The sequence below is a fragment of the Naasia lichenicola genome, assembly GCF_004801885.1.
Taxonomy (GTDB): domain Bacteria; phylum Actinomycetota; class Actinomycetes; order Actinomycetales; family Microbacteriaceae; genus Naasia; species Naasia lichenicola.
Genome location: NZ_SSSM01000007.1, coordinates 1 through 56,506, shown reverse-complemented (window position 1 = coordinate 56,506; position 56,506 = coordinate 1). Strand labels below are relative to the sequence as shown.

General features: G+C 68.9%; 56 protein-coding genes and 1 tRNA gene (1 of these 57 cut by a window edge). 13 read left to right on the top strand and 44 right to left on the bottom strand.

Going from position 1 to position 56,506, the window contains the following annotated elements:
- Positions 1–143, top strand: the final stretch of a protein-coding gene (locus tag E6C64_RS18800; RefSeq protein WP_136429480.1) for an acyl-CoA thioesterase. It extends 292 nt beyond the left edge of the window; 143 of the gene's 435 nt are visible here — the last part of the coding sequence; its start codon lies off the left edge, out of view; the stop codon is at positions 141–143.
- Positions 144–169: 26 nt separating this feature from the next.
- Here the strand turns inward: E6C64_RS18800 and E6C64_RS18795 are convergent, their stop codons facing one another.
- The gene (locus E6C64_RS18795; protein WP_199241110.1) at positions 170–634 is read right to left on the bottom strand and encodes a DUF1801 domain-containing protein; all 465 of its coding nucleotides are present in this window, start codon (positions 632–634) and stop codon (positions 170–172) included.
- Between the two features lie 133 nt (positions 635–767).
- On the opposite strand from E6C64_RS18795, the gene E6C64_RS18790 reads away from it, so the two are divergent.
- Positions 768–1,040 (top strand): DUF1653 domain-containing protein, encoded by a 273-nt coding sequence (locus E6C64_RS18790; protein WP_233255741.1) that lies wholly within the window; start codon positions 768–770, stop codon positions 1,038–1,040.
- A 4-nt stretch (positions 1,041–1,044) separates the two neighbouring features.
- Here E6C64_RS18790 and E6C64_RS18785 read toward each other — a convergent pair whose 3' ends face one another.
- Entirely contained in the window at positions 1,045–1,710 is a 666-nt protein-coding gene (locus E6C64_RS18785) for a hypothetical protein (RefSeq protein WP_136429476.1), read from the bottom strand.
- Between the two features lie 171 nt (positions 1,711–1,881).
- On the opposite strand from E6C64_RS18785, the gene E6C64_RS18780 reads away from it, so the two are divergent.
- A complete protein-coding gene (locus tag E6C64_RS18780) occupies positions 1,882–2,121 on the top strand; it encodes a hypothetical protein (RefSeq protein WP_136429474.1) in 240 nt (79 codons plus the stop codon).
- A gap of 10 nt (positions 2,122–2,131) precedes the next feature.
- On the opposite strand, the gene E6C64_RS18775 is transcribed toward E6C64_RS18780, so the two are convergent.
- The 3 genes from E6C64_RS18775 to E6C64_RS18770 form a co-directional block, all read right to left on the bottom strand.
- Entirely contained in the window at positions 2,132–2,602 is a 471-nt protein-coding gene (locus E6C64_RS18775) for a hypothetical protein (protein ID WP_136429472.1), read from the bottom strand.
- A 7-nt stretch (positions 2,603–2,609) separates the two neighbouring features.
- Positions 2,610–2,786 (bottom strand): hypothetical protein, encoded by a 177-nt coding sequence (locus tag E6C64_RS19180; RefSeq protein ID WP_158437935.1) that lies wholly within the window; start codon positions 2,784–2,786, stop codon positions 2,610–2,612.
- Between the two features lie 102 nt (positions 2,787–2,888).
- A complete protein-coding gene (locus tag E6C64_RS18770; RefSeq protein WP_136429470.1) occupies positions 2,889–3,539 on the bottom strand; it encodes a LysE family translocator in 651 nt (216 codons plus the stop codon).
- A 36-nt stretch (positions 3,540–3,575) separates the two neighbouring features.
- Between E6C64_RS18770 and E6C64_RS18765 the strand changes: the two genes are divergently transcribed.
- Together E6C64_RS18765 and E6C64_RS18760 are read left to right on the top strand one after the other, a co-directional pair.
- A complete protein-coding gene (locus E6C64_RS18765) occupies positions 3,576–4,028 on the top strand; it encodes a cupin domain-containing protein (protein WP_199241109.1) in 453 nt (150 codons plus the stop codon).
- A gap of 157 nt (positions 4,029–4,185) precedes the next feature.
- Positions 4,186–5,370 (top strand): coiled-coil domain-containing protein, encoded by a 1,185-nt coding sequence (locus E6C64_RS18760; RefSeq protein ID WP_136429469.1) that lies wholly within the window; start codon positions 4,186–4,188, stop codon positions 5,368–5,370.
- A gap of 526 nt (positions 5,371–5,896) precedes the next feature.
- Here the strand turns inward: E6C64_RS18760 and E6C64_RS18755 are convergent.
- Together E6C64_RS18755 and E6C64_RS18750 are read right to left on the bottom strand one after the other, a co-directional pair.
- On the bottom strand, positions 5,897–7,129 hold the full coding sequence (locus E6C64_RS18755) for a glycosyltransferase (RefSeq protein WP_136429467.1): 1,233 nt from the start codon (positions 7,127–7,129) through the stop codon (positions 5,897–5,899).
- 211 nt (positions 7,130–7,340) lie between these two features.
- The gene (locus E6C64_RS18750; RefSeq protein ID WP_136429464.1) at positions 7,341–8,255 is read right to left on the bottom strand and encodes a DMT family transporter; all 915 of its coding nucleotides are present in this window, start codon (positions 8,253–8,255) and stop codon (positions 7,341–7,343) included.
- Positions 8,256–8,300: 45 nt separating this feature from the next.
- On the opposite strand from E6C64_RS18750, the gene def reads away from it, so the two are divergent.
- Positions 8,301–8,864, top strand: a complete 564-nt coding sequence (gene def, locus E6C64_RS18745) for a peptide deformylase (RefSeq protein WP_136429462.1) — start codon at positions 8,301–8,303, stop codon at positions 8,862–8,864.
- A 148-nt stretch (positions 8,865–9,012) separates the two neighbouring features.
- Here the strand turns inward: def and E6C64_RS18740 are convergent, their stop codons facing one another.
- From E6C64_RS18740 to E6C64_RS18730, 3 genes are all read right to left on the bottom strand, one after another.
- Entirely contained in the window at positions 9,013–9,324 is a 312-nt protein-coding gene (locus E6C64_RS18740) for an AzlD domain-containing protein (RefSeq protein WP_136429460.1), read from the bottom strand.
- Positions 9,321–10,007, bottom strand: coding sequence for an AzlC family ABC transporter permease (locus E6C64_RS18735; protein ID WP_233255743.1), 687 nt, complete (start codon positions 10,005–10,007; stop codon positions 9,321–9,323). Before E6C64_RS18735 ends, E6C64_RS18740 begins: the two co-directional genes overlap by 4 nt.
- A gap of 136 nt (positions 10,008–10,143) precedes the next feature.
- On the bottom strand, positions 10,144–11,040 hold the full coding sequence (locus E6C64_RS18730; RefSeq protein ID WP_136429456.1) for a sensor histidine kinase: 897 nt from the start codon (positions 11,038–11,040) through the stop codon (positions 10,144–10,146).
- Between the two features lie 39 nt (positions 11,041–11,079).
- Here E6C64_RS18730 and E6C64_RS19565 point away from each other — a divergent pair, with 39 nt between their 5' ends.
- Positions 11,080–11,544: a TraR/DksA family transcriptional regulator gene (locus E6C64_RS19565; protein ID WP_332908240.1), complete on the top strand. Its 465-nt coding sequence runs from the start codon at positions 11,080–11,082 to the stop codon at positions 11,542–11,544.
- 92 nt (positions 11,545–11,636) lie between these two features.
- Positions 11,637–12,002: a hypothetical protein gene (locus tag E6C64_RS18720; RefSeq protein ID WP_233255740.1), complete on the top strand. Its 366-nt coding sequence runs from the start codon at positions 11,637–11,639 to the stop codon at positions 12,000–12,002.
- Positions 12,003–12,030: 28 nt separating this feature from the next.
- Here the strand turns inward: E6C64_RS18720 and E6C64_RS18715 are convergent, their stop codons facing one another.
- From E6C64_RS18715 to E6C64_RS18650, 14 genes are all read right to left on the bottom strand, one after another.
- On the bottom strand, positions 12,031–12,951 hold the full coding sequence (locus E6C64_RS18715; protein WP_158437934.1) for a LysR family transcriptional regulator: 921 nt from the start codon (positions 12,949–12,951) through the stop codon (positions 12,031–12,033).
- Positions 12,952–12,986: 35 nt separating this feature from the next.
- Positions 12,987–13,059, bottom strand: a tRNA-Asn gene (locus tag E6C64_RS18710).
- A gap of 217 nt (positions 13,060–13,276) precedes the next feature.
- Complete coding sequence (locus tag E6C64_RS18705; RefSeq protein ID WP_136429452.1) at positions 13,277–14,281, bottom strand: D-isomer specific 2-hydroxyacid dehydrogenase family protein; 1,005 nt, start codon at positions 14,279–14,281, stop codon at positions 13,277–13,279.
- On the bottom strand, positions 14,278–15,399 hold the full coding sequence (locus tag E6C64_RS18700) for an ABC transporter ATP-binding protein (RefSeq protein ID WP_136429450.1): 1,122 nt from the start codon (positions 15,397–15,399) through the stop codon (positions 14,278–14,280). Before E6C64_RS18700 ends, E6C64_RS18705 begins: the two co-directional genes overlap by 4 nt.
- Before the next feature lie 257 nt (positions 15,400–15,656).
- Positions 15,657–17,342 carry a dipeptide ABC transporter ATP-binding protein gene (locus tag E6C64_RS18695; RefSeq protein ID WP_136429448.1) on the bottom strand — a complete coding sequence of 562 codons (1,686 nt, stop codon included), beginning with the start codon at positions 17,340–17,342 and terminating at the stop codon, positions 15,657–15,659.
- Positions 17,339–18,400, bottom strand: coding sequence for an ABC transporter permease (locus E6C64_RS18690; RefSeq protein ID WP_233255739.1), 1,062 nt, complete (start codon positions 18,398–18,400; stop codon positions 17,339–17,341). Before E6C64_RS18690 ends, E6C64_RS18695 begins: the two co-directional genes overlap by 4 nt.
- 2 nt (positions 18,401–18,402) lie before the next feature.
- Entirely contained in the window at positions 18,403–19,479 is a 1,077-nt protein-coding gene (locus E6C64_RS18685; protein WP_136429446.1) for an ABC transporter permease, read from the bottom strand.
- Positions 19,480–19,622: 143 nt separating this feature from the next.
- A complete protein-coding gene (locus E6C64_RS18680; protein ID WP_136429444.1) occupies positions 19,623–21,257 on the bottom strand; it encodes an ABC transporter substrate-binding protein in 1,635 nt (544 codons plus the stop codon).
- Positions 21,258–21,516: 259 nt separating this feature from the next.
- A complete protein-coding gene (dnaG, locus tag E6C64_RS18675; RefSeq protein ID WP_136429442.1) occupies positions 21,517–23,661 on the bottom strand; it encodes a DNA primase in 2,145 nt (714 codons plus the stop codon).
- Positions 23,662–24,310: 649 nt separating this feature from the next.
- Complete coding sequence (locus E6C64_RS18670; protein ID WP_136429440.1) at positions 24,311–24,691, bottom strand: GIY-YIG nuclease family protein; 381 nt, start codon at positions 24,689–24,691, stop codon at positions 24,311–24,313.
- A gap of 205 nt (positions 24,692–24,896) precedes the next feature.
- A complete protein-coding gene (locus E6C64_RS18665) occupies positions 24,897–25,715 on the bottom strand; it encodes an oxygenase MpaB family protein (protein WP_136429438.1) in 819 nt (272 codons plus the stop codon).
- Positions 25,691–26,950: a deoxyguanosinetriphosphate triphosphohydrolase gene (locus E6C64_RS18660; protein ID WP_136429436.1), complete on the bottom strand. Its 1,260-nt coding sequence runs from the start codon at positions 26,948–26,950 to the stop codon at positions 25,691–25,693. The genes E6C64_RS18665 and E6C64_RS18660 overlap by 25 nt, the downstream gene beginning before the upstream one ends.
- A 1-nt stretch (position 26,951) precedes the next feature.
- Positions 26,952–28,106 (bottom strand): tRNA dihydrouridine synthase DusB, encoded by a 1,155-nt coding sequence (gene dusB, locus E6C64_RS18655; protein ID WP_136429434.1) that lies wholly within the window; start codon positions 28,104–28,106, stop codon positions 26,952–26,954.
- A gap of 65 nt (positions 28,107–28,171) precedes the next feature.
- The gene (locus tag E6C64_RS18650; RefSeq protein WP_233255738.1) at positions 28,172–29,050 is read right to left on the bottom strand and encodes an EamA family transporter; all 879 of its coding nucleotides are present in this window, start codon (positions 29,048–29,050) and stop codon (positions 28,172–28,174) included.
- A gap of 67 nt (positions 29,051–29,117) precedes the next feature.
- On the opposite strand from E6C64_RS18650, the gene E6C64_RS18645 reads away from it, so the two are divergent.
- Complete coding sequence (locus E6C64_RS18645; protein WP_158437933.1) at positions 29,118–30,017, top strand: LysR family transcriptional regulator; 900 nt, start codon at positions 29,118–29,120, stop codon at positions 30,015–30,017.
- Positions 30,018–30,079: 62 nt separating this feature from the next.
- A complete protein-coding gene (locus tag E6C64_RS18640; RefSeq protein ID WP_136429430.1) occupies positions 30,080–30,538 on the top strand; it encodes an aminoacyl-tRNA deacylase in 459 nt (152 codons plus the stop codon).
- A gap of 100 nt (positions 30,539–30,638) precedes the next feature.
- On the opposite strand, the gene E6C64_RS18635 is transcribed toward E6C64_RS18640, so the two are convergent.
- The 8 genes from E6C64_RS18635 to E6C64_RS18600 all read right to left on the bottom strand — a co-directional run bounded on the left by E6C64_RS18635 (position 30,639) and on the right by E6C64_RS18600 (position 37,164).
- Entirely contained in the window at positions 30,639–30,830 is a 192-nt protein-coding gene (locus E6C64_RS18635; RefSeq protein ID WP_136429428.1) for a hypothetical protein, read from the bottom strand.
- Positions 30,827–31,486, bottom strand: coding sequence for a DsbA family oxidoreductase (locus E6C64_RS18630; RefSeq protein WP_136429426.1), 660 nt, complete (start codon positions 31,484–31,486; stop codon positions 30,827–30,829). The genes E6C64_RS18635 and E6C64_RS18630 overlap by 4 nt, the downstream gene beginning before the upstream one ends.
- Before the next feature lie 305 nt (positions 31,487–31,791).
- Entirely contained in the window at positions 31,792–33,174 is a 1,383-nt protein-coding gene (locus E6C64_RS18625; RefSeq protein ID WP_136429424.1) for a glycine--tRNA ligase, read from the bottom strand.
- Positions 33,175–33,279: 105 nt separating this feature from the next.
- Positions 33,280–33,816: a tetratricopeptide repeat protein gene (locus tag E6C64_RS18620; protein WP_199241107.1), complete on the bottom strand. Its 537-nt coding sequence runs from the start codon at positions 33,814–33,816 to the stop codon at positions 33,280–33,282.
- On the bottom strand, positions 33,813–34,856 hold the full coding sequence (locus E6C64_RS18615) for an aminotransferase class V-fold PLP-dependent enzyme (protein ID WP_136429422.1): 1,044 nt from the start codon (positions 34,854–34,856) through the stop codon (positions 33,813–33,815). Before E6C64_RS18615 ends, E6C64_RS18620 begins: the two co-directional genes overlap by 4 nt.
- A 119-nt stretch (positions 34,857–34,975) precedes the next feature.
- Positions 34,976–35,797: an isoprenyl transferase gene (locus E6C64_RS18610; protein WP_136429420.1), complete on the bottom strand. Its 822-nt coding sequence runs from the start codon at positions 35,795–35,797 to the stop codon at positions 34,976–34,978.
- Complete coding sequence (recO, locus tag E6C64_RS18605) at positions 35,794–36,567, bottom strand: DNA repair protein RecO (RefSeq protein ID WP_136429418.1); 774 nt, start codon at positions 36,565–36,567, stop codon at positions 35,794–35,796. The genes E6C64_RS18610 and recO overlap by 4 nt, the downstream gene beginning before the upstream one ends.
- Positions 36,568–36,783: 216 nt before the next feature.
- Positions 36,784–37,164 carry a nuclear transport factor 2 family protein gene (locus E6C64_RS18600; RefSeq protein ID WP_136429416.1) on the bottom strand — a complete coding sequence of 127 codons (381 nt, stop codon included), beginning with the start codon at positions 37,162–37,164 and terminating at the stop codon, positions 36,784–36,786.
- A gap of 173 nt (positions 37,165–37,337) precedes the next feature.
- Between E6C64_RS18600 and E6C64_RS18595 the strand changes: the two genes are divergently transcribed.
- Positions 37,338–37,991, top strand: a complete 654-nt coding sequence (locus E6C64_RS18595) for a trimeric intracellular cation channel family protein (protein WP_136429414.1) — start codon at positions 37,338–37,340, stop codon at positions 37,989–37,991.
- A 157-nt stretch (positions 37,992–38,148) separates the two neighbouring features.
- Here the strand turns inward: E6C64_RS18595 and leuA are convergent, their stop codons facing one another.
- Positions 38,149–39,912 (bottom strand): 2-isopropylmalate synthase, encoded by a 1,764-nt coding sequence (gene leuA, locus E6C64_RS18590; protein ID WP_136429412.1) that lies wholly within the window; start codon positions 39,910–39,912, stop codon positions 38,149–38,151.
- Positions 39,913–40,343: 431 nt separating this feature from the next.
- Here leuA and E6C64_RS18585 point away from each other — a divergent pair, with 431 nt between their 5' ends.
- Both E6C64_RS18585 and E6C64_RS18580 read left to right on the top strand, forming a co-directional pair.
- Positions 40,344–41,321: an ATP-binding cassette domain-containing protein gene (locus E6C64_RS18585; protein WP_136429410.1), complete on the top strand. Its 978-nt coding sequence runs from the start codon at positions 40,344–40,346 to the stop codon at positions 41,319–41,321.
- A 2-nt stretch (positions 41,322–41,323) separates the two neighbouring features.
- Positions 41,324–42,166, top strand: coding sequence for an ABC transporter permease (locus tag E6C64_RS18580; protein ID WP_136429408.1), 843 nt, complete (start codon positions 41,324–41,326; stop codon positions 42,164–42,166).
- On the opposite strand, the gene E6C64_RS18575 is transcribed toward E6C64_RS18580, so the two are convergent.
- From E6C64_RS18575 to E6C64_RS18530, 11 genes are all read right to left on the bottom strand, one after another.
- Positions 42,148–45,150 (bottom strand): ATP-binding protein, encoded by a 3,003-nt coding sequence (locus E6C64_RS18575; protein WP_136429406.1) that lies wholly within the window; start codon positions 45,148–45,150, stop codon positions 42,148–42,150. The two genes, E6C64_RS18580 and E6C64_RS18575, sit on opposite strands and share 19 nt — an antisense overlap.
- 434 nt (positions 45,151–45,584) lie before the next feature.
- The gene (locus tag E6C64_RS18570) at positions 45,585–48,203 is read right to left on the bottom strand and encodes a DUF2156 domain-containing protein (RefSeq protein WP_136429404.1); all 2,619 of its coding nucleotides are present in this window, start codon (positions 48,201–48,203) and stop codon (positions 45,585–45,587) included.
- Complete coding sequence (locus tag E6C64_RS18565) at positions 48,200–49,501, bottom strand: alpha/beta hydrolase (protein WP_136429402.1); 1,302 nt, start codon at positions 49,499–49,501, stop codon at positions 48,200–48,202. The genes E6C64_RS18570 and E6C64_RS18565 overlap by 4 nt, the downstream gene beginning before the upstream one ends.
- Before the next feature lie 192 nt (positions 49,502–49,693).
- Positions 49,694–50,359, bottom strand: a complete 666-nt coding sequence (locus tag E6C64_RS18560) for a response regulator (RefSeq protein WP_136429400.1) — start codon at positions 50,357–50,359, stop codon at positions 49,694–49,696.
- Positions 50,360–50,378: 19 nt separating this feature from the next.
- On the bottom strand, positions 50,379–50,552 hold the full coding sequence (locus E6C64_RS19175; RefSeq protein WP_158437932.1) for a hypothetical protein: 174 nt from the start codon (positions 50,550–50,552) through the stop codon (positions 50,379–50,381).
- Positions 50,549–51,889 carry a sensor histidine kinase gene (locus E6C64_RS18555; protein WP_158437931.1) on the bottom strand — a complete coding sequence of 447 codons (1,341 nt, stop codon included), beginning with the start codon at positions 51,887–51,889 and terminating at the stop codon, positions 50,549–50,551. The genes E6C64_RS19175 and E6C64_RS18555 overlap by 4 nt, the downstream gene beginning before the upstream one ends.
- A gap of 186 nt (positions 51,890–52,075) precedes the next feature.
- On the bottom strand, positions 52,076–53,050 hold the full coding sequence (gene era, locus E6C64_RS18550) for a GTPase Era (protein ID WP_136429396.1): 975 nt from the start codon (positions 53,048–53,050) through the stop codon (positions 52,076–52,078).
- A gap of 38 nt (positions 53,051–53,088) precedes the next feature.
- On the bottom strand, positions 53,089–54,420 hold the full coding sequence (locus E6C64_RS18545) for a hemolysin family protein (RefSeq protein ID WP_136429394.1): 1,332 nt from the start codon (positions 54,418–54,420) through the stop codon (positions 53,089–53,091).
- On the bottom strand, positions 54,417–54,896 hold the full coding sequence (ybeY, locus tag E6C64_RS18540) for an rRNA maturation RNase YbeY (protein ID WP_136429392.1): 480 nt from the start codon (positions 54,894–54,896) through the stop codon (positions 54,417–54,419). Before ybeY ends, E6C64_RS18545 begins: the two co-directional genes overlap by 4 nt.
- A gap of 4 nt (positions 54,897–54,900) precedes the next feature.
- Positions 54,901–55,980, bottom strand: coding sequence for a PhoH family protein (locus E6C64_RS18535; protein ID WP_233255742.1), 1,080 nt, complete (start codon positions 55,978–55,980; stop codon positions 54,901–54,903).
- Between the two features lie 94 nt (positions 55,981–56,074).
- Entirely contained in the window at positions 56,075–56,440 is a 366-nt protein-coding gene (locus E6C64_RS18530) for an HIT domain-containing protein (protein ID WP_136429390.1), read from the bottom strand.
- Positions 56,441–56,506 lie beyond the last annotated feature (66 nt).

Sequence of the window (56,506 nt, the reverse complement as noted above, 5' to 3'; positions counted from 1 at the left end):
CCACGAGGGACAGCGCTGGCATCGAGCGTTCGCATGCCGAGGCGACGACGACCATGGTCTTCGTGGACCTGGCCGGTTCGGTGATCCGGATCAGCTCCGCCCAGCGGGCCTACCTGCGCAGCTGGATGCCCGAATCCTCATAGCGTTCCGCGCACGAGGCCCAGACGGGTCAGCGTCGCTTGCCGAGCCCGGGTGAGGCGGCGATCTGCGTCATCCACGCGGAGAGCTGAGCCGCGTCGATGTCGTCGAGGGATTCGAGCTCGATCCCACGGGTGGCCTTTCCCATGCCCGTCGGAGTCACCGGCGGGACGGGGTCGAGAAGATCGGCTCCATTGATGAACATGACCTTGACGTGGCCGGCGAACGCGCCGCTGCTGAAGCACCAGCCGTCGCCGACGCCGTAGTACGCCATTCCCCATTTCACCGACCGCTCCAGGTCGGGCAGCGTCGCCGCCGCCAGGGCATCCACGGCCTCCGCGATCGCACGCTGAGGCTGGGGAAGGCTGGCGATGTAGGCGAAGACCGGCTTGTCGCCGACTGCGGCCTTCGCCGAGCTGGCCTTGCCCGTCATCGACAGGGGCAGCGCGGCGGCCTGCGCCTGATCCCCAGTCACGTCGTCACCGTTGGTCTGCATCAGGCGATCTTGCTCGCCTCTCGGCGGCCGGCACAAGGGTGTCCGGATGAGCAGGACCGGGTCATCACCGGCAGGGGGCATTCCGCTCGGCTGTCGTGTGGACTCACTTCGCACGGACCGATATCAATGACAGATGCCGAATGAAGAGCCCGACAGCATGAACGCGGCACCCGTTCCGGGCGTCTACCGTCACTTCAAGGGCAAGGACTACCGGGTGCTGGGGGTCGCGAAGCACACGGAGTCGGACGAGCCGCTGGTGCTCTATCTGGCTCTGTATCCGGTCCACGACGCCGGCGCGATCTACGGCGAGACGCCGACATTCGCGCGACCGCTCGCGAGCTTTCAGGATGTTGTCGAGGTCGACGGCGAGCGCATCAGCCGCTTCAGGCTGATCGAACGGGACTGACGCCCTAGCGTCCGTTGGCGACGATCGTCGGCAGCGGACGGGTCGCCAGCAGCGAGTTGATCTGGTCGGCAATGACAACCACCTCGGCCCGAGTGGCCTGCCCGACCGATCGCATCGTCACCGCGATCGGCAGACGCGCGATCCGCTCGCCCCACCGGATGTCGCAGACGAGGCTCTCGAACTTGACCCTCCGAAGCATGCCGGGCATCTTGACGTGCAGTGTGGCGGCTCCTGCTGAGGCCAGCTGCTCGATCGGCAACCGGAACACCAGTTCACCGGTCGTCTTCCACACGGTGAGTGCCGTCGGCGACACGACGACCCCCAGCGGCGGGCGACCGCCGACGAATGGCGGTTGGCCCATCTGAGCACGAATCACGTTGAGGGAGCCGATGAGCTCCGCGGATGCCCGTGCGGCGAAGACCACGCCTCCGGGGTTCGCATGGCGCAGCTGCTCGAGCATCGCGACCCGCAGACGGCCGGCCCGCGCATTCTCGAACAGGAAGTAGACGAAGGCGGGCAGAAGCGCAGCCAATGCGAGGCTGACCACGATCAGCCTGATGCTCGGGAAGCCGAACCCGTGCGCGATCGCGACCCACCGCGGAATGATCGCGAGTGCGCTGCCGACCGCCAGCGCGAAGACCCCGAATATAGCCAGTACTGCCTTGATCATGAATTCAACCCCCGATCAGCCAGTCTTCCCACCAGCGCTCGAGTTGCGGAGTCCCAGATCGAGGGGCGCGCAGGCTCGAGGCCCGCCTTTGTGACCACAGCCGGCTATCCCGTCGGGTCGAACAACGAGGGAGCACTCGTGACGTTCCCCGCAACCTGTTTCACTGAGCGAATGGACCGAGACCGCCGCCGCATCGCCGTACTCGGAGTCGCCCTGCTCGTCATCGGCGTCGTCGGCACAGCCGTGTTCCTTGCACAGCCGTGGCGGACGTGTCCCTACGACGACACTCCTGCCGCCTGCTCGGCGCTTCCCCAGGACGTCGCCGCCACGGTCGGCTTTCTCATCTCGGTCCTCATCGGCGCGGTATTGATCATCTTCGCTGTGCGCGGTCCAGCCTCACGGCGGGGATGAGGACTGGGCGTCAGCCTCCTGGCGAGACCGCGGGTGTGGACACCTCGTCCTGCAGCGTGACGACCCACCCCGCGAAGCTCGTGTCCCCTTCGGTGATGATGGCGTACCCCGTCCCGTAGGAATGGCCCGTCGGATCGGGCGGCGAGGGCGTCTCCCAGAGGATCGTGGGAAGCGGACTGACCGTGTCCGCAGTGGAGTGCAGTGGCTCGAGCCGAGCCGACCTCAGCCGTGGGCGCCAGCCTCCATCGGCATCCGCTGTCAGTTCGACGTACACGGCATCGATGGCGGTGACTTCGCCGGTGAGGGTAATGACCTCGCTGTCCGGTGGACCGCCGTAGCTGTCGAACCCCCAGAGCGCATCGATCTCCGTCCCGAAGTGCTCCATCGGGTGCCGGACAGCCATCCGCTTCACGACGTCGCCTACGCCGATGACGTCGCCGTTCTCCGCCAGCTCCGTCTCGAAGCACCTCACCCGGAGCATGCGATGCTCACGAGCCGAGTCCGCCCGTGATCCCCGGCGGGACGAACTTGTACGGCTCGAACGATCGGTCGGCCTCCTCGTGGGGCGGCTCGCCGAACGGATCGGGTGGGAGCTGGCGCCTCGTCCGCTTCTGCTTCTGCTCCTTCTTCGAGCTCGCCTCAGAGTGATCCGTCTCTCCGACCATCGTCCGTCGCATCCTTCCCGTCGCCCACGTCGCGGACCACGCTCCCATGGTCAGCAGCCCCGGGTCCACTGCGAGATCTGCGCACTGAGTCGCAGGCGAAGATCAGCGCGGCGACAGGGCGAGCTTGATGCCGAAGCCGACCAGCACGGTTCCGGTCACCCCGTCGACGATCCGGGTCGCGCGAGGACTGCGCAGGAATCTGCTCGCACGGGCGGTCGCCCCGATGATGAGCGTGAACCAGGTCATGCCGAGTGCCACGTGCACGAGGCCGAGCAGCGCTCCCATCACGAGCGGCGAGACGCCCGCCGGGATGAACTGCGGGATCGTCGCCAGGTAGAACGCGCCCACCTTGGGGTTGAGCAGGTTGGTCAGCAGGCCGACCGTCCATGCTCGCCAGGGCGACGCGGCGAGCGCAGGCTCGGTCGTGGACTCGGTTGTGGGCTGAGGACCGTGATGGGATCGACGGACGGCTCCGACGAGCATCCGCACTCCCAGATAGACCATGTATCCGGCGCCGAGGAGTGTCAGCACCCGATATGCGGTCTCCGAGGCGGCGAGCACTGCGGTCGCCCCGACTGCCGCAGCCACGGCCCAGATCAGCGAGCCGGTGCTGATGCCGAGGCCGCTCGCATAGGCCTGCCCGCGCCCGCGGTTGATGGCCGATCTCAGCACCAGCGCGGTGTCGAGCCCAGGGATGATCGTGAGCAGTGCGGCGACGAGGGCGAAGCCGAGGATCGCACTCGTGACGGTCATCCGCTCAGCGTATTGGGTCGGGGGTAGGGTCAGCGGGTGACCGCGTTCACGACCCGCCACCTGCCGGAGAAGCCGGATGTCACGGCGCCGGACGGCTCGGAAGTTCGGCTGCTGGCGAGCTCGGCCTCGGGCAGTCTGAGTCACTTCACCCTCCAGCCCGGACAGGTCTCGGCGGCGATCGTGCACCGGACGGTGACCGAGATGTGGTTCGTGCTGAGCGGAAGCGGACGGATCTGGCGCAGCCTCGACGGTGACGAGAGCGTCACAGAGCTCGAGGCGGACATGGCTCTCGACCTGCCGGTCGGCACTCGATTCCAGTTCCGCTGCGACGGCGGCGCGCCCCTCCGCATCGTCGGCGTCACCATGCCTCCCTGGCCAGGGGACGACGAGGCCGTCCCGACGCACGGCATGTGGGACTCCCCCATGACCGGCCCCGTCGACACCACGCCCGGCCATCACGCCCGGCCCCGGAGGGACAGACGAGGGTGATCGCCCGGCCCGGGTTGCACGGATCAGGAAGGCACATCCCCTGATCGGTTCAGCATCCACGGAGCTGTGGGCACGCGACCTTTCGGATCTGCTGTGGACTCGCTTCCCGTCGGAGGTTTGCGACAGTGGCGACCGCACCTGTTCATAGCCTGGCGGGATGACCGATCGCGGGCGAGCTGAGCGAGGGCGCCATCGCGCCCAGCGTCACGATCTCGTAGTCGCGCGGATGCTGGCTGTGCTCGCAGTGGTGCTCGGATCGATGGCCATCGCGATCCCGGCCCAGGCCGCGGACTACCCGACCTGGGACGAGGTGCAGGCCGCCAAGGGCAACGCGGCGGCCGTCGCCGCGCAAGCCTCCAAGATCACGGCAGCCCTCGACGAGCTGCAGGCCACCGCCGCCGACCTCGCCGATGAGGCGCTCGCCAAGGCCGGCGAGTACGAGGAGGCACGATCGTCCGCCGAGGCCGCCCAGGAGTCCGCGGACCAGCTCCAGACTCAGGTCGATGAGGCCACCGCCGAGGTTGCCACGTCCCGCAAACGGGCCGGTGTCACCGCGAGCCAGCTCTCCCGATCTGCCAATCCGACACTCGACCTCTGGCTGTCCGCATCCGACGCCGGGAGCACGCTGTACCAGCTCGGCACGCTGAGCCGCCTCGGCGATGTCTCGGCATCGGCGATGGCAGAGGCGGAGCGCGCGGAGAAGCAGCTGTCGTCGCTCACCGCTCAGGCGACGGTCGCCGAAGAAGAGCGCGCCAAGCTCGCGGCGGCCGCGCAGTCGTCGTTGGAGTCGGCGAACGCGGCGCAGAGCGCGGCGGACGCGAAGGTCGCCGAGGCGCAGACGCAGAGCGACACGCTCTACGCGCAGCTCGCCTCGCTGAACAACACCACAGCGCAGCTCGAGTCCCAGTACCGAGCGGGCCAGGAGGCCGCCGCCGCCTACGCCGCCGCACAGGAGGCGGCCCGCAAGGCTGCGGCCGCCAACACCAGCGCGACGACCACGCCCGTGACGACCGTCTCGGGCGGATCGGGGTCGCTCAGTCCGGCCGACGCCCGCGCCTACGCGGCCGACGTCGTCTCGTCGCGCGGCTGGGATACGAGCCAGTACAACTGCCTGGTGTCGCTCTGGAACCGTGAATCCGGTTGGCGCTGGAACGCGTACAACGCGTCGAGCGGCGCGTACGGGATCCCCCAGTCTCTGCCCGGCAGCAAGATGGCGAGCGCCGGATCGGATTGGCAGACCAGCTCGGCGACCCAGATCACCTGGGGGCTGAGCTACATCACGTCCCGTTACGGCAATCCGTGCGGCGCGTGGGCGCACTCCGAGTCGGTCGGCTGGTACTGAGCACTTCACGACGTGAGATCGGCTCGATCCGGCGCGGTGATCATCCGGCGCTCGGCGGCCACCCTTTCCCTCGGCGGCCACCCTTTCCCTCGGCGGCCACCTCTGTCCTCGACGGCCACCTTTGAAACCAGTGCCGTCACGGCGAAAGGTGGCCGTCAGCGATCCCGTTCACTCAACCGCGGCGTCTGAGAATGCTCGGCCACCTTTGCTACCGACGGCCAGGTTTACAAAGGTGGCCGACGGTAGGAAAGCGGGCCGTCGCGAATGAAAAGGTGGCCGAGGGTAGGAAAGGTGGCTGGCCCGAACGAAAGGGGGCCACGACTTCGGACTATCCGCCCACTATCGCCGCAAAGTAGTTGGGCCACCTTTAGGGACGTTCGGCCACCCTTCGAAAGGTGGCCGAAGGACCCGAAAGGTGGCCAGGCCCGCGCAAAAGGTGGCCGAGCTGCCCAGGCGATCCCGCGGCCGCGGACCCGGAAGCGGATCCAGACCCGGACCCCGACGCGGACCCGGACCCGGATGACGCTCAGTCGGTCAGGGCGTCTCGGGCGCGGCGGCGCAGGCCGCGGAACTGCTCGCGCAGCTTGCTGCTCAGCGGAGGGACCTCCGTCACCGGATCGTCCACGTCCTCGCCGCGGTACAGGCGCTCGAAGACGTCGAGGGTGGTCTCGATGTCGTGCGGCTCGATGAGTCGCAGCGACGCGTTCTTCATGATCGCCAGCTCATCCTCGGGCAGCCGCAGCACGCGCTCGAGGCGCTCGGCGAGAGCGGGGATGTCACCGGGCGGGAACAGGAATCCGTTCTCGCCGTCGTGCACGAGGTGCGGCAGGGCCATCGCGTCGGCGGCGACGATCGGGAGTCCGCTCGCCATGGCCTCCATGGTCGAGATGCTCTGGAGCTCGGCGATCGATGGCATCGCGAAGACCGTGGCCCCGGTCAGCAGCGAGCGGAGCTTCGCGTCGGACACCCGCCCGTGGAAGATCACGCGGTCGGCGATGCCGAGGCGGACGGCCTGCTCCTCGAGCGCCTTCCGCTGATCGCCGTCGCCGATGATGTCGACGATCGTGTTGAGGTCGGCCGGCATGATCGCGACGGCTTCGAGCAGCTTGTCGATCTGCTTCTCGCCAGTCACCCGGCCGGTGAAGGCCACGCGGTTCTCGGTGCGCGGCTCGAAGCTCGGCGTGTAGTCCGCCGCCCGGATGCCGCAGGAGACCGCGTGCACGCCGTGCAGGCCGGTCTTCGACTCGAGGTAGTCCGCGGCACGACGGGTCGGGGTCGTGATCGCCGAGGCGCGCTTGAGGATGCGGGTCGCATCCTTCCAGGTGATCGTGACGCCGAGCGGCCAGATGAACTTGGGCAGGCCGGTGTGCTCGATGAGGTTCTCGGGCATGAAGTGATTGGTGTTGACGATGCGCAGGCCGACCTTGATCGCCTCGGTCGATCCACCGCGCCCGGCCAGCAGGTGCGCCTGGCTGTGCAGCACGTCGGGATTCACCTCGCGGATGATCCGCCGCATGTTCGCGTTGATCCGGAGCGGGTTGACGAACCGGATCCAGTCGTGGCCCGGCCAGCGCGTGCTGCGCAGCCGGTGCACGGTGAAGGTCGCGCCCTCATGCTCCTCGGGACCGGCGGTCTGGCGCCAGGTGTGCGCCTGGGCGACGACGTGCACGTTGTGGCCGCGTCGGGCGAGACCCGCTGCGAGGCGCACGCTGAAGTTGGATGCACCGTTGACGTCGGGCGGGAACGTGTCCCCCACCATGAGCACGGTCAGTCGCGGAGCCTCGGCCCCGGCGGCATCAGGAGATTGCGCGTTGATGAGCCATTCCTCGTGTTCAGACAGACGGGCAGATCAGGTGGTGGGTGGCTTCACGCTACCGCACCGCTCTCTGCGGGCGGGGGTGCCGCGATGGCGAGCCGCAGACCACGATCCACGGCGCTGGATCGGCCGAATCGCGCCTGCAGCCGGCCGATCAGTGCCGAGCCTGAGGGTGATGCTTCGCCAGCTGGAACACCCCGTACACGGCGATCGCTCCGGCGATGATGAACAGCGGGATCGCATAGAGCGGCGCCTGCGAGGCCTCGCCCAGCACGATGACGCCGATGCCGACCGCGACGAGCGGGTCGACCACGGTGAGGCCGGCGATGACGAGATCGGGTGGGCCCGCCGAATAGGCGGTCTGGACGCAGTAGGCACCGCCCGCGCCGGCCGCGAGCAACCCGACGAGGCAGAGGATGGTGAGCCACTCGAAGTCGCCCTGCACGATCCGGTTGATGACCACCTTGGCGAGGGTGGCCACGAAGCCGTAGAGCACGCCGGCCGCGACGATGTAGGCGATAGCGCCCATCCGGTGCCGGATCAGGCCGAACAGCACGGCGAAGACCGCGAGCACCACCGCGAGGATGATCAGGATCGTGATGAGCTGCGCGGAGGTGATCCGCTTCTCCACCGCGGTGAACGCGGCGACGGTGACGAACAGCCCCACTCCCCCGACGCAGAAGATGATCGCCCGGACGGACTGCCGGTTGAGCTTGACGTGGCTGACGCGCGCGTTGAGCACCGAGGTGATCACCAGGGCGATCGCGCCGAGCGGCTGCACGACGATGAGCGGCGCGAAGCGCAGGCTCGTCAGCTGCAGGACGATGGCGAGGCCGATCAGGAGCGTGCCGGTGACCCACGACGGACGGGCGAGCAGCGCGAAGATCTGAGACATGCTGAGCCCGGGAACCGCGTCCCCACGTGACGCCTCGACCTTGGTCACCCCACGGTGCTGGAACTGCGCTCCCAGGCTGAGGAAGACCGCACCGATCAGGGCGATGGGGATGCCGATGGCTTGGGACGGTCCGAGGACGAGCTGATCGGTCAGATCGGTCAGGTCTGCGGGCACTAGGTGACCATATCTCAGGCCGTGGATCGGTAGTCTTAGGCCGATATGGCGATCCTCCCCATCCGCATCACGGGCGACCCCGTCCTGCACGAGCGGGCCAAGCCCGTCACGGATTTCGGTCCGGAGCTGCGCACCCTCGTGGCCGACATGTTCGAGACCATGAAGGCCGCGCCCGGCGTCGGCCTCGCCGGCCCCCAGGTCGGTGTTCCCCTGCGCCTGTTCGTCTACAGCTACACCGACGAGAGCGGCGTGCGCAGCGGGGTCGCGATCAATCCCGAGCTCCTGATCACTCCGACGCCCACCACGGAGGCGGACGAGGACGAGGATTCGGAAGGCTGCCTCTCGGTGCCCGGCGAGCGCTATCCGCTCGTCCGCGCGGAGAAGGCCATCCTGCGCGCGGTCGACCTCGACCAGAAGCCGTTCGAGATCGAGGCGGAGGGCTGGTTCGCGCGGATCTTCCAGCACGAGTTCGACCATCTCGAGGGTCGCCTCTACGTCGACCGGCTCGACTTCCTCAACGCGCGCCGCGCCGTGAAGGCGATCCATCGCTCGGGCTGGGGCAAGCCGGGCAAGTCATGGCTGCCGGGCACCGACGACCTCGAAGGCTGATCTTCTCGGGCACCGCTAGGGCAACCGGTCTCGAGACGGCCGCGGACGGCCTCCTCGACCAGCGAGGGATGGCGGGAGAGGGCTTTCAGCCCCGATCCGTTGGTCGAGGAGGGCGCCCCGCGCCCGTCCTGAGACCGGCCGCCCCGTGCTACCCGCCAAATAGGAGTCGTACGAGCGCCGCCGTAGCCGCGGCGGCGATCACCACCAGCACGAACGGGACCCGCAAGGCGAAGAGGACCGCGGCGACGCCGAGCGCCGGGACCCTCGCATCGAGGACGATCGTCGTCCCGCTGGCGAGCGTCTGGACCGAGACCAGCGCGGCGAGCAGCGCCACCGTGACGAGGCCGGCCGTACGGGCGATGATCGGCCGCTCGAGCACCTTCGCCGGGATGAGGTAGCCGAGCAGCTTCAGCGCCAGGCAGGCGATGGCCGCAAGCAGCACGATCTGCCAACCCGTCATGCCTCCGCCTCTCGAGGCTCGGATGCGACCGGATCGCGCGACGCACCGGGCCCCGGCCAGTTGGCCAGTCCGACGATCAGCGCCACCCCGGCCGCGCACAGCACGGGAAGCCCCGGCGGCAGCCACGGGGTGAGCGATGCGGCGACGACGACTGCGCCGACGGCCACCACGATCGGCTGGCGGGCGCGCAGGCGCGGCCAGAGGAGTCCGAGGAACGCGGCGGCTGCCGCGGCATCCAGACCGTACTGACGCACGTCGCCGAGCGCATCCCCGATGATCGCGCCGACCAGGGTCAGCAGGTTCCAGCCGATGTAGACCGCGGCCGCGGTGACCCAGAAGCCGATCCGCTTCGCCCGCAGCGTCGGCTGGGCGGTCGCCACGGCGGTCGTCTCGTCGATGGTGACGTGGGCGGCGAGCACCTTGCGCCAGAACCCGCCGCCGATGATCGGCTTCACCTGCACGGCGTACAGCGAGTTGCGCGCACCGAGCAGGGCGGCGCTGATGATCCCGCTCGGACCGGCCGCCAGTCCCCCGGCGGCGAGCGCCCCGACCAGCGCGAACTGCGATCCCCCGGTGAACATCAGCAGGCTGAGGACGCAGGTCTGCCAGATGTCCAGCCCTGCTGCCACCGCGAGCGCCCCGAACGAGATGCCGTAGGCCGCGGTGGCGAGGCCGACCGCGATGCCCGCCCGCGCCGCCGCGCGATCGACTGCGGCGGTCGATCCAGCAGTCGATCCATCGGTTGAACCGCCCGCCGATTCATCAGCGGCCGATCCGTTCGGGTTCGGACCGTGCGGGGACGCTCCCGACGACGCCCTGCTACCGCGCCGCGCCACGCGAGAGGTCCACGCCGTGCACGCCGTTGTGGTGACGGAGCGTCGGGAACACGGCAGAGATGGAGAAGCCCACGCCGGGGGTCTGCGTGACATTGAGCGTTCCGCCGTAGAGCTCGGCCCGCTCTCGCATGACCGCGATGCCGGGGCCGACGATCTCGTCGGTGAGAGCGTGGAGGTCGTCCTCGACCGTGTAGCTCATCGGGGCAGTGGGGTCCATGCCCTTGCGGATGGCTGCGTTGCGGAATCCGTCATCATCGACGCGGGCCTGGAAGCCGTCCTGGGTCCAGGTGAACGCAACGCGGGCGGTCGTGCCCTCCCCGCCGTACTTGAGCGAGTTGCTCAGCGCCTCCTGCATGATGCGGTAGATCATCAGCTCCGCGCCGGGCGTCACCTGGTACGGGTCACCGGAGCGCTCGAAGATCACCGTGAGCCCTGCGTCGCGCATGATCGCGAAGAGGTCGCGGGTGGACTTCAGCGTCGGCTGCAACCCGATCTCGGCCTCGCTCTCGCGCACCAGCAGGCTGACCCGGCGCATGTCTGCCAGCGCCGTCCGGCCGGTCTCCGAGATGGTGCCGGCGGCCCGGACAGCGGCGTTCGGGTCGGTCTGACCCGCGTACCTCGCCCCGTCCGCGTCGGAGATCATCGTCGTGACGCGGTGCAGGGAGAGGTCGTGCAGCTCACGGATCATCCGCAGCCGTCCGCTCTGGTCGGCGACGGACAGCTCGAGGTCGACCCGCGCGCGGGCGTTGACCGTCCGTTCGGCGCCGAGGCGGCGGGCTCGGCGCACGGCCAGCACGGTCACCACGACGAGGGCGACGACGACGAGGACCAACCCGGCGATGACCAGGGCATACGGCACGACATCATCGGGCAGCACCATGCGTGTCAGTCTAGGAGCACGCCGAGCGAGGAGGACGGATTGAACGGCACCGACGACGACACCGAAGATCCCTCTGTTGATGGCACCGACGATCGCACCGACGATGAGTCCGCCGTGGATTCTGGAGCCGATCTCGCTGTCGATCCCGCCGCCCGCTTCACCCCTCGCGAGCTTGCTGGCTTCCGAGCGGCTCTCGCCCGCGAGGCCGCCTCCGCACGGCGCATGCTGGCAAGCCTCGGTGCGGACATCGCCGACATCGTCGAAGCTCGACAGGGGTCGAACAACGACGACGAGCACGACCCTGAGGGGGCGACGCTCGCCTTCGAGCGTTCGCAGGCGGATGCGCTGCGTCGGTCCAACGAGCTGCGACTCGTCGAGATCGACCGTGCGCAAGAACGCATCAGGCAGGGCGGCTTCGGCATCTGCGCCGCCTGTTTCGCCCCCATAGCCGTTGCACGTCTTGAGGCGCGTCCGTGGGCGGACCGATGCGTTTCGTGCGCCTGAACCTTTCCTGAGTGGCCCGGCGACCCCCTGGCGCTCACGCGACGCGGCCGACAGACTGAGCCCACCAGCCCAGCGACGACGACGGGGGAATCGTGGCCGAACTACTCGATATCGAGCCAGGCTCGATCGTCCGAACCTGGGTGGGCTGGATCCGCAGTTCGGACCGCGAGGTCTACGCCGCGTATCTGGAGCGGACCGGGATGCGCGACTATCGCGCCACTCCCGGCAACCTCGGCGCCTTCGCCATGTTCACCGATGAGCCCGACGGCCGCACGCGGGTGACCACCGTCTCGTTCTGGACGAGCGTCGAGGCCATCGAGGCGTTTGCGGGCGAAGACGTGACGACGGCTGTCTTCTATCCCGACGACGACAGATACCTGGTGGCGCGGGAGACCACGGTCCGTCACCACGAGGTGACCGCGGCGGAGGGCGCCATCACACCCACGCTGCACCTCTGACCGTCTGGGCTCGGAGATGTACCGCGGCTCAGCCGGCGGTGACGAGACGGGATGCGGCGAGGAAGACGTCGCGCATCCACTGGTGACCGGGGTCCTCGCTGTGCATCGGGTGCCACCACAGCGCTCCGTCGATCGTCGGCGGATCGAAGGGAAGGGCGACGATGCGCAGGTCGCCCATCGCGAGCATCCGGTCGGCCATGCGTGACTGGACGAGTCCGAGCCGGTTCGTCCCCGCGATGAAGAACGGCAGCGTCAGGAACCCCTCGACGACGCAGTCGACGATCGGCTCGATGCCGAGCTCCTGGAGCTGACGGGCAGCCGCGAGCGACACGCTGCGGCTGTGATAGGTGTACACCCACGGCAGCTCGGCGAGATTCTGCGGGGTGAGCACATCCCCCACCTGCTCGTTCTCGGCCGCGACCAGACACACCCATTCGTCCTGGTAGATGTCCACGAAGGGGAAGCCGGTGATGAACCCGCGCGGCAGCAGCATCCCGTCGACGGTGCGCAGCGAGACCTGCGCGTCGTCGACGATGGCGGGAGTGTGATGCATGAAGCGGAACCGCACACCCGGGGCCTGATCGGCGGCGACCGCGGTGACGGCGCTGCCGACGTCGGCGATGCCGAAATCCGAGCCGTAGATGCTGAATTCGCGCGTGGATGTGCGCGGATCGAAGAGCGCCTCATTGGCGAAGACCTTGCGCGCAGCGTCGAGGGCCGACGAGGTCTGCTCGGCGAGGCGGACCGCGAGAGGGGTGAGGCGGTAGCTGTTTCCGTCGCGGGCGAGGATCTCGTCCGCGAAGTGCAAACGGAGACGGGCCAGGGAGGCGCTCAGCGCCGGCTGGCTGAGTCCGAGCTTTCCGGCGGCCCGGGTGACGCTGCGCTCGGTCAGCAGGGCATCGAGCGAGACCAGCAGGTTCAGGTCGAGCCTGGCCAGACCTGCGGGCACCCGATTCACCTCGCCGACGAGTAGTGGAGCAGTTGCTCCCCGACTTGGACTCGAACCAAGAACCTGCCGGTTAACAGCCGGCTGCTCTGCCAATTGAGCTATCGAGGAATGGCGTGTGAAGCTCGTCCACTTTAGCAAACCCGAGCGCGCCCGCCGAACGCGACGAGGCGTGGCGGCATCTGGCGTCGGCTGCCGACGGTCGCATCGGGAGTTCGGCGAGATGCGTCAGACTCCTCAGGAACCTGATGACCGAGCCTTACCGACAAACAAAACCCCTGATTCGGGCCGAATGTACGGGATCGATGGTGCACAAGGCGGTTGCGCGCTAGTAGCCGGACTTCGGATCGACGATTCCGATGAAGCGGCCGGTGGACACGAAGGCCTCGACGTTCGCACGGACGCGTTCAGCCAGCAGCGGCGCGATCATTTCCGGGGTATCTGCAGAATGCGGCGTGATGAGAGCGCGGGGCTCCGTCCAGAGCGGATGGCCCTCGGGAAGCGGCTCGGGGTCGGTGACGTCGAGGCCTGCCGCGAGCAGCCGCTCATCCTGGAGCGCGTCGAGCAGCGCGTCGGTGTCCACAAGGGGGCCGCGGGCGATGTTCACCAGGACCGCGCTCGGCTTCAGCAGTGACAGGCGACGCGCATCGATGAGGTGCCGGGTCTCCCCCGTGCTCGCCGCGGCGAGGATGAGCACGTCCGTTTCAGGAAGCACGTCGTCCAGCCGATCCGAGGTGACGGTGCGGAACGCCCCGCTCACCTCGCCCGCGCTGCGACGCACGATGGTGACCTCGGCGGAGAACGGCTGGAGCAGCCTAATCAGCTCGATCGCGATACCACCGGCGCCGACGATCGTCACCGAGGCGCCATAGAGCGACTCCCCGATCTTCTCGCCCCAGCTCGTGGCGCGTGCGCGCAGAGACAGCGAGCGGAGTCCGGCCAAGGCGAGAGCGAGGGCGTGCTCGGCGACCGGCTGGGCATAGGCCCCCTTCGCGCTGGTCCACAGCAGGTCGGCCCGATCGTGGCTGCTGAGTGCATCCGCGAACGCGTCCACTCCGGCCCACGGCAGCTGAACCCACTGGATCTGCGGGTGCTGCTCGAGCACCTCGACGAGAGCCTCGGGATGGTCGTTGGCGAGCCACACCACGGCGCGAGTGTCCGAACCGAGCTCGCCGATCTCGCCTCCTGCATCGCTGACCGCATCCACGAACCGGCTCTCCGCCTTCGCGGCGGGGAGGAGCGCGATCGGTCCGACAGCTGGGCGCTGCTCGTCGGGCAGGGTCTTCGCCTCGCCGGTGACTGCCTGGTGGGCGAACCGATCGCTGCGGGTCATCGTGGCGCCTCCTCCGATGTGGGACCTGCGGAAGCCTCGTCGTCCGAGTCCGCCTCGGCATCCCCGGTTCGCTCGACGGGCGGTGCGGGCTCGTCGCGGTCGGCCGAACCGTCGGCCGCGGCATCCGCGTCGGCTGGATCGGACACGTCGTCCTCGTCCTCGAAGTCGTCCTCGACCGCTCCCCCCGTCTCGGCCGTCGGCTCCGCAGGCTGCGCGCGCACCACAGGGATCGCTCCGGTCGCGAGCGGGAGGTCGGGCAGAGTGATCGGGCCGGTGGTGAGCTCGTACTCGATGGCGAGTCCGCGCACGTAGGGGTGGATCGGGCGGGTCAGCACGTCTTCGAGGCGGCCGAGACCCACGAGGCCACCGCCCTGCAGCACGGCGACGCGGTCGGTGAGCCGAGCGGTGACGGCGGCGTCGTGGCTGATGATCAGCGCCGAGAACTCATGGTCGCTCTGCACCTCGAGGATGGTGTCGAGCACCGGGCCGCGCACGGTCACGTCGACGCCTGCGGTCGGCTCGTCAGCCACCCAGAGCAGGGGCTCGAGGATGAGCGACTTCGCGATCGCGACCCGCTGCCGCTGTCCGCTCGACAGCTCGTGCGGGTAGCGGTCCATCACCCCGAGCGGCAGCTGGACGGCGTCGATGAGCTCCGCCACGCGCACACCGAGCTCGCGGCGATCGAAGTGCCGGTCGCGGGCCAGCAGCGGCTCCCCCACGTTCTCGGCGATCGTGTAGCCGGGCATCAGCATCCGACCGGCGCCCTGGGGCAGGTAGCCGACATCGAAGGTGATCCGGTATCGATCGCGCATCCGCATGGATCGCAGCTTCACCCCGAGCACCTCGAGCGAGCCGCCGACCACGTCGGCCATGTCGTCGAGCGGGATGCCCATCCGTGCGGCGCCCTTGGATCCGAGTCCGCGCGCGGTGTATCCGGCGATGGTCCGGGCGAGGGTGCTCTTGCCCGATCCCGTCTCGCCGACGAGGCCGAGCAGCTCGCCGCGGGCGATGTCGAAGGTCACGCCGTCGATCGCGCGATGTCGAGCACGCCCCCGGCCGCCCGCGTACTCGATGGTGACGTCGCTGGCGGAGACGACGAGGTCATCGCGAGCGGTCATTGATCCATTCTCTCTGCTGCGCACCTTGGCGTTTGCCAGATGACGGAATGAATGCCCTCATCACGCCCAGAATCATCCTTAAGGGTGACTCATCTTCACGGTTCAGGCTTTCGACCACGGTTCAGGTGATTTTCGCCTGATCCGTGATCGAAATCGCAGAATCGCCTGAACCGTGAAGATCGCCTGATCCGTGGAAGGGGCGGAACGGAGTGCGGCGGTCAGGTCACGCGGTCAGGTCACGCGGTCAGATCACGCGGTCAGCCGACCGGGTCGGCTGCGCGGAGGGCGCGCAGCAGCTCTCGGCGCTCGGCCTGCGCGACCGGGTCGGGAACGGGAAGCGAGGCGAGCAGGCGCTGGGTGTACGGGTGCTTCGGATCACCGAGCACCTCTGCTCCCGTTCCCTCCTCGACGAGCTTGCCCTTGTAGAGCACCGCGATCCGGTCGGCGAGGATGTCGACGACTGCGAGGTCGTGGCTGATGAACAGGCAGGCGAAGCCGAACTCCGACTGCAGCTCCGCGAACAGCTCGAGCACCCGTGCTTGCACGGAGACGTCGAGGGCGGACGTGGGCTCGTCGGCGATCAGCAGCTTGGGCTGCAGCGCCAGCGCTCGAGCGAGGCTCGCGCGCTGCCGCTGACCGCCGCTGAGCTCATGCGGATAGCGATCACCGTAGGAGCGCGGCAGCTGGACCGCCTCGAGCAGCTCGTCGACCCGCCCGCGAGCGGACGCCACGTCCCCCGCGCGCCTGTGCACGATGAGCGGCTCGGCCACGCACTGCGCGATCGTCAGCAGCGGGTTGAAGCTCGAGGCCGGATCCTGGAAGACGAAGCCGATGTCGACACGGTGCTTGCGGAACTCGCGCTCCTTGAAGCCGACCATCTCGGTGCCGAGGACGTCCAGCGATCCACCGGTGGCCTTGGTGAGCCCTGCGATCGAGCGCCCGATGGTGGTCTTGCCCGATCCGCTCTCGCCGACCAGTCCGAGAACCTCTCCTGCTCCGATGCTGAAGCTCACGCCGTCGACGGCCCGGAATCCACCGCGGCCGAGCCGGCCGGGGTACTCGATCACGAGGTCGGTCGCCTTCACCAGCGGGGCGGCCGCTCCGACAGCTCGGCCGCTGAGGCGGGCAGCTGCTCCTGCGCGTCCCTGCCCGACGTAGGGCACTGCCGCGAGCAGGTCGCGGGTGTACTGCGCCTGCGGGTTGGCGAACAGCTCGCGGGTGCGGGCCTGCTCGACCACCTTGCCCTGGTACATCACGGCGACCCGGTCGGAGAGGTCGGCGACGACGCCCATGTTGTGCGTGATCAGCACGATCGCCGTGCCGTAGTCGTCGCGTAGGCTGCGGAGCAGGTCGAGGATCTCGGCCTGCACGGTGACGTCGAGTGCGGTCGTCGGCTCGTCCGCGACGATGAGGCCGGGGCGCAGCACGAGCGCCATCGCGATGACGATGCGCTGCTTCTGTCCGCCCGAGAACTGGTGCGGGTAGTAGTTGACGCGGGTCTCCGGATCGGGGATGCCGACCTGGCGGAGGATGTCGATGGCCTTCGCCTTGGCGGCCGCGCCCGACACGCGCTCATGGGCGCGCAGGCCCTCCGCGATCTGCCAGCCCACCGTGAAGACGGGATTCAGCGCCGTGGACGGCTCCTGGAAGATCATCGCGACGTCGGTGCCGCGCACCTCGCGCAGCTGGGACCTGGACAGGGTGACCACGTCGACGTCGCCACCGGTCGATCGGGTCAGCACGACCGCGCCCGATGCGGTGGCGGTCTCGGGCAGGAGGCCGAGGATGGTCTTGGCGGTCACCGTCTTGCCGCTGCCGCTCTCGCCGACGATGGCGAGCACCTCGCCCTTCTCGACCGTGAGGCTCACGCCGTCGACGGCCTTCACCGCGCCGTGGTCGGACGCGAACGAGACCACGAGGTCCTTGATGTCAGCGACGCTCATCGTTCTGGCTCCTCGAGTCCTGTCAGCCCGCCGGGCGGGTCGATCACGCCGCCTGCGGTGACGGAGGTCTGGGCGGTGAGTCCGGCGCTGGCAGCGACCGAGCGGCGACCACGCAGCCGCGGGTCGGCGAGGTCATTCAGGCTCTCCCCCACGAGGGTGATGCCGAGCACGACGAAGACGATCGCGAGGCCGGGGAACAGCGCGGTCCACCAGATTCCGCTGGTGACGTCGGAGATCGCCTTGTTGAGGTCGTAGCCCCACTCCGCGGCGGAGCTCGGCTCGATGCCGAAGCCGAGGAAGCCGAGGCCGGCCAGCGTGAGGATGGCCTCGGACGAGTTCAGCGTGAAGATCAGCGGCAGGGTGCGCGTGGCGTTGCGGAGAACGTGCTTGAACATGATCCGCGGTGTGCTCGCCCCGATGACCCGGGCGGATTCCACGAAGGCCTCGTTCTTGATCCGCGTGGTCTCGGCGCGGATGACCCGAAAGTACTGCGGGATGTACACGACCGTGAGCGAGATGGCGGCGGCAAAGACGCCCGGGACCAGGCCGGACTGCCCGCCGGAGAGCACGATGGCCATCACGATCGCGAGCAGCAGCGACGGGAAGGCGTAGATCGCATCCGCGATCACCACCAGCACCCGGTCGAGCCAGCCTCCGAGGTAGCCGGAGATCAGGCCGAGGAGCACTCCGAGGAAGATGGACAGCACGACGGCCACGACGATCACGAACAGGCCGGTCTGCGCTCCCCAGATCACTCGGGACAGCACGTCGTAGCCGCCGACGGTCGTGCCCCAGAGGTGCTGGGCGCTCGGCTCCTCCTGGGCGCCGAACGCGCCACTGTCATCCCGCAGCTGTGCGTAGCCGTACGGCGCGATCAGCGGGGCGAAGATCGCCAGGATCACGAAGACGAGCGTCAGGATCAGGCCGGTGACGAGCATGAACCGCTGCACGCCGTAGCTCTGGCGCACCTGGTGCACGACAGGGATGCGATCGATCAGCCGGCGGCGGCTGACCGTGGTGGGTGCCGTGGTGGGTGCCGGGGCGGGTGTCGTTGTCACGGTCAGTACCTCACCCTCGGGTCGATGAAGGCGGCTATGACGTCGACGATGAAGTTGGTGACAGCGACGATGACCGCCAGCAGCGCGACGATCCCCTGCACGGCGACGAAGTCGCGCGCCTGCAGGTACTGGGCGAGCTGGAAGCCGAGGCCCTTCCACTCGAACGTCGTCTCGGTGAGCACGGCGCCGCCGAGCAGCACTGCGATCTGCAGTCCGATCACGGTGATGATCGGGATGAGCGCGGGCTTGTACGCGTGCCGCCCGACGAGCCGGAGCTCACGGACGCCGCGCGAGCGTGCTGCGTCGACGTACTCGGTGCCGAGGGTGCCGATGACGTTAGTCCGAACGAGACGCAGGAAGATGCCGCCGGTCAGCAGGCCGAGCGCGACGGCGGGGAGGACCGCGTGCTGCAGCACGTCGGCGATGACCTCGGAGTTGCCGGTCTGGAACGCGTCGATGAGGAAGATGCCCGTCGGCGAGGGCAGGAGCTTCATCTCGAGCTCAGAGGAGACGGACGCTCTGCCGAAGGCCGGCAGCAGGTCGAGCTGCACGGCGAAGACGAGCTTGAGCAGCAGTCCGGCGAAGAAGACGGGTGTGGCGTAGCAGAGGATGGCGAAGACTCGCAGGACCGCATCGCCCCAGCGGTCGCGGATGTAGGCGGCCAGCATGCCGAGCGGGATGCCGACGATGAAGGCCACGATCAGCGCGTAGAAGGTGAGCTCGAGGGTGGCCGCGCCGAAGGTGACGATGACCTCGGTGATCGGACGGTTGTCGCTGATGGTGGTGCCGAAGTCACCGCGGAGGATCTGACCGAGGTACTCGAAGTACTGCACGAGGATGGGGCGGTCGTAGCCCGCCTCGTGGATGCGCGCCGCGAGCTCGTCGGGGGGCAGGCGGCCTCCGACGGCAGCGGTGATCGGGTCTCCCGTCGACCGCATCAGCACGAAGACGAGGGTGACCAGGATGAACACGGTCGGGAAGATGAGCAGGAAGCGCACGAGCAGGTAGCGCCCGAAGCCTCCTCCCGCGGATCGTCCGCGCACGCGTGGCGTGGCGACGACGGCGTCCGGTACGGTCATGCACCCATCTTCCTCGGCGGGGCCGCTCGGCTCTGCGGCTGCCCCAGGTCGTTTCAGTGAAAATCTCGAGTGCCGGGGGGCGACTCGACGAAGACGAGAAGGAGGGGCGGCCCGCTCCCGCGGACCGCCCCTCCTGTTCGCTGCTAGCCCTTGGTCAGAGGGGCGTAGCGGAGCTTGAACGAGCCGTCGAGCGTGAGTCCGGAGACGTCCTTGCCCGTGACGGCGAGCTCAGCGCCCTGCCAGATCGGCACGGTCGACAGCTGGGCCGCGACCTTGTCCTGGATCTCCTCGATGAGGGCGGTGCGTGCGTCGGGGTCGGTCGTGCCGGCCTGCTGCGCGATGAGGTCGTTGACCTCGGCGTCCTCGTAGTGGTTGGCCAGGAAGTTGCCCTCACGGAAGAACGGCGACAGGTAGTTGTCGGCGTCCGAGTAGTCGGGGTACCAGCCGAGCTGGTACTCCGGGTACAGGTCGTTCGTGCGGTCCGGCGTGTACTGCGTCCAGTCGGTGCTGGCCAGGTTGACCGTGAACAGGCCCGACGACTCGAGCTGGTCCTTGATCAGGGCGTACTCGTCGGCGGACGAGGGGCCGTAGTGCTCGGGAGTGTACTGGAGGTTGAGCACGACGGGAGTCGCGACGCCCGCAGCCGAGAGGGTCGCGGTCGCCTTGTCCACGTCGGGTCCGCCGTTGCCGTCTCCGTAGAGGCTCTTCAGCGACTCGGTGGCGCCGGTCAGGCCCTCGGGGACGTAGGAGTACAGGGGCGTGACGGTGCCCTTGTAGACCTGGTCGGCGATCGCCTCGCGGTCGACGGTGTCGGCCAGCGCCTGGCGAACGGCGAGCGCCTTGGCGGGGTCCGCCTCCGCGGTCGTGGCGCCGAACGGCTGCGTGTTGAAGTTGAAGACGATGTAGCGGATGGATCCACCGGGACCGTCGACGACGTTGAGGTCGTCGTTGTCACGGAGGTCCGCGACGTCGGTCGGCGAGAAGGTCCGGTACGCCACGTCGACGTCGCCGCCTTCGATCGCGAGCTTGAGGTTCGACGAGTCCGCGAAGTACTGCAGGACGACGGTGTCGTTGACCGCGGGGTCGAGCACGCCCTCGTAGCCGTCGTACTTCTTGAACTGGATCAGCGAGTTCTTCTCGTAGGACGTGATCGTGTACTGGCCGGCGAACGCGTTGGCCTTGACGATGTCGTCGTCAGGGGTCAGCGCGGTCGGCGAGAACGAGTCCTCGTCGACGATGGGGCCGGCGGGGCTGGAGAGCACCTGCGCGAAGGTCACGTCGTTCGCGACCTTGAGGGTGAACACCACGGTGGTGTCATCCGGGGTCGCGATGCTCTCGAGGTTGCCGAGCAGCGACGACGGACCGTTGGGGTCGGCGATCGCGAGCTGGCGGTCGAAGGTGAACTTGACGTCGCTCGAGGTGAGGTCGTTGCCGTTGGCCCACTTGAGGTCGGGCTTGAGCGTGACGGTGAACTCGTTCGGCGAGGTGAACTCGCCGGACTCCGCGATATCGGGCTCGACGTCGGCGGTGCCGAGCGGAGAGTCGAACAGGAACGGGAAGACCTGGAGCTGGACCGACAGCGAGCCGTTGTCGTACGAGCCGGCCGGGTCGAGCGAGACGAGCGAGTCGGTCGTTCCGACGGTGATGGAACCGCCGGTGCCGCCCGTGCTGCCGCCGCCGCCGGAGCCGCCCGACGCGCAGCCGGCCAGGGCGAGTGCTGCTGCTGTGACGCCGGCGACGGCCAGAAGGGCCCGCCGGCGAGGGAATGCGGATGACATATCCGTCTACCTCTTTCGTGAAGGGAGGTGCTTGCCATTCGGGCGCACGCCAGGAGGCGCGGGCCAGAGCGGCGCGCGTAGTGCTGTGTGGAACAGGTCTAACACAGAGGGTCTCGAGAGGAAGAACCGAGGAACATCTGGTTACGCCATCGAAACATGACGATGCACGAATCCTGCGCAGGGACCGCATCGACGCGCGGGGTGCGCCGCTCGCGCGCGATTCCTGCAGGATCGTTCAGCTTCTCGTCGAGACGCGGGGCTACGACCACTGCTCGCGCAGCGCGCGGCGCTCCATCTCGAGGGCGACGAGTCCGCGCTGGATCTCGCGATAGCGATCGGGATCCTGGCCGGATCCGGCGCGCTGGAGCTGGCCGCGCAGCTCCCGCTCCCGGCGCTGGACGTCGCGCTCGACGACCTTCGATGCGACCTCGCGCACATAGCGCTGGACGGCCTCATCGCCCTGCCGGGTGGGGATGGACGCGACGGCGAGCTGCTGGACCAGATTCGCGAGCTGCGGCGGCACGGCGTCGGTCACGCTCTGCAGCCAGGCGGGAGAGCTCGCGGCGTCGAGGCTCGATGCGATGCCGTCGCGGACGGCCGCGAGGTCGCGGTTGGCGAAGGCGGAGGCGAGCGCGCGCTCGAGCAGCGGCCGGCCGATCTGGTTCGGGAACTGGAGAGCAGCCATGAGGGCATCCCGCTCGAGGCGTGTGGACGGGTCTCCCGGAAGCTGCGTGATGCCAGGACCGACGATCGGCGCCTCGGGCTCGGCCGCGGCTGGCGCCTCGTAGCGGTCGTACGGCGGATGCTCGGAGTCGGGCGGACCGTATGAGCTGTCGGCTCGCTGCGCGCGCGGGGTGCCGGACTGCGCGGGACGCTGCTGGCCGTCCTGCTGTCCGCGCTGCTGCGGTGCGGTCTGCGATGGGGAGCGGCGATCCGGTCCCCCCTGAGGTGGGCCGGAGGGAGCCGAGCGCGAGGGCGGCCCGGATCTGCCCTGGTCGCGGCTGTCTGCAGGACGCACCTGAGCGGAACGGGAATCGTCGCGCGGCGACGAACCCGAGCGCGGGCCGGAGCTCGATGCCGCATCGCGCGTGGCGGGCACGGCTCGGACAGCAGCGTTCACCTCACCGAGGTCGACGCCGAGCATCCGCGCCAGCTCGCGCGCGTAGCCCGGGCGGAGCGAGGGGTCGCGGATCTCCGCGACGACCGGAGCCGCCGACCGCAGCGCGGCCACCCGACCCTCGACGGTGTCGAGGTCGTGCTGGCTGAGCCGCTGGCGGAGGATGAACTCGAACATCGGCTTCTTGGCTTCGATCATGAGGCGCACGGCCTCGTCACCCCGGGAGAGCCGCAGATCGCACGGATCGAGGCCCTCGGGACCGGCGGCCACGTACGTCTGAGCGGCGAAGCGCTGCTCTTCGCCGAATGCGCGCACCGCCGCCTTCTGACCGGCTGCATCGGGGTCGAAGGTGAAGATGACCTCTCCGGCGGCGGAGTCGTCGCCGAGCACTCGACGGAGGATCTTGATGTGGTCGACGCCGAAGGACGTGCCACAGGTGGCGACGGCCGTGGTGATGCCCGCCAGATGGCAGGCCATGACGTCGGTGTAGCCCTCGACGACGACGACCTGCCGACCGCGGGAGATGTCGCGCTTGGCGAGGTCGAGCCCGTAGAGCACCTGAGCCTTGTGGTACACGGGCGTCTCGGGCGTGTTCAGGTACTTCGGACCCTTGTCGTCGTCGAAGAGCCGCCGTGCGCCGAAGCCGACCGTCTCGCCGGACAGGTCGCGGATGGGCCAGACGACCCGGCCGCGGAATCGGTCGTAGACGCCGCGGTCACCCGACGAGACGAGGCCCGCCGCGGTGAGCTCGGCATCGGTGAAGCCGCGGCCGCGGAGGTGCTTGGTGAGCTCGTCCCAGCTCTTCGGCGCGTAGCCGACTCCGAAGTGCGACGCGGCGGCGCGGTCGAAGGCGCGCTCCCCCAGGAAGCGACGACCGATGTCGGCGTCGGCCGATCCGAGCCTCTCGACGAAGAACTCCCCCGCCGCGCGGTTGGCCGCGAGCAGGCGGGCACGGTTTCCGCTCTCCTGCGCCGGTCCGCCGTCTTCGTAGTGCAGCGGATAGCCGAGCCGACCGGCCAGGCGCTCGACGGCCTCGGCGAAGGTGACGTGGTCGATCTTCTGGAGGAACGTGTAGACGTCGCCGCCCTCGCCGCAGCCGAAGCAGTGGAAGAGGCCGACCTGCGGGCGGACGTGGAAGCTCGGGCTGCGCTCGTCGTGGAAGGGGCAGAGGCCCTTCATCGAGCCGACGCCGGCGGTCTTGAGGCTGACGAAGTCGCCGACGATGTCGGCGAGGTTCGTGCGGGCGCGCACCTCATCGATGTCGCTCTTCCGAATCAGCCCCGCCACGCCTCGAGTCTAGGTAGCTCCACTGACCCCGCCGTCGCCACCGCCCCCTCCTCGATCTCGCTGGTCGAGTAGGGCGCCCCGCGCCCGTATCGAGGCCCGCCGCCCTCTCGTTGGTCGAGGAGGCCGCCCGCGGCCATCTCGAGACCGGCCGCGCCAGTAAGGACCTCCAAGCCCAGAGCGAGCTGCTCCTCACCAGCGCAGCCGGTCTCGAGACGCGCCGCAGACGGCACTCCTCGACCAACGAAGTGGCCCGCCTCGACCTCCTTCCCCGCTGGTCGAGGAGGCCGTTCACGGCCGTCTCGAGACCGGCCGGCCTTTCGTTGGTCGAGGAGGCCGTTCACGGCCGTCTCGAGACCAGCCGCGCCGGTAAGGACCTCCAACCCCAGAGCGAGCTGCTCCTCACCAGCGCAGCCGGTCTCGAGACGCGCCGCAGACGGCGCTCCTCGACCAACGAAGTGGGCCCCATCGCCCTCCCTCGTTGGTCGAGGAGGCCGTTCACGGCCATCTCAAGACCCGCCGCGCCGGAAAGGCCCTCCAACCCCAGAGCGAGCTGCGCCTCACCAGCGCAGCCGGTCTCGAGACGCGCCGAAGACGGCGCTCCTCGACCAACGAAAGAGGGCCACCTCGCCCTCCTCCGCCGGGCGAAGCTTCAGCCGTCAGACCCGGTTCTCCATCCCTCCGTCCGGCGCATCTCGTTCTTCTGCTGCCCCCGACCATCCGGGTTGGCAGACTCCGGGTTCATCATCGCCGGTCGGTAGCCGCGACGATTAAGTCGGGTGATGTCGTCGAAGCGCCCCTCGATCAGTGCCTGCTTCTTCGCGCGCGACCACTTCTGGATGCGCTTCTCGTAGGCGAAGGCCTCGCCGATGTCGTCGGACTCGAACGCAGCGACCAATCGGACGGGGAGACGTGTGCGGGTGTAGGCGGCTCCCCGCCCCTCGTTGTGCTCGAAGATCCTGCCGTCCAGGTCTCGCATGCTGCCCACGTAGTAGCTGCCGTCACTGCACTCGACGATGTACGTCCATGCCATGCGGAGGATTGTCGCGGATCGGATGCAGGTCCGATGATGCGGCGTCGGCATCTGTGGGCAATCGGGTCGGATTGGGGGTTGTGGACTACTGCAACCGGTCTCGAGACGGCCGTGAACGGCCTCCTCGACCAACGAGATACCCCGCGCAACCGGTCTCGAGACGGGCGCGGACGGCCTCCTCGACCAGCGAGTTGTGGACGGTAGGTCAGAGGGTGGCGCGGAAGCGGCGGAGGGTGAGGCGGGCCGGGAGGGTGCGGAACCGGTGCGGGAGGACTCGGTAGACGGCGCGGATGCGGCGGATCGCGCGCTCGTAGCGGAGTTGGTGGCGTGGCGTCCATCGGATCCCGTAACCGGCGCGGAGTTCAGGCGGCAGCATCCCCGCGGTCAGCAACCGAATGACGGGCATGATCAGATGTGCGACGCGAGGCACCGCGGTGGGTCGCATCAGCGCGCCGGCCACGCTGCGCGCCTCATCGCTCACCTCGAGTCCACCGAGCATCCGTTCCCACTCACCGGCGAACGCGTCGCGATCCGCGGGCCAAGCCGCGGCCGGCATGCCGAGCGCGGTGCCGATCCGCGCGCTCTCCGCGTAGGTCAGATCGGCCTCCGCCTCAGAGAGCGGCCTCACGAACAGCTCGTGCATCGCCACGGTCGACTCGTAGAGCGTGGCTGCGACCCACAGCTGGAGGTCGACATCGCGCGCGTCGTACGCGACGGGATCCGCGCCTTGGACCCCGCGATGCGCACCTCCGACGCTCCGGGCGACCCGGGCGATCTCCGCCTCGGTGCCGAAGGCGAGGACGTAGAGGTAGGTGAGGGTTCCCGTCAGCCGCTTCAGCGGGTCCGTGGCGAACGCGCTGTGCCGCGCGACGCCCGCGGCCACCCGTGGATCGGCGAGCTGCAGCAGCAGCGCGCGACCTCCGCCGAGAAGCAGAGCACCCTCCCCCGCGACGGCGGCGAACGGCGACCTGTCCGACGCGATCGGTGCGCTTCGCCGGTTCAGGAGGTGAGGCGCTCGTGCCATGCGATCGCCGACTGGTCGGTCAGGCTCGCGACCTGGTCGACGATGACCCGCTTGCGCTCCCGATCGTCGTCCGCATCGACGAAGTCCGCCGAGAAGGCGGGGTCGAGCGCCTCGGGCCGTGCGAGCAGGGCATCCGACAGCTGGGTGAGCACGTCGCGCTGATGCGTGTAGACCGGCGTGCGAGTGGTGTTCGTCATGACGAACGCCGCCGTGATGCCCTTGAGCACCGCGATCTCGGTGGCGATCTCGAGCGGCACGACGACTCCCGCCGAGAAGCGGGTCAGGCTGGCCTGCGGGTAGGCCTCCCGGGTGGCCCGCGTCGCCGAGCCCGCGAAGCGGCCGATCAGCTGGCTGGTGAGGTTCTTCAGCTTTCCCTGATCACGGCGCGATCCGTCCCAGGTCGACATCCAGAACGGCAGGCTGTCGAGCCGGTCGAACGCCTCGATCAGCGCGGCGTGATCGTGCGCACCGCCGATCCAGGCGTGCATCGCCCTGACGAGGTCGTCGTGGTCGGCGCGGGCGCCCAGTGCGCGGACGTCGACGAAGCCCGCGGTGACCGCGTCCTCGAAGTCGTGCACCGAGTAGGCGATGTCGTCGGAGAGGTCCATGACCTGCGCCTCGACGCAGCGCACGCCGTCGGGGTTGTCGCCGCGCATCCACCGGAAGACGGGCTCGTCGTCGGCGTAGAAGCCGAACTTGGCGCGGCCGCTCGGATCGGGGATCGAGTGGTCGGCGCCCCACGGGTACTTGCAGCTGGCATCGAGGCTGGCTCGGGTCAGGTTGAGTCCGTACGGCGCGCCGTCGGGTCCGAAGACCTTGGGCTCGAGACGCGTGAGCAGTCGGAGGGACTGCGCATTGCCCTCGAAGCCGCCGATGTCGTGCGCCCATTCCGACAGCGCGCGCTCGCCGTTGTGGCCGAACGGCGGATGGCCGATGTCGTGCGCGAGACAGGCCGTGTCGACGACATCGGGGCTGAGTCCGAGGCTCTCGCCGATCTCGCGGCCCACCTGGGCGACCTCGAGCGAATGCGTGAGGCGATTGCGTGCGAAGTCGAGACCGGCCGCGGGGCTCAGCACCTGGGTCTTGGCGGCCAGACGCCGCAGCGCGCTCGAGTGCACCAGCCGGGCTCGGTCGCGAGAGAAGTCGCTGCGGCGGCTCGAATGCTCCTCGGGCAGGAAGCGATCCTCATCGGACGGCGCATATCCCGGCAGCAGCGTTCCGGCCTGTGAGTCCACCTCAGCCGCCGCTGTTGTGCAGTTCGGCGGCGGAGACCTCGTCGCGTCCGGCGGTGCCGAGCTCGCGGCTGGCGAGCCAGTGCTCGGGCAGGACCGGCTGCTTGGGTGTTCCGGCCCGCCCCCGCTGACCCTCTGCTGCCTCACCCGGATAGGGCTCGGAGCGGTCGAGTTCGGCGAGCAGCTCGTCGATGCGGGCCAGGCTGTCGGAGGTGGCGAGTGCGGCGCGCAGCTCGCCGCCGACCGGATAGCCCTTGAAGTACCAGGCGACGTGCTTGCGGATGTCGCGGCAGCCGCGATCCTCGTCCTCGAAGAACTCGACGAGCAGTTCCGCGTGACGGCGGAAGGCGTCGGCGACCTCGCCCAGCGTCGGCATGGCGGTGCGCTCTTCGCCCGCGAACGCGGCGGCCAGATCGCCGAACAGCCAGGGTCGGCCGAGGCAGCCGCGGCCGACGACGACCCCGTCGCAGCCGGTCTCGTCCATCATCCGGATGGCATCGGCGGCCGACCAGATGTCGCCGTTGCCCAGCACGGGAACGCTGCCGATGGTCTGCTTGAGCTTGGTGATCGCGGTCCAGTCCGCGTGGCCGGAGTAGAACTCGGCGGCGGTGCGCGCGTGCAGGGCGATGCTCGCGACTCCTGCGCCTTCTGCGATCCGTCCGGCCTCGAGGTAGGTCAGGTGGTCGGAGTCGATGCCCTTGCGCATCTTGATGGTCAACGGCACGGCGCCCGCGGCATTCACCGCGCCCTCGACGATCTCGCGGAACAGATCGAGCTTCCAGGGCAGAGCCGCTCCCCCGCCCTTGCGGGTGACCTTGGGCACGGGGCAGCCGAAGTTGAGGTCGATGTGGTCGGCGCGGTCCTCGTCCACGAGCATGCTGACCGCCTGCGAGACGGTCTTGGGATCGACTCCGTAGAGCTGGATCGAGCGAGTCGTCTCGGACTCGTGGTGCTTGATGAGCCTCATCGACTCGGGAGTGCGCTCGACGAGCGCACGGCTGGTGATCATCTCGCTGACGTAGAGCCCCGCACCGAATTCGCGGCAGAGCCGACGGAACGCGGTGTTGGTGATGCCCGCCATCGGCGCGAGCACGACAGGGGTGTCGAGCTTCAGCGGGCCGATCGCGAGAGGTCGCGCGGGAGCGGTCAGAGTGGCCATCCATCCGATTCTCCCAGACGACGCCCACGATCCCGTCGCGCGCGGGCGCTCGGCCACCTTTCCGCTCAGCTCGGGGCAGGAGCGGGAACGGATGGATCGGGCGCCGGGACCGGCGTGCGCCTTCCTCCGGTCCGCTGGGCGCCGATGCCCGCGGCCACCACCAGCACGAGGCCGACCACCTGGAGGACATCCGGCGCCTGGGCGAGCAGCACGACGCCGATGACCGTGGCGATGCCGGGTTCGAGGGCCATGAGGGTGCCGAACGCCGGCAGCGTCATCCGGCGCAGCGCCATCAGCTCGAGCGCGAATGGGATGACCGGGACGAGGAGGGCGAGGCCGAGTGCCTGCAGCCCGATCTCGGGGGTGAAGCCCGAGACGGCGGCCACCGCACCGAACGGCGCGAGGGTGATGGCCGCGACCGTCATCGAGAGAGCAAGGCCCTGGAATCCCTCGATCGCGTCTCCGACCTTCTGGGTGAGCACGATGTACGCGGCCCAGCAGCACGCGGCGAGCGCGGCGAAGAGGATGCCGACGAGGTCGACCTGCCCCAGCCATGGGCGGGTCAGGGTCACAACGCCGATGAGTGCGAGCACGGGCCAGACCAGGTTGGAGCGCTTCCGGGTGCGGATCGCGGCGACTGCCAGTGGTCCGAGGAACTCGATGGTGGATGCCATGCCCAGCGGGATCCGGGCCACGGCCTCGGTGAAGGCGAGGGTGAGGATGGCGGTCGAGACACCCAGCAGCGCGGTGGCGAGCAGAGAGCTGCGCGACAGCCCGCGGAGCTTGGGTCGGACGATGACGAGGAGCACGATGGCGCCGAGCGCTATCCGCAGGAATGCGACACCCGCGGGGCCGACCGCATCGAAGAGATGCGTGCTGAGGCCGATGCCGAGCTGGACCGAGAACATCGAGGCCAGGGCGAACAGGGGGGCGGAGAACTTCACGATCCGATTCGACCAGATCCCATTCTCCACGTCCAACGCACGTTCCTGGTTGGTATCTTCAGCAACTATGGATGGTGATCTGGACCTCGGCCGGTTGCGCGCGCTCGTCGAGCTCGAGCGGCGCGGGACGATGGCGGCCGTCGGAGCGGCCACCGGCTACGGCACGTCTGCGGTCAGCCAGCAGCTGGCGGCCCTGCAGAGGCAGGTCGGGGTGACCCTCTTCGAAGCGGACGGGCGCCGCGTGCGGCTCACGCTGCCCGGACGCCGCCTGGCCGCCCACGGCGCACGCATCCTGGCCGACGTGACCGCGGCGACGCTCGACCTGCGCGCAGACAGCGCCCCGCACGGCGTGGTCCGCGTCGCCGCCTACACGACCGCCGCTCGAATGCTTGTCGTGCCCGCGCTCGCGGAACTGGCCGACGCCCATCCGCTGGTGCAGGTGCAGCTGCTCGAAGCGGAGCCCTCGGAGATGGACGAGCTGCTCGACGCCGATCGGATCGACCTCGGCTTCACCTACGACTACACGCTCGCCCCGCGCATCTGGACGCACACCGTCCGTCCGATCGCGAGCAGGGCGATGGTGCTCGTCGTCCCACCCGAGATGGACCTGCCGGACCGGATAGCGAGCACTGCCGACCTCGATGCGCTCCGCGATGTGCCCTGGATCGGCAACTCCCGCAACACCGGCGATGACGAGCTGGCGGCGAGGCTGTGCGCGCTCGCCGGCTGGGCGCCGGTGGTCGGTCACCAAGCGGACAGCCTCTCGCTCGTGATCGACCTCGTGCTCGCAGGCCACGGGGTGGCGATCCTGCCGACCGACTCCCCCGAGGTGAACCGGGGCCGGCTGGTCCCGATCGATATCGCGGACATCCGACGCAGGATGTGGGCGATCACTCGGCCGGGCATGGAGTCGTGGCCGGCGATCGCGGCCGTCACCTCCGCGGTGGAGCACGCCACCGCCGTCTGAACCGCCGTCTGAGTACCACCGCCTGAGCCCGCTGGTCGGAAGACGCTGGAAGAATCGGGCTCATGAGCAGACAGCGGGTGGAAGCGGACGCGGCCGAGCGCGGCATCGCGATCGATATTCTCGAGAGGCCCGCGGCCGACTCGCTCGAAGAGGCCGCGGCGGTCCTCGGCATCACACCCGCCGACATCGTGAAGTCGCTCGTCGTCAAGCGCAAGGACGGCACCTACTTATTCGCGCTGGTGCCTGGCGATCGACAGATCGCGTGGGCCAAGCTCCGCGCCGTCGTCGGAGTGAACAAGCTCCAGCTTCCCGACGCCGGCCAGGCGCTCGAGGCGACGGGATACGAACGCGGCACCATCACCCCGTTCGGCAGCACGACGGCTTGGCCGGTCTACGCCGATGAGCGCATCACCGGCCGCCGCGTCGCGATGGGCGCAGGCGAGCACGGCCTGAGCGCGTTCGTGGACGCCGACGCGATGATCGCCGGACTCGGTGCGACCGTCGCCGACATCAGCGACTGAGATCGGCACGCACCAAGAACCTGCCGGTTAACAGCCGAACTGCCCAGTTCTGCCGCCTGGAGTGCGTCTCAGACGGCAGAACTGGGCAGTTCGGTTCGACTCAGTAGTCGGTCGAGCCCTCATCGAGGGAGCTGACGACCTTCTCGACGTCTGTCGGCTGCGCTTCGGTCGCGCTGCTCGGCACGGCGCAGACGCCGTCGATGCAGACCTCTGCGTCCGTCGAGCCGAGGCTGATGAACGGGCTTCCCACCGGACGGGCGAACGGAATCGTGGGTGCGGCGGTGTCGCTCACGCGTTCACCTCCGCCGCGCGCTCGGACGCGACCTGCGCGAGGGCACCTGCGAAGACGCTCGCGTCCTGTGCGCCAGAGACGCCGTACTTGTCGTCGATCACGAAGAATGGGACGCCCTGGATGCCGAAGGCGATCGCCTGCTGCTGATCGGCGCGGACGTCGGCGAGGAATGCCGAGCTCTCCAGTGCCTGCACCACCGCCTCGCGATCCAGCCCCACCTCGACGGCCAGGTCGGCTAGGTCGGCGATGCGGCCCACGTGCCTGCCCTCGACGAAGTAGGCCTTGAGCAGGCGCTCCTTCATCTCGATCTGCTTGCCCTGCGACTTGGCGAAGTGGATGAGCTCGTGCGCCTTCACCGTGTTGGTGTGCTGAAGGGAGTCGTAGTCGTAGTCGAGCCCGACGGTCTTCGCGATGCCGGTCACGCGGGACAGCATCTCGCCGGCCTGCTGCCGCGAGATGCCCTTGTGGGTCGCGAGGTAGTCCGCGGTGTCTCCCGCGAAGTCGACGGGTGTGTCCGGAGACAGCTCGAAGGAGTGGTACTCCACGACGACGTCGCCGCCGAACTGGCGGGCGCCCTCCTCGAACTTGCGCTTGCCGATGTAGCACCAGGGGCAGGCGATGTCGGACCAGATGTCGACCTTCACGGGTTCACTCACGAAGAGGTGAACCGGCACGCATTCCTCTGCATTCCCGAGAGGGAATGAATCGACCCGCGCACGCAGGAGATCAGTACTCGCGCGATCCCTCATCCAGGACGCGGGAGATGTAGCTGCCGGTGCTGATGGGCTGGGGGTCGATCGCGAGCTCGTCCATGAGTGCCTCGAATTCCGTCGGAGTTGATGGTGAGCCACACGGTATCGACGAAGGCGACGCGCCCGTCGGATCGCCACACCGGGTGGCGGGTGCCGAGTGGCGAGTGCCGGAGAGCCTTGGTCGCGCGATCGTCGATCGAGCGGGAGGGCTAGGCGCCGATCAGGCGCTCGGCGAGGTAGCCGTGCATCCGATCGAGGGAGACCCGCTCCTGCGCCATCGAGTCGCGCTCGCGCACCGTCGCGGCGTTGTCCTCGAGCGTGTCGAAGTCGACGGTGATGCAGAACGGGGTGCCGATCTCGTCCTGACGGCGGTAGCGACGTCCGATCGCGCCCGCATCGTCGAAGTCGATGTTCCAGTCCTGGCGGAGGTCGGCGGCGAGCTTCTTCGCCACGGGCGAGAGCTGCTCGTTGCGCGACAGCGGCAGCACCGCGGCCTTCACCGGGGCGAGTCGACGATCGAGCCGCAGGACGGTGCGCTTGTCCACGCCGCCCTTGGTGTTGGGCGCCTCATCCTCGGCATAGGCGTCGACGAGGAAGGCCATCAGCGAGCGGGTCAGGCCTGCGGCCGGCTCGATGACGTAGGGCGTCCAGCGCTCGTTCTTGGTCTGATCGAAGTAGCTGAGGTCGGTGCCGGAGTGCTTGGAGTGCGTGTTCAGGTCGTAGTCGGTGCGGTTCGCGATGCCCTCGAGCTCGCCGAACTCGCTGCCCTGGAAGCCGAAGCGGTACTCGATGTCGACCGTCCGCTTGGAGTAGTGCGACAGCTTCTCCTTGGCGTGCTCGTAGAGGCGGAGGTTGTCGGGGTTGATGCCGAGGTCCGTGTACCACTTGAGCCGGGTGTCGATCCAGTACTGGTGCCATTCCTCGTCGGTGCCGGGCTCGACGAAGAACTCCATCTCCATCTGCTCGAACTCCCGCGTGCGGAAGATGAAGTTCCCGGGGGTGATCTCGTTGCGGAAGCTCTTGCCGATCTGTCCGATGCCGAACGGCGGCTTCATCCGCGCCGAGCCGGAGACGTTCGCGAAGTTCACGAAGATGCCCTGGGCGGTCTCGGGACGCAGGTAGTGCAGGCCGGCCTCGTCGTCGACGGGGCCCAGGAAGGTCTTGAGCAGACCGGAGAAGCCACGCGGCTCGGTCCACTGGCCACGGGTGCCGCAGTTGGCGCAGACGATGTCGAGCATGCCGTTCTCGGGGACGCGGCCCTTCTTCTCCTCGAACTCCTCGAGCAGGTGGTCCTCGCGGTAGCGCTTGTGGCAGTGCAGGCACTCCACGAGCGGATCGGAGAACACCTCGACGTGGCCGGAGGCCTCCCAGACCGCCTTCGGCAGGATGACGGACGAGTCGAGACCGACGACGTCCTCGCGGCCGCGGACGACCGACTTCCACCACTGGCGCTTGATGTTCTCCTTCATCTCGACGCCGAGGGGCCCGTAGTCCCAGGCCGAACGGGATCCGCCGTAGATCTCTCCCGCCTGGAAGACGAATCCGCGCCGCTTGGCGAGCGCGATGACGGGATCGAGACGTGATGCGGCCACAGGTGGACTCCAATTGTCGGCCGAGCTGGATGCCCGGTCTGATGCACGCCGGTCGTGGGCAATGCCCCAGAAGTCTACCGACGGGTCACCGGAGGCCCGATCCGATCACTCCCCCGACTCGGGCGTGATGAGCGCCTGCGCGTAGTTCTTGGCCGACCTGCTGTAGCGGGCGAGGTGCGGCGCCAGCGCGGTGACGACGAGCGCGAGCGCCTGACGTTCGCGACCCAGGTCGGCCATTGCGAGGGCGAGAAACACATCGACGGCATCGTCGAGCTCGTCCGAGATCCGCCACCGCTCGGCGGCCAGCAGCTGGATGGATCGGGCGGGATCGCCCAGATTGCGGATCGAGCTGGCGAGCTGGATGGTGGCCTGCCGGTGCAGATCGCTCGGCAGCCCCTGTTCGATCGCCTGCTCGTAGAGCACGACGGCCTCGGCCGGGCGGCCCATCGAGTCGCGGGAGCCGCCCTGCTCGAACAGGGCGATCGCGCCCGGCCGTTCCGCGGCGAGCGCGTCCATCCTGCCGATGAACTCGTCAGGGTCCGTGTCATCCGAGATGGTCTCCCAGAGCGCGTCGACGCGCGCCTGCCAGTTGCGCCACTCGAAGCCGAGGTCGTCGGTCATGCCCGCCGCGTCGTCGCTCATCGGAGTGCCGCCACGACTGCCTCGACATCGGACCCGTCGTTCCAGAGGTGGAACGAGGCCCGCAGCCGCCCGGCTCGTCCGGACACCCGGATGCCGGCGCCGATCAGCCTGAGCAGGCTCTCGCGCTCGGGATCCGGCCAGGTGACGATCGGCCTGTTCTGACGCTCGAGGTCGAGGGCGTCGCAGAGGGCGTTGCCGAGATCGGAGGCGTGAGCCCACACCTCGTCCATGTCGAGATCGGCGAACATGCCGATCGCCGGCTCTGCACCGACCCATGCCTGCCAGGCCGGCGAGACATCGAGACGCCGTGCGCTCGACGCCAGGTCCATCTCCGGTCCGTAGCAGCTCGCCCACACGTCCTCCCCGGCGTACCAGCCGGCCTGCAGCGCGGGGATCCGAGGAAGCAGCCGTTCGCTGAGTGTCAGGAAGGAGACACCGCGGGGCGAGCACAGCCACTTGTACGCGTGGCAGACGGTTGCGTCGAACAGCGATGCGTCCACGGGCAGCACGCCGGCGGCCTGGGTGACGTCGCAGAAGGTGAGCGTGCGTCGGCGTACAGCCGCTTCCAGGATCGACTCGACGTCGGCGACCTCACCGGTCGCGGACTGCACAAGGGAGAAGACGACCATCCAGGTGCCGCTGGAGATGGAGTCCGCGAGGGCCTCGAGCGGGACTGACCGGACGGTGACTCCGGGGCGCTCCAGCCAGGGGAAGACGATCGAGGAGAAGTCACCGTCTGCTACGAGGATCTCCGCGCCTGCAGGAGCCGCGGCCGCCACGAGACTCGTCTGCACGGAGGCCTGCGATCCGATGGCGACGCGCTCTGCCGGCACCCGGACGAGCCGCGCGTAGGAGGCGCGCGTGCGATCGATGATCGGGTCGTAGCCCTGCGGATCCCGGTCCGCGGCGTACCAGGCTGCGAGGTCGGCCGTGAGCGCATCGACGGTCTGTCGGGTCGGCAGTCCGATGGAGGCGACCGCTAGATAGCCGCGTGGATCGTTGAAGCTGGCGATGGCGGCGGCGAGCGACGGGGAGACCATCCCTCACCATACGACTGCGCCGAGGGCCTCGATACGGCCGTGAACGGCCTACTCGACCAACGGTTCCTCCCCGTTGGTCGAGTAGGGCGCCCCGCGCCCGTATCGAGGCCCTTGCGGCGCTACTCCGCGACGTCCTCCGCAGCCACCGGGGTGTCGAGGGCACCGCCGAATCGACGGGTCCGGCGGGCGTACTGCTCGATCGCCTTCCACAGCTGCAGCCGGGTGAAGTCGGGCCAGAGCGTGTCGTCGAAGACCATCTCGGCATACGCGGACTGCCAGAGCAGGAAGTTGCTGGTCCGCTGCTCCCCCGAGCTGCGGATGAACAGATCCACATCCGGCAGCGACGGCTGGTAGAGGTGCTTGGCGATCAGCTTCTCGGTGACGGCGGAGGGCTTGACCCGACCCGACGCGACCTCCTCGGCGATCGACTTGACCGCGTCGGTGATCTCGTTGCGACCGCCGTAGTTGACGCACATGGTGAGGGTGAGCCCGGTGTTGTCCTTCGTCAGCTCCTCGGCGACGCGGAGCTCCTTGATGACGGAGTCCCACAGTCGCGGGCGACGGCCCGCCCAGCGGATCCGCACGTTCCACTCGTTGAGCTGATCGCGGCGGCGGTGCAGCACTTCGCGGTTGAAGCCCATGAGGAAGCGCACCTCCTCGGGCGAGCGGCGCCAGTTCTCGGTGGAGAAGATGTAGACGCTGAGGTGGGTGACTCCGGCCTGGATGGCTCCGGCCGCCACCTCGAGCAGGGCGGCCTCGCCGGCGCGGTGACCCTCGATCCGCGGCAGTCCCCGGGAGTTGGCCCACCGGCCGTTGCCGTCCATGACGACGGCGACATGGGCAGGAACGGCGTTCTTCGGCAGCTGTGGCGGGTACTGGCCCGTCCAGTCGATCGGGACGTACGGGACGGCATCGGCGTGGGTCGTCGGCTTCGGGCTCATGCGGGACGGACCGCCGTCACGCGGGCGGTGGCGTTCTCGCGGTCGTCGTGGCGATCGACGTGCTGCAGCGAGCGCAGGCCCCGCTCGAGGTGCCATTGGGCGTAGGCGGCCACGACTCCGCTCGCCTGCGCGCGGGATCGCTCGTCCGCGGCCTCGGCTGACGCCCAGTCGCCGGTGAGCAGCGCTCCGAGCAGGCTGATCACCTGCGAGGTGAGTCGCGGGGCGCCGGGAGGGGCCACGTCGTCGGCCACGACCCCGCCGAGCTGCACGACGAACGCCGTGTGCGGTCCGGGAGCACCGGTGACCGCACAGTCCGCGAAGCTCGGCGCCCAGCCGGCGATCGACAGGGAGCGCAGCAGATACGAGTCGAGGGTCAGGCTCGCGCCGTGCTCGTGACGGGACAGTGAGCGCAGGGCCCCGACGAGCAGGAGGTACTGCTGCAGCGATCCCTCGGTCTCGGTGACCTTGTCGGCGGTCTCGACCATGACGGTCGCCGAGGTGTAGGTCGCGTAGTCGTCGACGATGGCCGCGCCGTAGGCATGCAGCGATTCGGCCTGGGTGATGACGTCGAGCGTGCGGCCTTCGAAGAGCTGGACGTCGGCCACCATGAAGGGCTCGAGACGGGCGCCGAACTTGGACGACGTGCGCCGCACGCCCTTCGCGACGCCGCGGATCTTGCCGTGCTGACGCGAGAGCATGGTGACGATCCGGTCTGCCTCACCCAGCTTGTGGGTGCGCAGCACGACCACTTCATCTCGATAGACCGGCACCGTTCGATTATCCCCGTTCCTGATCGCGGCGGGCCCGGCGCACCACGCCGAGCTCAGGCACTGCTCGGCCACCTTTCCCACCGACGGCCACCCTTGTAAAGGTGGCCGCCGAGGGAAAGGGTGGCCGCGCAAGCAAAGGGTGGCCGTCGAGATGAAGGGTGGCCGAGCGCTGGGGCGTGAGCCGACCAGCGGGCCGAAGTCCGGACGAGCTGGGGCTCAGGCGGCGATCGGGTAGCTGCGGGCCTCTTCGAGGCTCTCGAACCGGAAGACGCCGGCGATCGATCCGTCGCGCAGGGCGAATGCGGTGTAGAGGCGGGACGGCGGCGTGCTCGCGTCCCAGTTCGCGGCGCCTGGCCAGGTCGCCTCTTGGGCCACCACGATGCCGCCCGGAACGTCGTACGCCTCCTTGGGCATGAGGCGGATTCCCGCCTGGCTCACCCAGTCGCGCATCGAGTCGCGGCCGTGGGAGGAACCCTGCGGTCCACGCATCACCACGTCCTCGGTGCACGCGGATGCCGCGGTCTCGGCATCTCCGGCGTTGACGGCCACGTGCCACACCACGATCACCGAGTCGAGGGTCGAGGTCATCAGCGTCATTTCTCAAGAGTGCCTCACCGCTGTGCGTGGCGCCACCCCGTTACTCGTTTGTTCATGGGTTCCATGTTTCGCTGGTAGCTGAACCTCGAGACGCCCCTCCGATCCTCGTCCGATGCGGATCACGCCCGCCCGTCGAAGCCTGTCGCGACGCGCGAGTCCGGCAACATTGTCAGGTGCAGACCGAAGTGATCATCCCGCTCTGGGCCGACCTGTCAGCCGTCGCGATCGGCAGCCTGCAGGGCGCGCTGTTCGCCTCGGGCTTCCGCGACCGGCGCCTCGATCTGCTGGGTGTCGCCATCATCGGCTTCGCCACCGGACTCGGCGGCGGACTGCTGCGCGACATCCTGCTCGGTGCCCAGCCGATCGCCTTCTCGACGAACTGGTACCTGCCGACCGCAGTGCTCGCTGCACTGCTCGGGATGCTGCTGGCTCAGCTGTTCCGCCCGCTGACCCGGTTCATCACTGTGCTCGACGCCCTGACCATCGGCCTGTACGGCGCGATCGGCACGGCGAAGGCACTGTCGCTCGGGTTTCCGATCATCCCGTCGATCTTCGTCGGCGTGGTCGCAGCGGTCGGCGGATCGGTCCTCCGCGACATCCTGATGGCCCTGCCGATCGCGCTCATGCACGTCGGATCGCTCTACGCTGTCGCCGCGGCGGTCGGCACGGTGACCCTGGTGGCCTTCATCACCTCGGGGATGCCGATCGAGGGCGCCGCGACGGCCTGCGTCATCATCACCACGGTCATCCGCCTGCTCGCGGTCCGCTTCGGATGGAGCCTGCCGGAGCAGCGCACCCTGCGCCGACCGCGGCCGCGCACGCCGTAGAACCCTCCCGCTGGTGAAGGCACGATCGCAGGAAGCTCGTTGGTCGAGGAGGCGCGCCAGCGCCGTCTCGAGACCGGCTGCGCGACCTAGCAGTGGCGCAGCCGGTCTCGATACGCGCCCTAGAGGGCGCTATTTGACCAACGCGGTGTGGCTTGTCTCACGCGAAGGCGAGGTCGACCTGGTCGGCGAGCTCGGCGCGGATCGCCCGGTTGACGCTCGAGACGATGGCCTTGAGCGACGCGGTCGAGCTGTCCGCGTCGATCCCGACGCCCCAGAGGCGCTTGCCCATGACGTCGAGCTCGACGTATGACGCGGCGAGCGCATCGCCGCTGGCGGAGAGGGCGTGCTCGACGTAGTCGTACAGCTTGACCTGCACACCCTGGGTCTCGAGAACGGCGAGGAAGGCGGCGATCGGACCGTTGCCGGTGCCTTCGACGTCGAGCACGTCCTCCCCTACCCGCAGCTTGGCCTGCAGGGTGACGACGCCGGTCATCTCGCTCGCTGTCCGGGTGCTCTTGAGCTCGAAGCGGCCCCATTTGTCGTCGACATCGGCCGCCGGCAGGTACTCGTCCTGGAAGATCGACCAGATCTCCTCGCTCGTGACCTCGCCGCCCTCGGCATCGGTCTTGGCCTGGACGACGCCGGAGAACTCGATCTGCAGGCGACGCGGGAGGTCGAGCGCGTGGTCGTTCTTCAGCAGGTACGCGACTCCGCCCTTGCCCGACTGCGAGTTGACGCGGATGACGGCCTCGTACGAGCGGCCGAGGTCCTTGGGATCGACGGGCAGGTAGGGCACGGCCCACTCCAGCTCGGCGACCGACTTGCCCTGCTTCAGCGCGTCGGCCTCCATGGCCTCGAAGCCCTTCTTGATGGCGTCCTGGTGACTGCCGCTGAAGGCCGTGTAGACCAGGTCGCCGGCCCACGGGCTGCGTTCGGGCACGCGGAGCTGGTTGCAGTACTCCGCCGTCCGACGGATCTCGTCGAGGTCGGAGAAGTCGATCTGCGGGTCGATGCCCTGGGTGAAGAGATTGATCCCCAGTGCGACGAGGTCGACGTTGCCGGTGCGCTCGCCGTTGCCGAACAGGCAGCCTTCGATCCGATCCGCGCCGGCCAGGTAGCCGAGCTCGGCGGCGGCGACGGCGGTGCCGCGGTCGTTGTGCGGGTGCAGCGAGATCAGCACGTTCTCGCGGGAGTCGAGGTTGCGGCCCATCCACTCGATCATGTCCGCGTAGACGTTCGGCGAGGACATCTCGACGGTGGACGGCAAGTTGATGATCACCTTGCGGTCGGGGGTCGGCTCGAAGATCGCGAGCACCTGGTTGCAGATGTCGACGGCGAACTCGAGCTCGGTGCCGGTGAAGCTCTCGGGCGAGTACTCGTAGTAGACGTCGGTCTCGGGGATCGTCTTCTCGGCCGCGCGGCAGAGACGGGCGCCTTCGAGGGCGATGTCGATGATGCCCTGGCGGTCGGTGCGGAAGACGACGTCGCGCTGCAGGATGCTCGTGGAGTTGTAGAGGTGCACGATCGCCTGCTTGGCGCCGGCGATGGCCTCGTAGGTGCGGTTGATCAGGTGCTCGCGCGCCTGGGTCAGCACCTGGATGGTGACGTCGCCGGGGATCGCACCGTCGTCGATGAGCTGGCGGACGAAGTCGAAGTCCGTCTGGCTGGCGGACGGGAACCCGACCTCGATCTCCTTGTAGCCCATCCGGACGAGCAGATCGAACATGATCCGCTTGCGCTCGGGGCTCATCGGATCGATGAGCGCCTGGTTGCCGTCGCGCAGGTCGACCGCGCACCAGCGAGGCGCCTCGGTGATCCGCTTGGTGGGCCAGGTGCGGTCGGGCAGATCGACGCTGTAGGCGTCCTGATACGGGCGGTACCGATGCACCGGCATGGCCGATGGCTTCTGGGTGTTCTTCACTGCTCTTCTCCTGTCACGGGTGGTGGTCAGCCAACGAAAGACTCCGCGACGGGGAGGGCCTGGTGGTTAGGACCCGTCGCGGCGACTAAGGAGGAGAAGACCCGGAAGCATTCCAGCAGGCTAGCACTTGCCCCCTACCTCCTCCCAGTTCCTACGTTCCGGCCGAATGTGCTCGTAATTTCGCGCACGTGTGACCGTTTCGTCCACATGGACGCCCTCTGTCTGGTCCGCACTCGATGACGGGCCCGCTGGATGAGTACCTACGATCCCCGCGGATTCCTACGCAATTTCGTGCACATAGGGCCGGAACGTAGGAATTGACAGGGGGTGACAGCGGGCGACAGCGGGATGACAGAGGCGGATGGGCAGAGTTGCCGACGTCGCGTTCCGATCCACGGATGCGACCCACCAGGCTCACGAAAGGAGCAGGTATGACTCTCGCCATCGAGGCCCACGGCCTCACCAAGCGATTCGGGTCGACGCAGGCGCTCGCCGGCATCGACCTCGAGGTCGAGCAGGGCACCATCCTCGGCGTCCTCGGCCCCAACGGCGCCGGCAAGACCACCGCCGTCCGCATCCTCGCCACCCTCATCACCCCCGACAGCGGCACCGCCCGCGTCGCCGGCTACGACGTGGTCAAGGACCCCCGCGAGGTGCGCCGCAGCATCGGCCTCACCGGCCAGTACGCCAGCGTCGACGAGGACCTCACGGGAGTGCAGAACCTCGTCATGATCGGCCGGCTCCTCGGCCTGTCCAGCCGCGGCGCCAAGGCACGTGCCGCCGAGCTGCTCGCCGAGTTCGACCTCGCCGAGGCCGGATCGCGCCTCGCCAAGACCTACTCGGGCGGCATGCGCCGTCGCCTCGACCTGGCCGCCTCGCTGATCGGACGTCCGAGCGTCGTCTACCTCGACGAGCCGACCACCGGACTGGACCCGGCCAAGCGCGACGACGTCTGGAACATGGTCCGCTCGCTGGTCCGCCAGGGCACGACGGTCCTGCTCACGACGCAGTACCTGGAGGAGGCGGACGCACTCGCCAACGTGATCACGGTCATCGATCACGGGCTCGTGATCGCGCACGACACCCCCCAGGGCCTCAAGCGCCAGGTCGGCGGCCAGACCCTCGAGGTCCGTCCGCTCTCCGTCTCGGACCTCGGCGCGGTGCGCGGCATGCTCGCTGCTGTCGGCACCCGCGAGCCCGAGCAGCCCGCACCCGATCTGCTCTCCGTCCCGGTCGCCGATTCCAGCGCCCTCGACTACGTCGTGCGACAGCTCGCCGATGCCCGCATCCCGGTCGCCGAGCTCGCCCTGCGCCTGCCCAGCCTCGACGAGGTCTTCTACTCCCTCACCGGCGGCGCCGCATCCGGCAGCGCGCCCGCCGATTCCGCCCCGATCCTCCAGGAGGTCTGATCATGACGACAGCCACCCTCACCCGCCCCGTCCCGTCCGCAATCCCCGAACAGGCGAGCCGCGGCCCGCTCGCCGGGCTCAACGACACCTTCGTGCTCGCCCGCCGCACGGTCACCAAGATGCTGCGCAACCCCGAGCAGTTCATCGACGTCAGCCTGCAGCCCGTCATCATGACCACGATCTTCGTGTTCATCTTCGGCGGAGCGGTGGCCGGCGACACCCACGCCTACCTGCAGTTCCTGCTGCCCGGCCTGATCGTGCAGACGATCATGTTCACCTCGATGACGATCGGCGTGAACCTCAACACCGACATCTCCAAGGGCGTCTTCGACCGGTTCCGCTCGCTGCCGATCGCGCGCTCCGCTCCCCTGATGGGAGCGGTGGCCGGCGACATCGTCCGGCACCTCATCGCCATCACCGTGTCGCTGGTTTTCGGCATGATCCTCGGCTTCCGCGTGCAGACCGACTGGATGCACGTCGCGCTCGCCATCGTGATGATCATCGTGTTCGCGGTCTCGCTGTGCTGGACGAGCGTCTTCGTCGGCATGCTCGCCCGCAGCTCGGGAGCCGTGCAGGGGCTGTCGTTCCTGATCGTCTTCCCGCTGACCTTCGGCTCGTCGACCTACGTCCCCGCGTCGACCCTGCCGGACTGGCTGCAGAGCTGGGTCGCGATCAACCCGGTGACCCACGTCATCGACGCCATGCGCGGCCTGCTGCTCGGCGAATCGGCCATGCCGGTCGGGACCACTCTCGGCGGCGAGCTGCTCTGGGTCCTCGGCTCCTGCGTCGTGCTGGTCGGGGTGTTCTTCCCGCTCGCGATGTGGGCCTACCGTCGCAAGATCTGAGCCAGCTCCATCGTCGATCCGGACCCTGATCCGGCTGACCCGATCGCCTCGAGCCCCGGTCGCTCCGCACCATGTGTGCGGGAGCGGTCGGGGCTTTCGAGCGCCCGCTGGACATCGAGGATGAGCGGATCGGTGCTGTCGAGCACCCCCCGCAGCTCGGCGGCGAGCTCGATCGCCCGCGCGGCTCCCTCTCGATCGCCGCGCTGCGCTGCAAGTGCCGCGATCCCCACCGCCACCGAGGACATGATCGGCTGGTCGCCGCTGTTCGCGGCGGAGGTGGCGGCCGAGTGCAGTGCGGCCTCGGCCTGGTCCGGCTTGCCGTCGAGCAGAGCGATCCGTGCGCGGAGCAGGTCGATCGACGCCGTCAGCTGAAGCGGGAATCGATTCGGATTCTTGGGCAGGGCGTCGATCTCCTCCATCAGCTCGTGAGCCGTGACGAGGCTGCCGCGGGCCACTTCGGCGAGCCCGGCCATCAGGAGGGCCTGGATCAGAGCGGTGCCCGTGCCTTCTCGGCGCGCGACCGAGAGGATCTCTCGGATGCGATCGTCCACCTCGTCCCAGCGGCCCTGCCGGATGAGGACCTGCACGGCGAGATTCTGCTGCTGCAGGAGGTCTTCGGCCGAGGTGATGGTGCGGAAGTTCGCCGTGGACTCATCCCCGGCTGCCAGCGCCTCCGCGAGGCGCCCCTGGAGCAGCAGCCACTGCGAACGCAGCTGCAGGGCGAGAGCGAGCGCCCAGCGGTCGCCGATCTGCCGCATCATCTGCACGGCGGTCTCGGTGGCCGTGCCGAGCGTGGCGACGTCCCCCCGGTTCTCGGCGAGTGCAGCACGGGCGACGTGCAGCATGGCGGTCGGCCATGGGTCGAGGCCGAGCTCCTCCCCGCGGGGCACCTCGATGTCCATCGTGCTGCGGCCGGCCAGGCGAGCCGCGGCGAATGAGCCGATCAGCGGCGGGGCGATCTGAAGGAGATCGTGACCGCCGGCGCCGACCGCGAAGGCGTCGAGGTCGGGGATCTCGCCTCCGAACGGGTCGAGCGGGTCGCCGGTGAGAGCGGGCTGCAGGGTGACGGCCGCGTCGGCCGTCGGCTCGATGTCGGGAGTGGGATCGGGGAACATGCCCAGGACCTGCGACACCAGGCGCACCAGCCTGCCTTCGGACGAGTCGACCTGCTCGGCGAGGTCGCCCGCTTGGCGCATCCAGTCGAACGCGTCGGCGTGACGGTCGCGGATCACCCAGTACCAGGCATTGCCGGCGGAGAGCGCGACCACCTCTTCGGCATGCCGTCCGTCGATCGAATCGCGCAGCGCCGCCGCGATGTTGTCCTCCTCGGTATCGAACCAGGCGATCGCCTCGTCGATGGCGGAGGATCGCAGCCGGGCATCCTGACGGACGCTCTCGGCGCCGAGGATCCTCGCCTGCCGCAGCAGCGCCTCGTCCAGCGCGCCCGACTCGGCGAGCTGCGATCGGCCGTACTCGCGGATGGTCTCGAGCACCCGGTACCGGCCGGCCATGCGCTGCACCAGAGAGCGGTCCACGAGAGTCTCGGCATCTTCGGGCGAGCAGCCGAGGTCGGCGGCGAGCCGGGCGGTGTGAGCGACGGAGGCGCCGCCGGGGAGCACGGCAAGCTGGCCGAGCATGAGCCGTTCGCCGTCGTTCAGCAGCTCCCAACTCCAGTCGATCATCCCTCTGAGGGTGGAGTGGCGACTGCTGCCGCCGCGCTGAGGTCGGCCGAGCAAGGCGAACCGGTCGTCGAGCTGGGATTCGACTTCTGCGAGCGACATCGTGCGGGTGCGGGCCGCAGCGAGCTCCAGGGCCAGCGGAAGACCGTCGAGTCGGGCGCAGATGCGGGCTGCCGAGGCCAGCTCGGCCTCGCTCGCGTGGCTGCCGCGGGCGGCCATGATCCTGCGGTCGAACAGCTCGATCGCCGGGTAGCTGCGCAGGCGATCCGCCATCGACGGGTCGATGGATTCGGCTGTCGAGCCGGTCGCCGTGCGATCGATCTCTGCGAGATCGGGATGTGCGAGCGCGCCGAGGGGCACGAAGGCCTCCCCCGCGAGGCGGAGCGGCTCGCGGCTCGTCGTCAGGATCCGGATCGCCGGCAGGGTGCGCAGCAGCTCGTCGGCGAGCTGGGCGGCCGCGTCGATGAGATGCTCACAGTTGTCGAGGACGAGCAGCAGCTCGCGGCCCTCCAGCGCGCCGAGCACGCGGGACCGAGCCGGGATGCTGTCGGGGCTGGTCGTGTCGATCGTGCGCACCTCGCGCCCGATGGCGCTCGATACCGCCTGCCAGATCTCGGCGCCTTCGACCGGAGCCAGCTCGACGAAGACGGAGCCAGGCCGGTGCTGTGCCGCCTCTGCGACCAGCCGGGTCTTGCCGACACCGCCGGTGCCCAGCACGGTGACCAGTCGGTTGTCGCGCAGCTGGTCGTCGATGAGCATCAGCTCGTCGAGTCGGCCGACGAGGGCGGTCAGCGGAGGAGGCGCGGTGGGGCGGATTCCGACGAGCGGCGTGCGGATCGCTCCGCCGAGGTCCAGAGCCTTCGTGCGATCGGCGGCGAGGTCGTCGAGAAGCCAGTCGAAGCCGTCGCCGGGCGTCCAGGGCTGGCCCACCCAGCAGGCGAGGGCATGGGTGGCGAGCGCAGCGGCCGACGCGGCCTCCGCCGCCTCGGCCGCCGAGACGAGGTCCTGGAACCGCAGCACGTCGATGCGGTCCCGGCTCACGGCCAGGCGATAGCCGCCCGCCTCGGAGAGGATCGCGCCGTCGGGGAGCTGAGCGCGCAGCCGGGAGACGATGGATTGCAGGGCGGCGCGGGTGTTCTCCGGCGGACCTGCAGGCCACACGTCGTCCGCGAGGTCGCGGTAGGTGACGGTCGTATCGGCGTCCAGCGCGAGCCGGAAGAGGACCGCGCGCTGCATCGTGCCGGACACTTCGAGGGCCGCACCGGCGGACTCGATGCGGAACCCCCCGAACAGCCCGATCCTCACGAGCCAACTCTAGGACGCACCGTTCTCCGGACGGGGCGGCGGACCGCCCCTGCAGCTGTGGGCGGATCGGGCGCAGAGAGGCGGGCGGACCGGGCGCGAACGGGCGGCGGAGCGGCGGCTTGCCTGGCCACCGCGCTTCCGCTGCGTGGCCACCTTGGGATTCAGCTCGGCCACCTGTGATGCCGCCGCGGCCACCTTTCCTACCGTCGGCCCGGTTCATAGAGGTGGCCGAACGTCCCCAAAGGTGGCCGAACGTCTCGAAAAGCTCGCCTCGATCGGGGAGCCCCTCGGCAACCATTGGCGCGCCCGCGGCAACCTCTTCTACCGTCGGCCAGGTTTATAGGGGTGGCCGACAGGAGGAGAGGTGGCCACCGAGCATCGGGAATGCTTTGCTTACCCGGGGTGCTGGTCTGCTCGAAGGCCCGACGCCGGACTCAGCTGGTGGGAGCTCCGTGATGCGCCGGGGCCTCGACAGCCACGGCGGAATCCGAACCGACCGGATGGGCACCGGTCGCTGAGGAATCGGGCGAGATCACGCGGACGGGCGCGGTGACCGGCGCGGTGCGCGGCGCCTCGCCGACGGGACGGATCAGGGTGCGCATCAGGCTCAGCACCTGCGCGACGGTCATGCTCGGCAGATACGCCCGCACCAGTGCGATGCCGACGGCCGGAAGCACCGAGGCGTCCTGGACCGCGAGCAGCACCGGCCGCAGCGCGGGCTGGAACTTGATCTTGAATGCCAGCAGCGAGCGGAATCCGTACAGCGATTCGAGCTTGCGGCCGACGTACTCGAGCACCTGGGCGGTGCGGTCGGAATCCTCGGGACTGCCCGATCCGGCGCCGATCCTGGCCAGCGGAGCGGTGGAGAGGCTGACGAACTCGAGTTCGCGATCCTTCGCGTGCCGCATGGTCGCGGCGATCAGGAACTCGACCACGCCGTTCATGCTGTCGGGACGGCGACGCATGAAGTCGAGCGTCCACCCGATGATGGCGCCTTCACGGTAGGTGGGCAGCCAGCTGGTCACCGCCTCGATCCGGCCGTTGCGGTCGATGGCGAGCATCAGGCGCACGTCGGGATCCTGCAGCTCGTCGATCCCGCCGAGGGTGAAGCCCATCTCGGGGAGGTTGCGCCCTGCGACCCACTCCTCGGAGATGACCTCGATCTGCGTCCGCGCCGCGATCGAGAGCGCCTCCCAGGTGGTCCACGACGCCTCGATGCCGAGCTTGGCGGCCCGGTTGATCGACGAGCGGATGTCCTGCCACTTCTTGCCCGTCAATGCGAAGGAGGCGGGATCGAGCACGGTGTCGTCGCCGACGACAGACACCTGCCAGCCGGCCCGCTCGAAGGCGGCGCTCTGGTCCTCGACGACGCCGTAGAAGACCGGGATCCAGCCGTTCTCGTCGCAGAAGCGGGTGAAGCCGCGGATGGCGTCGTCCTGCAGGCGGCGAGGCCCGATCGGGCCGGTCATCGTGACGGCGACTCCCGAGACCACGCGGTAGGCGACGGCGACTGCCCCATCGGGCGAGAACCAGTAGGTGTTGCCCTGCCAGGTCGCCATGTGCGAGAGGGAGCCCTCGCCGTTCTGCCTCAACAGGGTGCGCACCCGTCCGAGGTCGGTGGCGAGATGACGACCCGCGGCGCTGACGACGACCGCGGCGCTCGCGGCGACCACGATCATCCAGAACACCGCGCCCGTCCAGAAGTAGACCGCCGCCGCGGTGTCTCCGACCGGTGCGAACTCGATCAGCCGATCGTCGAGATAGCCGACCGGGAAGTAGCGCTCCGGCAGGTCGAGCAGCAGGTTGAGCAGGGTGGCGGGCGGCTCGAACTCGTTGCGGGTGACCGACCCGGCGATCAGGTTCATGGTCGAGGTGCCGACGAACGCGACGATGACGGTGGCCACGAAGCGACGGAGGGTCTGCGTCGACGGGCGGACCGAGAAGTGCGCGAGGTTGATGCCGATGAGCACCGCCAGGGCGAGCGGCAGCAGCACAGAGAGGGTCAGCGGGATGACCTGATCCCCCACCCCGTCCGGGCTGAGCAGCTGACTGCGGTCCGGTGCCCACGGGAGGATCCCGTCGTAGAAGGCCGACAGGTAGGCGAGCAGGACGTTCACGGCGATGGCGAGCCACGCCGCGATCCGTCGCCCGCGGAGCAGCCCGAAGGCGCAGAGGGCGAGCAGCAGCAGTGGCGCGACCGACGTGATGATCGGGCCGGGGCCGTCGAGGCGGATCGAGGCCAGCGCACGGATGCAGTCGTCGGTCGCGAACACGCCGCAGACATCGTCGGGCGACCCGGCTCCGGTCGCTCCCACCAGCCAGAGGGAGTGCACGGGACCGAAGGCGACATGGCTGACCACGGCGATCAGCGGAGCGACGGCGCCGAGGATGAGCAGCGAGGCGAGCAGGGTGCGCGCCTCATGGTGCGAGCTGCGCTCCCAGCGCAGCGCGACCCTCGCTCGAGGAGCCAGCAGCAGTCCGAGAAGGAGCCCGGCGACCGCGGCGAGAAGGCGGTAGAGGTCGGCCGAGGTCCCGGAGTAGAGCACGAAGAGCAGCAGTCCGGCGAAGCCGATGACCCGGATCCGACGTCGCCACAGGCGGTTGGCGAATGCACTGGCAGCCATCGCCGCCCCGGCGATCGGGGTGAACGGGTCGAGCACGATCGCCGCTGCGGCGTCGTGCGACCACAGCTGGGCGCTGATGACTCCGGTCGCCTGCAGCGTCATGCCTGCCGCTCCGCCGATGACGGCGGTGAGCAGCCAGGCGAGGAGCGTGCGCCACCGGCCCATCAGGCGTTCGGCACCGCCGATCACCACGAAGGTGGCGATCAGTGCGCCGAGCAGCTCGGTGAGCCCGTCGGTGAAGAGAGATGAGGTGATCGGCGACAGGGGGTTGGGACCGTGCGCGACGGAGACGAGGCCGGTTCCCGCCCAGACCCGGAGGACGCTGGAGGGGCCGGTCAGCGGGCCGGCGACGATGGCGCAGGCGACCAGGAGCGCGGCGAGGGTCATCGTCACGGGGAGCCGCAGCACCCATCCAGTCGCTTTTCTCATCCTGAAATCCCCCACCGAGGCAGCAGCTCGGTGAATCCCAACCGGAAGCCGAAGCGAGCCGTATTCCAGTCGTGCGCCGTCCCTGGCGACAGTTCGCGGGTGACGTGCATGCCCGCCCCCACGGCGGCGGTCGACACCGCCTGCATATTCGCAGAGTACTTCTCATCTCCTGCTCCGGCGGCGAAGACGGCCACCGTGTCCGGATAGGGAGTGTGGCTCGCCATCAGGCCTTCAGGCGTCGCCGCCTGGTAGGCGGACTGATCGCCGGCGAATCCCTTGATCACCGTCTGCTCGACGGAGCCGAGCGACGGCACCCTCTCCCCCGAGACATCGATGATCGAACCGAAGATCTCGGGGTAGCCCGCTCCGAGCTGGATCGCGCAGGTGCCCCCCTGCGAGAAGCCGGCGACGGTCCAGCCCGTCCGGTCGGGAACGACGTTGAGATGGCTGCGGATCCAGTCGGGCACGTCCACGGTGAGGTAGGTCGCGGAGTTGCCGAGAGGCGAATCGATGCACATGGGGTTGAGCGTCGGATCGGCCAACTGGTCGGGCACGACCATGATCGGCGCGACCCCATGATGCTCGTGGGCGATCTCGTCGAGCAGCGCGTCCATCCCGGCGGCGCGGAACATGTCGGCCGGCTCCCCCGGCTGTCCGGGCATCGCGATGACGACCGGCAGCCTGGGCGGATCTGCCACCAGCGCCGCGGGCGGCAGATAGATGTAGGCCGCACGGGCGGCGAAGCCCGATGCCGTCGCCGGGATGACGACGCGTCCGACGCTTCCCCGACCCGGGAGGTCGTCGGGTGCCGTCCAATCGGCCAGGTCGGGTGCGTCCGGGTCGAGCGCAGGCAGCACGGCGTCGTCGAGATAGGTGGTGCCGAGGGCGTCGCCCACTCGAGGGAACTGACCGAAGTCGACGTTGATGGCGAGGAAGAGGCACCACGCCGCGAGCGCAGCGGCGACGATCGCGAGGATCTTGCGCCAGATCGCGGTGCCGATGAGGTTGCCGAGTGCGATCGCCACGGCGGTGAAGGCCAGGGTGTCGCCGATCCGGACCACCCAGGTCAGTGAGACTCCGAAGACGTCGAAGACGTCGCTGAGCAGCCAGGTGAGCAGCACGCCGAGTCCGGCCCCGAACGCGGCGAGCGCGAGCACGCGGACGTAGAACCAGCTGCGGCTCGCTGTGAGACCGGGGCTCGGCAGCAGGAGGATCAGGACCGCGCCGGCGAGCGTGGCGAAGGAGCCCGCGAAGAGCGGGCCGTCCACGATGCTCTGCTGCTGCAGCCCGTCGAACATGCCCCTCCCCCCGGTGCGGCCGTCCGCTCAGGCTATGGAGTGCTGGACGGCGCTCCGATTCGGCGCGCGGGTGGGACACACCGTCACAGACCCCCACTACGCGGGTGTCATCGCGAGTGAGGTGCCCACTTCTGCCGCCTGCGACGTGATTCAGGCGGCAGAACTGGGCAGCTCGTGAGAGGTCTCGGCTCGTCAGCCCAGCAGTCGGCGCTCGTGGGCGAAGACGACGAGCTGCACGCGGTCGCGCAGGCCGAGCTTGGCGAGGATGCGCGAGATGTGGGTCTTCACTGTGGCCTCGCTGACGAACTCGTTGCGGGCGATCTCCCCGTTGCTCAGGCCCCGCGCCGCGAGCAGGAAGATCTCGCGCTCGCGATCGCTGAGCCCGGCGAGGGCGGCACCGCCGTCCTTCGGCGGCCTGCCGAGTCCGAAGTGCTCGAACAGCTCACGGGTGGCGGCCGGGGCGATGACAGCCGTGCCGGAGTGCACCGTGCGGATCGCCGCGAGCAGGAATTCCGGCTCGGCGTCCTTGAGCACGAAGCCGCTGGCGCCGGCACGGATGGCCCTCGCGGCGCCCTCGTCGAGATCGAAGGTCGTGAGCACCAGGATGCGCGGGGGCTCGATCCCCGTCTCCGTTGCGCGGGCCATGATCTGCTCGGTGGCCTCGATCCCGTCGGAGATCGGCATCCGGATGTCCATCAGGACCACATCGGGTCGCGACTCCGCCACCATGCTGATCGCCTGACGCCCGTCGCCGGCCTCCCCGACGATCCGGAGGTCGTCCTGCGAATCGATGAGCATGCGCAGGCCCGACCGGAACAGCGGCTGATCGTCGACCAGAGCGACGCGGATGGTCGTCATCACGGGGTTCATGAGGCGCTCACAGTGCGGGGATGGCGGTGATGAGGGAATCCGATGGCCGCACGAGCACGAAGGACACCGATACGACCGCTCGGACGAGGGTCTCGTACTCGAAGCTCACGGAGGGGATCGGCGCACCGGGCGCCACCGGAGCGGAGAACGCCGGCGGCGGTGCATCGATCGTGAGCGTCATGAGGTCACCCCGGCCGACGTCGAGCTGGAGGTCGGGATGATCGGCTGGCTCGCGGTGCGGAGCGTGGCCATCGGCTGGGTCCGCGCGGTGCCGCGGTCGACGGGGAGCACCGCACGGATCCGGAACCTGCCGTTGGTGCCGTCGCCCATCGTGAACGCGCCCCCGGCGAGCGCGGATCGCTCCCGCATGCCCGGGATGCCGTGGCCCGCCGCGTTCTGCGCGCGCTCGCCTGCGGACAGGTCGTTGGTGACCGTGATGCTGAGTGCGGTCTCGCTCCAGTCGAACTCGAGATCGACCGGCGAGGTGCGAGCACCGTGTCGCAGGGCGTTCGTCAGCGACTCCTGGACGATGCGGTAGACGCCGAGTCCGGTCGCCTCGCTCACCGGACGGCCGACGCCGTAGCTCGACCATTCGACCTCGAGGCCCGACTCCCGGAAGCTCCGAACGAGGTTGTCGATGTCGTTCATCCCCGGCTGAGGCCCGGCCTCCTGGCTGTGGCGGAGGTCGGTGAGCAGCGAGCGCACGTCCACGAGTGCCGCGCGGGCGGTGGCTGAGATCGCCTCGAGGGCATCGTCCACGGCTTCCGGCGACTTGCGCGCGGCGTAGCGGGCTCCGTCGGCCTGCGAGATCACGACGGCCAGGGAATGGGCGACGATGTCGTGCACGTCACGCGCCACTCGGTTGCGCTCCTGCTCGAGGGCGACCGACACCTCGAGCTCGTCCCGCTGGGCGACGATCTCGACCTTGCCCGTCTCGGCTGCCTTGCGCTGCGCGGCTGTGCGACTCAGCCAGCCACCGAACCATGGCAGCAGGAGAAGTGCACACGTGCCCACGAAGACGAACGCCGCGGAGCCGAGGAAGCCTGCGCTCTGCATGAAGGTGTAGCCGTAGCCGAAGCCACCGATGTCCGTCAGTTGAGGAAAGACGAGACCGACCTGAGCCGCCAGAACCGCGATAGCGGCAATGCCCAGCGCCCCCCAGCGGATAGGGGCCCGACCGTAAGCGGCGGAGCCGAACATCACAACCAGCAGAGGAAGTCCGATCACGCCCCAGTCCGCTTCGGCGTATCCCCCGCCGAGCAGGACCGACACCACGACTACGAGCACGTAGCCGCCGAGCAAGGCCACTCCGGGAGCTCGACGATGCAGGACGATGAGGGATGCACCACCGAGGACCACGAGCAATGCGATCACCGCGTTGAACCGCCCGACGACAGCGATCAGCCCCAAGAGGAAGTAGACGCCGGCGCCAAGCCATTCCACTCCCGCGCGATGGCGCACCAGGTTCTCCCGGGTCAGCAGAGCTGCGACGCGCTCGGCCCAGTTCTTGTCGTTCATGAGGCCACCGTAAGCGCGCGGATGCGCGGTTGTCCCTGTTCCAGCGGCCATCTCATCCGCTCGCGGCTCTCAATCATCCGCAAGATGTACGAGATCGGATACTCCGTTGGTCTGGCGGAGCCGTGAACGCGTTTCTATAGGGTCGCCGCGCGACCTACTCGACCAGCGGGCTGTGACTCGACGGCTTCAGAAGCCGAGGCGGCCGAGCTGCTTCGCGTCGCGCTGCCATTCCTTGGCGACCTTGACGCGGATGTTGAGGTACACGGGCTTGCCGACCAGGATCTCGATGGCGCCACGCGCTCGAGTTCCGACGTCGCCGAGGCGTGAGCCGCCCTTGCCGATGATGATGCCCTTCTGGCTGTCGCGCTCGACCCAGAGGTTGGCGTGGATCTCGAGGAGGTCCTTGTCCTCGCGCTCGTTCATCTCGTCGATCGTCACGGCGAGCGAGTGAGGGAGCTCATCGGAGACGCCCTCGAGGGCGGCCTCGCGGATCAGCTCGGCGATGCGGTCCTCGTCGGTCTCGTCCGTGACCGCGTCCTCGCCGTAGAGAGGCTGCGACACCGGCATCAGCGCGATGAGCTCGCGGGTCACGACGTCGAGCTGGATGTCGTCGATCGCCGAGATCGGGATGATCGTCGCCCAGTCGCGGAGCTCGCTGACGGCGAGCAGCTGCGCCCCGACGTGATCGCGGCCCACGGTATCGATCTTGGTGACGATGGCGACCTTGATGGCCCGGGGGTAGGAGTCGAGCTGCTCGTTGATGAACCTGTCGCCGGGGCCGATGTCCTCGTTCGCGGGAAAGCACATGGCGATGACGTCGACGTCGGACAGCGTCGAGGAGACCAGATCGTTCAGCCGCTGGCCGAGCAGGGTGCGCGGCCGGTGGATTCCCGGGGTGTCGACGATGATCAGCTGGCCCGTGTCGGCGTGCACGATTCCTCGGATCGCCCGCCGAGTGGTCTGGGGCTTCGATGACGTGATGGCCACCTTCTCCCCCACCAGTGCGTTGGTCAGGGTCGACTTGCCGACGTTGGGGCGGCCGACGAACGAGACGAAGCCGGCGCGGAAGCCCTCTTCGGGAACGCTGTCAGGCGCTGCCGACAAGTCGACGGCGTCGCCCGCGTCGGTGCTGGGCTGTTCGGTGATCACCTGTTCGGTCATTGCCTGTTCCGCGCTGCCGTCTTCGGTCGTGGTGTCTCTCATAGCAGTGTCGCCTCCGCCTGGGCGCGCATGGCCCGGCTCTCGTCGTCGTCGGCCAGCTCTGGCTCGCGTGCATCCGGATCGCGCTCGACGATCACCGTACTGATCCTGCGCCGTCTGCCGTCTGTCCGGTCGGCCGTGAGCAGCAGCCCCGCCACCGTCGCGGTCGATCCGGCGACGGGCAGTCGTCCGAGAATCTTGGTGAGCAGTCCGCCGACCGAATCCACATCGTCGTCGTCGAGCTCGATGTCGAAGAGGTCGCCGAGCTCGTCGGTCGCCATCCGGGCGGCCACTCGATAGCGGCCCTCCGCCAGCTTCTCGACATCGGCCGCATCGCGGTCGTACTCGTCGGCGATCTCTCCGACGAGCTCCTCGATGAGGTCCTCCATCGTGACGATGCCCGCGATCCCGCCGTACTCGTCGACGACGACGGCGAAGTGGTTCGACTCGACCTGCATCTGGCGCAGGGTCTCGTCGGCCTTCTTGGATTCGGGCAGGAACAGGGCGGCCTTCGCGATCGAGGTGACCGTGGCCGTGGTCGCCTTCTTCGGCTTCTCGTGCACGAACCGGGCGACGTCGCGGAGGTAGAGCACACCGAGGATGTCCTCGGAGTCCTGGGCGTCGCGCACCGGGATGCGCGAGAAGCCGCGGGAGAGGAACAGGGTCATGGCGTCGCTGATCGAGCTGGTCGACTCGATGGTCACCATGTCGGTGCGCGGCACCATGACCTCGCGGATGACGGTGTCGTTGAACTCGAAGATGGAGTGTATGAGCTCGCGGTCGTCCTCCTCGAGCACGTCGAGCTCGGTGGCCTCGTCGACCATGCTCAGGAGCTGCTCTTCGGAGGTGAAGGTGGCGGTCCGCGGGCGTCCGGGAGTGACCCGGTTGCCCAGCGCGACGAGAGCATCGGCGATGGGGCCGAGCAGCACCCGCACGCCGCGCACGATCAGCGCGCTCAACCGCAGCACGGTTCGCGGGTGTACCCGGCCCACGCTGCGCGGACTGGATCCGACGAGCACGAAGGACACCGCCGTCATCGCGAGCGCGGCCGCGATCAGCGCGACCCAGGTCGGCTCTATCGCGCTCATCAGAGCGAAGGTGACGAGCACCGCCGCCGTGGTCTCGGACGTGATGCGCAGGAAGCTGATCGCGTTGACGTGCGCGCCGCTGTCGCTCGCGATCGCGATCAGCGAGCGCTTCGCCCGCGCGGTGGCGGCGAGCTCGAGGATGTCGGCGCGGGACAGTGTGGCGATGGCCGCATCGGCCGAGGCCATCAGGCCGGCGAAGGCCACGAGCAGCACCGCCACGGTGATCAGCAGGGCAACGATCATCGTCGTCGGGTGCCTCCGCGTCGCTTCTCCTCCATGGAGAAGCCCACGAGGATGTCGCGCTGGATGCCGAACATCTCGCGCTCCTCCTCGACGTCGGCGTGGTCGAAGCCCAGCAGGTGCAGCAGTCCGTGCGCCGTGAGCAGATGGATCTCGTCAAGGAGGGAGTGACCGGCCGTCTCGGCCTGGCCCTGGGCGACCTGCGGGCAGACGACGATGTCGCCGAGCAGACCCGCCGGAGTCTCGTGCTCCTCGGTGCCGGGACGCAGCTCGTCCATCGGGAAGCTGAGCACGTCGGTGGGGCCAGGCTCGTCCATCCACTGCACGTGCAGCTGCTCCATGGCGGCCTCGTCGACGAGCACGATGGCGACCTCGGCGTCGGCGTTCACGTGCAGCAGGTCGAGGGCGAAGGTGATGAGGCGCTGCAGGGACGCCTCGTCGACCGCGACGCCGGATTCGTTGTTGATCTCGATCGACACGGGGCTACCGGTCCTTTCGGTAGTCGCGGGAGGCGTCACGCGTGCCGTCACGCGAGGCGTCTCGGGCGCTGTCGTGGCCGCGGCGCTCGGCGCGATTCTGCGGCGGGCGGAAGTCGCTGGGTGCGCGCCGTCCTTCGACCTCGTTGGTGCGCCGCTCGAACTGGCGCGCCTGCCGCTCGCTGTCGTACTTCGTGTAGGCGTCGACGATCCGCCCGACGAGGGTGTGACGGACGACGTCTTCGCTGGTCAGGCGGGCGAAGTGGATGTCGTCGACCTCGTTCAGCACCTTGGTGACGAGCTGGAGGCCGCTCGCGCCGGTGGGCAGGTCGACCTGGGTGATGTCACCCGTGATCACCATCTTGGAGCCGAAGCCGAGGCGGGTGAGGAACATCTTCATCTGCTCGGGCGTGGTGTTCTGGGCCTCGTCGAGCACGACGAACGAGTCGTTGAGCGTGCGGCCTCGCATGTAGGCCAGCGGAGCGACCTCGATGGTCTGGGTGGCCATCAGCTTGGGCACCAGCTCGGGGTCGAGCATCTCGTTGAGCGCGTCGTAGAGCGGACGCAGGTACGGGTCGATCTTGTCGTTCAGGCTGCCGGGAAGATAGCCGAGCCGCTCCCCCGCCTCGACCGCCGGACGCGTGAGGATGATCCGGCTGACCTCCTTGCGCTGCAGCGCCTGCACGGCCTTCGCCATGGCGAGGTAGGTCTTTCCGGTTCCGGCCGGGCCGATGCCGAAGGTGATCGTGTTGTGGTCGATCGCGTCGACGTAGGAGCGCTGTCCGATCGTCTTGGGCCGGATGGCACGGCCCTTGGCGGTCAGGATCGCCTGGCCGAGCAGGTCGGACGGGCTCGAGGTGATGTCGCCCTCGAGGATGCGGGCCGAGGTGCCGACCTCGATGGGGCTCAGTTCGCGTCCGTCACGGACCATCTGGAGCAGCTCCTCGATGAGGCGTCGTGCGGCGCGGACGGATCCGTCGGGGCCGCTGAGGGTGAGTCGGTTGCCGCGCACCAGCACGGAAACGTCGGGGTGTTGGGTCTCGATCTGCTTGAGGAAGCGATCCTGCGGTCCGAGGAGACGGACCATGGCGACGCCGTCGACCTCGACGCTCTGGACGGTGCCGGCCTGCTCGGCAGCATCGGCACCCTGCCCCAGGATCTGCTCGGGCGCTCGTGCGTCGTCAGCCGTCGCCAAGGGACCCTTCCGAGAGGCCACCGGCCAGCACATGCGCGTGGACATGGAAGACGGTCTGGCCGGATCCTTCGCCGGTGTTGAAGATGAGGCGGAAATCGCCGTCCCCCTGACCGGATGACGCTGCTGCGGCGGCCATGGCGTTCGCGACCTCGACCATCTCCGCGAGCAGACCCGGGTCGCCCGCGGCCAGCTCGACGACGTTGGCGTACTGCTCGGTCTTGGGGATGACGAGCAGGTGCACGGGAGCCTTGGGGGCGATGTCGCGCAGGACGAACACCCTTTCGGTCTCGTGCAGGATCTCTCCGGGGATGTCGCCCGCGAGGATGCGGGTGAAGATCGACGGGCTGCTCATAGCCGCAATTCTACGGCGGACGCCCGACAAGCCGCCCGGCCGTCCGCCGACAGCGCACGCGCGCTT

Bases quoted from the DNA above. Each gene is read 5' to 3' on its own strand.
- E6C64_RS18795 (WP_199241110.1), bottom strand. From the start codon at position 634: ATGCAGACCAACGGTGACGACGTGACTGGGGATCAGGCGCAGGCCGCC.
- E6C64_RS18790 (WP_233255741.1), top strand. From the start codon at position 768: ATGCCGAATGAAGAGCCCGACAGCATGAACGCGGCACCCGTTCCGGGC.
- E6C64_RS18785 (WP_136429476.1), bottom strand. From the start codon at position 1,710: ATGATCAAGGCAGTACTGGCTATATTCGGGGTCTTCGCGCTGGCGGTC.
- E6C64_RS18780 (WP_136429474.1), top strand. From the start codon at position 1,882: ATGGACCGAGACCGCCGCCGCATCGCCGTACTCGGAGTCGCCCTGCTC.
- E6C64_RS18775 (WP_136429472.1), bottom strand. From the start codon at position 2,602: ATGCTCCGGGTGAGGTGCTTCGAGACGGAGCTGGCGGAGAACGGCGAC.
- E6C64_RS19180 (WP_158437935.1), bottom strand. From the start codon at position 2,786: ATGGTCGGAGAGACGGATCACTCTGAGGCGAGCTCGAAGAAGGAGCAG.
- E6C64_RS18770 (WP_136429470.1), bottom strand. From the start codon at position 3,539: ATGACCGTCACGAGTGCGATCCTCGGCTTCGCCCTCGTCGCCGCACTG.
- E6C64_RS18760 (WP_136429469.1), top strand. From the start codon at position 4,186: ATGACCGATCGCGGGCGAGCTGAGCGAGGGCGCCATCGCGCCCAGCGT.
- E6C64_RS18755 (WP_136429467.1), bottom strand. From the start codon at position 7,129: ATGGTGGGGGACACGTTCCCGCCCGACGTCAACGGTGCATCCAACTTC.
- def (WP_136429462.1), top strand. From the start codon at position 8,301: ATGGCGATCCTCCCCATCCGCATCACGGGCGACCCCGTCCTGCACGAG.
- E6C64_RS18740 (WP_136429460.1), bottom strand. From the start codon at position 9,324: ATGACGGGTTGGCAGATCGTGCTGCTTGCGGCCATCGCCTGCCTGGCG.
- E6C64_RS18730 (WP_136429456.1), bottom strand. From the start codon at position 11,040: ATGGTGCTGCCCGATGATGTCGTGCCGTATGCCCTGGTCATCGCCGGG.
- E6C64_RS18705 (WP_136429452.1), bottom strand. From the start codon at position 14,281: ATGACCCGCAGCGATCGGTTCGCCCACCAGGCAGTCACCGGCGAGGCG.
- E6C64_RS18700 (WP_136429450.1), bottom strand. From the start codon at position 15,399: ATGACCGCTCGCGATGACCTCGTCGTCTCCGCCAGCGACGTCACCATC.
- E6C64_RS18695 (WP_136429448.1), bottom strand. From the start codon at position 17,342: ATGAGCGTCGCTGACATCAAGGACCTCGTGGTCTCGTTCGCGTCCGAC.
- E6C64_RS18685 (WP_136429446.1), bottom strand. From the start codon at position 19,479: ATGACCGTACCGGACGCCGTCGTCGCCACGCCACGCGTGCGCGGACGA.
- E6C64_RS18680 (WP_136429444.1), bottom strand. From the start codon at position 21,257: ATGTCATCCGCATTCCCTCGCCGGCGGGCCCTTCTGGCCGTCGCCGGC.
- E6C64_RS18670 (WP_136429440.1), bottom strand. From the start codon at position 24,691: ATGGCATGGACGTACATCGTCGAGTGCAGTGACGGCAGCTACTACGTG.
- E6C64_RS18665 (WP_136429438.1), bottom strand. From the start codon at position 25,715: ATGGCACGAGCGCCTCACCTCCTGAACCGGCGAAGCGCACCGATCGCG.
- dusB (WP_136429434.1), bottom strand. From the start codon at position 28,106: ATGGCCACTCTGACCGCTCCCGCGCGACCTCTCGCGATCGGCCCGCTG.
- E6C64_RS18645 (WP_158437933.1), top strand. From the start codon at position 29,118: ATGGATGGTGATCTGGACCTCGGCCGGTTGCGCGCGCTCGTCGAGCTC.
- E6C64_RS18640 (WP_136429430.1), top strand. From the start codon at position 30,080: ATGAGCAGACAGCGGGTGGAAGCGGACGCGGCCGAGCGCGGCATCGCG.
- E6C64_RS18620 (WP_199241107.1), bottom strand. From the start codon at position 33,816: ATGAGCGACGACGCGGCGGGCATGACCGACGACCTCGGCTTCGAGTGG.
- E6C64_RS18615 (WP_136429422.1), bottom strand. From the start codon at position 34,856: ATGGTCTCCCCGTCGCTCGCCGCCGCCATCGCCAGCTTCAACGATCCA.
- E6C64_RS18610 (WP_136429420.1), bottom strand. From the start codon at position 35,797: ATGAGCCCGAAGCCGACGACCCACGCCGATGCCGTCCCGTACGTCCCG.
- E6C64_RS18600 (WP_136429416.1), bottom strand. From the start codon at position 37,164: ATGACGCTGATGACCTCGACCCTCGACTCGGTGATCGTGGTGTGGCAC.
- E6C64_RS18585 (WP_136429410.1), top strand. From the start codon at position 40,344: ATGACTCTCGCCATCGAGGCCCACGGCCTCACCAAGCGATTCGGGTCG.
- E6C64_RS18580 (WP_136429408.1), top strand. From the start codon at position 41,324: ATGACGACAGCCACCCTCACCCGCCCCGTCCCGTCCGCAATCCCCGAA.
- E6C64_RS18570 (WP_136429404.1), bottom strand. From the start codon at position 48,203: ATGAGAAAAGCGACTGGATGGGTGCTGCGGCTCCCCGTGACGATGACC.
- E6C64_RS18565 (WP_136429402.1), bottom strand. From the start codon at position 49,501: ATGTTCGACGGGCTGCAGCAGCAGAGCATCGTGGACGGCCCGCTCTTC.
- E6C64_RS18560 (WP_136429400.1), bottom strand. From the start codon at position 50,359: ATGACGACCATCCGCGTCGCTCTGGTCGACGATCAGCCGCTGTTCCGG.
- E6C64_RS19175 (WP_158437932.1), bottom strand. From the start codon at position 50,552: ATGACGCTCACGATCGATGCACCGCCGCCGGCGTTCTCCGCTCCGGTG.
- E6C64_RS18555 (WP_158437931.1), bottom strand. From the start codon at position 51,889: ATGAACGACAAGAACTGGGCCGAGCGCGTCGCAGCTCTGCTGACCCGG.
- era (WP_136429396.1), bottom strand. From the start codon at position 53,050: ATGACCGAACAGGTGATCACCGAACAGCCCAGCACCGACGCGGGCGAC.
- E6C64_RS18545 (WP_136429394.1), bottom strand. From the start codon at position 54,420: ATGATCGTTGCCCTGCTGATCACCGTGGCGGTGCTGCTCGTGGCCTTC.
- E6C64_RS18535 (WP_233255742.1), bottom strand. From the start codon at position 55,980: ATGGTCCGTCTCCTCGGACCGCAGGATCGCTTCCTCAAGCAGATCGAG.
- E6C64_RS18530 (WP_136429390.1), bottom strand. From the start codon at position 56,440: ATGAGCAGCCCGTCGATCTTCACCCGCATCCTCGCGGGCGACATCCCC.